At 72.0% G+C, this 57,671-nt stretch carries 50 protein-coding genes and 1 pseudogene (1 of these 51 running past the window's edge); 29 read left to right on the top strand and 22 right to left on the bottom strand.

Translation table 11 applies throughout. The annotated features are described in order from the left end of the window. Positions 1-211: the end of a pentapeptide repeat-containing protein gene (locus AB0M93_RS17440; protein ID WP_364274516.1), read on the top strand. 881 nt of this gene lie to the left of the window's left edge; only the last 211 of its 1,092 coding nucleotides appear in the window; its start codon lies off the left edge, out of view; it ends in the stop codon at positions 209-211. Between the two features lie 9 nt (positions 212-220). On the opposite strand, the gene AB0M93_RS17435 is transcribed toward AB0M93_RS17440, so the two are convergent. Genes AB0M93_RS17435 through hemE form a run of 4 tightly spaced genes read right to left on the bottom strand, consistent with a single transcriptional unit; the run spans position 221 to position 4,777 of the window. Continuing rightward, a complete protein-coding gene (locus tag AB0M93_RS17435) occupies positions 221-1,561 on the bottom strand; it encodes a CoA transferase (RefSeq protein WP_364274513.1) in 1,341 nt (446 codons plus the stop codon). Beyond that, positions 1,561-2,253 (bottom strand): hydrogen peroxide-dependent heme synthase, encoded by a 693-nt coding sequence (gene hemQ / locus AB0M93_RS17430; RefSeq protein WP_364274510.1) that lies wholly within the window; start codon positions 2,251-2,253, stop codon positions 1,561-1,563. Before hemQ ends, AB0M93_RS17435 begins: the two co-directional genes overlap by 1 nt. Positions 2,254-2,309: 56 nt before the next feature. Continuing rightward, complete coding sequence (gene hemG, locus AB0M93_RS17425) at positions 2,310-3,710, bottom strand: protoporphyrinogen oxidase (protein ID WP_364274507.1); 1,401 nt, start codon at positions 3,708-3,710, stop codon at positions 2,310-2,312. Then, positions 3,707-4,777 carry a uroporphyrinogen decarboxylase gene (gene hemE / locus AB0M93_RS17420; RefSeq protein WP_364274504.1) on the bottom strand — a complete coding sequence of 357 codons (1,071 nt, stop codon included), beginning with the start codon at positions 4,775-4,777 and terminating at the stop codon, positions 3,707-3,709. The genes hemG and hemE overlap by 4 nt, the downstream gene beginning before the upstream one ends. Before the next feature lie 88 nt (positions 4,778-4,865). Here hemE and AB0M93_RS17415 point away from each other — a divergent pair, with 88 nt between their 5' ends. The 4 genes from AB0M93_RS17415 (at position 4,866) to AB0M93_RS17400 (ending at position 9,441) form a co-directional block, all read left to right on the top strand. After that, complete coding sequence (locus AB0M93_RS17415; RefSeq protein ID WP_364274501.1) at positions 4,866-5,429, top strand: DUF3000 domain-containing protein; 564 nt, start codon at positions 4,866-4,868, stop codon at positions 5,427-5,429. A gap of 722 nt (positions 5,430-6,151) precedes the next feature. After that, positions 6,152-6,868, top strand: coding sequence for a response regulator transcription factor (locus tag AB0M93_RS17410; RefSeq protein ID WP_033291604.1), 717 nt, complete (start codon positions 6,152-6,154; stop codon positions 6,866-6,868). Between the two features lie 68 nt (positions 6,869-6,936). Continuing rightward, positions 6,937-8,190: a ribonuclease D gene (locus AB0M93_RS17405; RefSeq protein ID WP_364274498.1), complete on the top strand. Its 1,254-nt coding sequence runs from the start codon at positions 6,937-6,939 to the stop codon at positions 8,188-8,190. Between the two features lie 108 nt (positions 8,191-8,298). Further along, entirely contained in the window at positions 8,299-9,441 is a 1,143-nt protein-coding gene (locus AB0M93_RS17400; protein WP_364274495.1) for a toll/interleukin-1 receptor domain-containing protein, read from the top strand. Between the two features lie 53 nt (positions 9,442-9,494). On the opposite strand, the gene AB0M93_RS17395 is transcribed toward AB0M93_RS17400, so the two are convergent. Then, positions 9,495-10,160: a helix-turn-helix domain-containing protein gene (locus AB0M93_RS17395; protein WP_364274492.1), complete on the bottom strand. Its 666-nt coding sequence runs from the start codon at positions 10,158-10,160 to the stop codon at positions 9,495-9,497. Between the two features lie 176 nt (positions 10,161-10,336). Between AB0M93_RS17395 and AB0M93_RS17390 the strand changes: the two genes are divergently transcribed. The 8 genes from AB0M93_RS17390 (at position 10,337) to AB0M93_RS17355 (ending at position 22,569) form a co-directional block, all read left to right on the top strand. Continuing rightward, positions 10,337-11,806 (top strand): amino acid permease, encoded by a 1,470-nt coding sequence (locus tag AB0M93_RS17390; protein ID WP_364274489.1) that lies wholly within the window; start codon positions 10,337-10,339, stop codon positions 11,804-11,806. Between the two features lie 12 nt (positions 11,807-11,818). Next, positions 11,819-12,652 (top strand): urea amidolyase associated protein UAAP1, encoded by an 834-nt coding sequence (locus AB0M93_RS17385; protein ID WP_364274486.1) that lies wholly within the window; start codon positions 11,819-11,821, stop codon positions 12,650-12,652. After that, positions 12,649-13,284 (top strand): urea amidolyase associated protein UAAP2, encoded by a 636-nt coding sequence (locus AB0M93_RS17380; RefSeq protein WP_364274483.1) that lies wholly within the window; start codon positions 12,649-12,651, stop codon positions 13,282-13,284. Before AB0M93_RS17385 ends, AB0M93_RS17380 begins: the two co-directional genes overlap by 4 nt. Next, a complete protein-coding gene (gene uca, locus AB0M93_RS17375) occupies positions 13,281-16,829 on the top strand; it encodes an urea carboxylase (RefSeq protein ID WP_364274480.1) in 3,549 nt (1,182 codons plus the stop codon). The genes AB0M93_RS17380 and uca overlap by 4 nt, the downstream gene beginning before the upstream one ends. Continuing rightward, positions 16,826-18,424 (top strand): allophanate hydrolase, encoded by a 1,599-nt coding sequence (locus AB0M93_RS17370; protein WP_364274477.1) that lies wholly within the window; start codon positions 16,826-16,828, stop codon positions 18,422-18,424. The genes uca and AB0M93_RS17370 overlap by 4 nt, the downstream gene beginning before the upstream one ends. Positions 18,425-18,510: 86 nt before the next feature. Then, complete coding sequence (locus tag AB0M93_RS17365) at positions 18,511-19,140, top strand: DUF998 domain-containing protein (protein ID WP_364274474.1); 630 nt, start codon at positions 18,511-18,513, stop codon at positions 19,138-19,140. Between the two features lie 127 nt (positions 19,141-19,267). Beyond that, positions 19,268-20,458, top strand: coding sequence for a thiolase family protein (locus AB0M93_RS17360; protein ID WP_364275150.1), 1,191 nt, complete (start codon positions 19,268-19,270; stop codon positions 20,456-20,458). Then, on the top strand, positions 20,458-22,569 hold the full coding sequence (locus tag AB0M93_RS17355; RefSeq protein ID WP_364274471.1) for a 3-hydroxyacyl-CoA dehydrogenase NAD-binding domain-containing protein: 2,112 nt from the start codon (positions 20,458-20,460) through the stop codon (positions 22,567-22,569). Before AB0M93_RS17360 ends, AB0M93_RS17355 begins: the two co-directional genes overlap by 1 nt. Here the strand turns inward: AB0M93_RS17355 and AB0M93_RS17350 are convergent. Beyond that, positions 22,566-22,994, bottom strand: a complete 429-nt coding sequence (locus AB0M93_RS17350; protein WP_364274468.1) for a hypothetical protein — start codon at positions 22,992-22,994, stop codon at positions 22,566-22,568. The genes AB0M93_RS17355 and AB0M93_RS17350 overlap by 4 nt on opposite strands. Positions 22,995-23,063: 69 nt before the next feature. Here AB0M93_RS17350 and AB0M93_RS17345 point away from each other — a divergent pair, with 69 nt between their 5' ends. After that, complete coding sequence (locus AB0M93_RS17345; RefSeq protein ID WP_364274465.1) at positions 23,064-24,605, top strand: twin-arginine translocation signal domain-containing protein; 1,542 nt, start codon at positions 23,064-23,066, stop codon at positions 24,603-24,605. Further along, positions 24,599-25,684 carry an alpha/beta hydrolase gene (locus tag AB0M93_RS17340; protein WP_364274462.1) on the top strand — a complete coding sequence of 362 codons (1,086 nt, stop codon included), beginning with the start codon at positions 24,599-24,601 and terminating at the stop codon, positions 25,682-25,684. Before AB0M93_RS17345 ends, AB0M93_RS17340 begins: the two co-directional genes overlap by 7 nt. A gap of 121 nt (positions 25,685-25,805) precedes the next feature. On the opposite strand, the gene AB0M93_RS17335 is transcribed toward AB0M93_RS17340, so the two are convergent. Genes AB0M93_RS17335 through AB0M93_RS17325 form a run of 3 tightly spaced genes read right to left on the bottom strand, consistent with a single transcriptional unit; the run spans position 25,806 to position 29,136 of the window. Beyond that, the gene (locus AB0M93_RS17335; protein WP_364274459.1) at positions 25,806-26,930 is read right to left on the bottom strand and encodes a HAMP domain-containing sensor histidine kinase; all 1,125 of its coding nucleotides are present in this window, start codon (positions 26,928-26,930) and stop codon (positions 25,806-25,808) included. Continuing rightward, positions 26,927-27,604 (bottom strand): response regulator transcription factor, encoded by a 678-nt coding sequence (locus tag AB0M93_RS17330; protein ID WP_033261892.1) that lies wholly within the window; start codon positions 27,602-27,604, stop codon positions 26,927-26,929. Before AB0M93_RS17330 ends, AB0M93_RS17335 begins: the two co-directional genes overlap by 4 nt. A 35-nt stretch (positions 27,605-27,639) precedes the next feature. Continuing rightward, positions 27,640-29,136 carry a PucR family transcriptional regulator gene (locus AB0M93_RS17325; RefSeq protein WP_364274456.1) on the bottom strand — a complete coding sequence of 499 codons (1,497 nt, stop codon included), beginning with the start codon at positions 29,134-29,136 and terminating at the stop codon, positions 27,640-27,642. 98 nt (positions 29,137-29,234) lie between these two features. Between AB0M93_RS17325 and AB0M93_RS17320 the strand changes: the two genes are divergently transcribed. From AB0M93_RS17320 to AB0M93_RS17300, 5 genes are read left to right on the top strand one after another with little or no spacing between them, the layout of a single operon-like run. Then, a complete protein-coding gene (locus AB0M93_RS17320; protein ID WP_364274453.1) occupies positions 29,235-30,680 on the top strand; it encodes a sodium:solute symporter in 1,446 nt (481 codons plus the stop codon). Next, positions 30,673-31,617, top strand: a complete 945-nt coding sequence (speB, locus tag AB0M93_RS17315; RefSeq protein ID WP_364274450.1) for an agmatinase — start codon at positions 30,673-30,675, stop codon at positions 31,615-31,617. The genes AB0M93_RS17320 and speB overlap by 8 nt, the downstream gene beginning before the upstream one ends. Beyond that, positions 31,614-33,257 (top strand): thiamine pyrophosphate-binding protein, encoded by a 1,644-nt coding sequence (locus AB0M93_RS17310; RefSeq protein WP_364274447.1) that lies wholly within the window; start codon positions 31,614-31,616, stop codon positions 33,255-33,257. The genes speB and AB0M93_RS17310 overlap by 4 nt, the downstream gene beginning before the upstream one ends. Continuing rightward, positions 33,254-34,612 (top strand): aminobutyraldehyde dehydrogenase, encoded by a 1,359-nt coding sequence (locus AB0M93_RS17305; RefSeq protein WP_364274444.1) that lies wholly within the window; start codon positions 33,254-33,256, stop codon positions 34,610-34,612. The genes AB0M93_RS17310 and AB0M93_RS17305 overlap by 4 nt, the downstream gene beginning before the upstream one ends. Further along, the gene (locus AB0M93_RS17300; RefSeq protein WP_364274442.1) at positions 34,609-36,054 is read left to right on the top strand and encodes a cytosine permease; all 1,446 of its coding nucleotides are present in this window, start codon (positions 34,609-34,611) and stop codon (positions 36,052-36,054) included. The genes AB0M93_RS17305 and AB0M93_RS17300 overlap by 4 nt, the downstream gene beginning before the upstream one ends. A gap of 182 nt (positions 36,055-36,236) precedes the next feature. On the opposite strand, the gene AB0M93_RS17295 is transcribed toward AB0M93_RS17300, so the two are convergent. The 3 genes from AB0M93_RS17295 to dxs all read right to left on the bottom strand — a co-directional run bounded on the left by AB0M93_RS17295 (position 36,237) and on the right by dxs (position 39,760). After that, positions 36,237-36,584: a hypothetical protein gene (locus AB0M93_RS17295; protein ID WP_364274439.1), complete on the bottom strand. Its 348-nt coding sequence runs from the start codon at positions 36,582-36,584 to the stop codon at positions 36,237-36,239. A gap of 122 nt (positions 36,585-36,706) precedes the next feature. Further along, positions 36,707-37,717, bottom strand: coding sequence for a LacI family DNA-binding transcriptional regulator (locus tag AB0M93_RS17290; protein WP_364275148.1), 1,011 nt, complete (start codon positions 37,715-37,717; stop codon positions 36,707-36,709). A 129-nt stretch (positions 37,718-37,846) separates the two neighbouring features. Beyond that, positions 37,847-39,760, bottom strand: a complete 1,914-nt coding sequence (gene dxs, locus AB0M93_RS17285) for a 1-deoxy-D-xylulose-5-phosphate synthase (protein ID WP_364274436.1) — start codon at positions 39,758-39,760, stop codon at positions 37,847-37,849. 174 nt (positions 39,761-39,934) lie between these two features. On the opposite strand from dxs, the gene AB0M93_RS17280 reads away from it, so the two are divergent. After that, positions 39,935-41,404: an aldehyde dehydrogenase family protein gene (locus AB0M93_RS17280; RefSeq protein ID WP_364274433.1), complete on the top strand. Its 1,470-nt coding sequence runs from the start codon at positions 39,935-39,937 to the stop codon at positions 41,402-41,404. Between the two features lie 73 nt (positions 41,405-41,477). Further along, positions 41,478-41,915 (top strand): hypothetical protein, encoded by a 438-nt coding sequence (locus tag AB0M93_RS17275; protein WP_364274430.1) that lies wholly within the window; start codon positions 41,478-41,480, stop codon positions 41,913-41,915. Positions 41,916-42,104: 189 nt separating this feature from the next. Here AB0M93_RS17275 and AB0M93_RS17270 read toward each other — a convergent pair whose 3' ends face one another. From AB0M93_RS17270 to AB0M93_RS17260, 3 genes are read right to left on the bottom strand one after another with little or no spacing between them, the layout of a single operon-like run. Beyond that, positions 42,105-42,668 (bottom strand): TIGR03086 family metal-binding protein, encoded by a 564-nt coding sequence (locus AB0M93_RS17270; protein WP_364274427.1) that lies wholly within the window; start codon positions 42,666-42,668, stop codon positions 42,105-42,107. Between the two features lie 33 nt (positions 42,669-42,701). After that, a complete protein-coding gene (locus AB0M93_RS17265; protein ID WP_364274424.1) occupies positions 42,702-43,889 on the bottom strand; it encodes a TRAM domain-containing protein in 1,188 nt (395 codons plus the stop codon). Beyond that, a complete protein-coding gene (locus AB0M93_RS17260; RefSeq protein WP_364274421.1) occupies positions 43,886-45,919 on the bottom strand; it encodes an APC family permease in 2,034 nt (677 codons plus the stop codon). The genes AB0M93_RS17265 and AB0M93_RS17260 overlap by 4 nt, the downstream gene beginning before the upstream one ends. An 83-nt stretch (positions 45,920-46,002) precedes the next feature. Between AB0M93_RS17260 and AB0M93_RS17255 the strand changes: the two are divergent. Together AB0M93_RS17255 and AB0M93_RS17250 are read left to right on the top strand one after the other, a co-directional pair. After that, positions 46,003-46,677, top strand: a pseudogene (locus AB0M93_RS17255) (TrkA family potassium uptake protein); the annotation flags it as partial. Beyond that, positions 46,674-47,330, top strand: coding sequence for a TrkA family potassium uptake protein (locus tag AB0M93_RS17250; RefSeq protein ID WP_003067924.1), 657 nt, complete (start codon positions 46,674-46,676; stop codon positions 47,328-47,330). The pseudogene AB0M93_RS17255 and the gene AB0M93_RS17250, both read left to right, overlap by 4 nt. Before the next feature lie 731 nt (positions 47,331-48,061). Here AB0M93_RS17250 and AB0M93_RS17245 read toward each other — a convergent pair. Both AB0M93_RS17245 and AB0M93_RS17240 read right to left on the bottom strand, forming a co-directional pair. After that, a complete protein-coding gene (locus tag AB0M93_RS17245; RefSeq protein ID WP_364274419.1) occupies positions 48,062-48,784 on the bottom strand; it encodes a DUF3159 domain-containing protein in 723 nt (240 codons plus the stop codon). 9 nt (positions 48,785-48,793) lie between these two features. After that, entirely contained in the window at positions 48,794-49,174 is a 381-nt protein-coding gene (locus AB0M93_RS17240) for an OB-fold nucleic acid binding domain-containing protein (RefSeq protein ID WP_072480405.1), read from the bottom strand. Between the two features lie 136 nt (positions 49,175-49,310). On the opposite strand from AB0M93_RS17240, the gene AB0M93_RS17235 reads away from it, so the two are divergent. Continuing rightward, positions 49,311-49,994, top strand: coding sequence for an alpha/beta hydrolase (locus tag AB0M93_RS17235; RefSeq protein WP_364275146.1), 684 nt, complete (start codon positions 49,311-49,313; stop codon positions 49,992-49,994). Between the two features lie 43 nt (positions 49,995-50,037). Here AB0M93_RS17235 and AB0M93_RS17230 read toward each other — a convergent pair whose 3' ends face one another. Further along, entirely contained in the window at positions 50,038-50,706 is a 669-nt protein-coding gene (locus tag AB0M93_RS17230; RefSeq protein ID WP_364274416.1) for a DUF3710 domain-containing protein, read from the bottom strand. Then, entirely contained in the window at positions 50,706-51,209 is a 504-nt protein-coding gene (dut, locus tag AB0M93_RS17225) for a dUTP diphosphatase (RefSeq protein WP_364274413.1), read from the bottom strand. Before dut ends, AB0M93_RS17230 begins: the two co-directional genes overlap by 1 nt. A 24-nt stretch (positions 51,210-51,233) precedes the next feature. Here dut and AB0M93_RS17220 point away from each other — a divergent pair, with 24 nt between their 5' ends. Then, positions 51,234-51,716 (top strand): DUF3093 domain-containing protein, encoded by a 483-nt coding sequence (locus AB0M93_RS17220; RefSeq protein WP_364274410.1) that lies wholly within the window; start codon positions 51,234-51,236, stop codon positions 51,714-51,716. A 149-nt stretch (positions 51,717-51,865) separates the two neighbouring features. On the opposite strand, the gene AB0M93_RS17215 is transcribed toward AB0M93_RS17220, so the two are convergent. After that, positions 51,866-52,174: a DUF4193 domain-containing protein gene (locus AB0M93_RS17215; protein WP_013224476.1), complete on the bottom strand. Its 309-nt coding sequence runs from the start codon at positions 52,172-52,174 to the stop codon at positions 51,866-51,868. 518 nt (positions 52,175-52,692) lie between these two features. Between AB0M93_RS17215 and cei the strand changes: the two genes are divergently transcribed. Then, complete coding sequence (gene cei, locus AB0M93_RS17210; RefSeq protein ID WP_364274407.1) at positions 52,693-53,376, top strand: envelope integrity protein Cei; 684 nt, start codon at positions 52,693-52,695, stop codon at positions 53,374-53,376. Positions 53,377-53,734: 358 nt separating this feature from the next. Here cei and AB0M93_RS17205 read toward each other — a convergent pair whose 3' ends face one another. Beyond that, positions 53,735-54,553: an inositol monophosphatase family protein gene (locus tag AB0M93_RS17205; RefSeq protein ID WP_364274404.1), complete on the bottom strand. Its 819-nt coding sequence runs from the start codon at positions 54,551-54,553 to the stop codon at positions 53,735-53,737. Positions 54,554-54,620: 67 nt separating this feature from the next. Between AB0M93_RS17205 and ppgK the strand changes: the two genes are divergently transcribed. Together ppgK and AB0M93_RS17195 are read left to right on the top strand one after the other, a co-directional pair. Continuing rightward, positions 54,621-55,385 (top strand): polyphosphate--glucose phosphotransferase, encoded by a 765-nt coding sequence (gene ppgK / locus AB0M93_RS17200; RefSeq protein WP_364275144.1) that lies wholly within the window; start codon positions 54,621-54,623, stop codon positions 55,383-55,385. A 218-nt stretch (positions 55,386-55,603) separates the two neighbouring features. Next, positions 55,604-57,004, top strand: coding sequence for an RNA polymerase sigma factor (locus tag AB0M93_RS17195; protein WP_364274401.1), 1,401 nt, complete (start codon positions 55,604-55,606; stop codon positions 57,002-57,004). Positions 57,005-57,058: 54 nt separating this feature from the next. Here AB0M93_RS17195 and AB0M93_RS17190 read toward each other — a convergent pair whose 3' ends face one another. Next, the gene (locus AB0M93_RS17190) at positions 57,059-57,451 is read right to left on the bottom strand and encodes a hypothetical protein (RefSeq protein WP_364274399.1); all 393 of its coding nucleotides are present in this window, start codon (positions 57,449-57,451) and stop codon (positions 57,059-57,061) included. Positions 57,452-57,671: the final 220 nt, after the last annotated feature.

Raw genomic sequence — 57,671 nt, 5'->3', positions numbered from 1 at the left:
AGAGATGATCTTCGACGGGTACGCCGACTTCGCCGGGGCCAGGTTCGGCCAGTTCAGCGTGTTCGGCGGAGTGGTCTTCGCCGGCCAAGCCCGGTTCGACGACGTGACGTTCGGCCGGGATTTCCTCTTCGGTGAAGCGGAGTTCGCCCACGGCGTTCCCCCCTCGCTCGCCCGTCGTGGCCGGACCGGCTCGCGGGAAGGGGATCGCTAGGCCACGGCGTCAGGGCGTCCAGGTCGGTTTGTCGACTCCCGGCTCCCGCGTCCCGAACTCCCAATACGGCTCCGCGCCCGGCAGCCCGCCGGCCATCCGGACCCGCGTCAGCCGCCCGTACCCGCTGTCCGCTTCCTCCATCAGGTCGCTGTAGTCCACCGACGAGCCGGCCGGGTCCTTGCGGCCGAGGGAATCCAGCCACCGGCCCGTCCCGGCCAGCGACAGCCGCGCCCGCCACGTTCCGCCGTCGGTGACCTGCCGCCGCAACGCCGTCATCACCGCCGCCGCCGTCAGCCAGCCCGTGGCGTGGTCCAGGGCCTGGACCGGCAAGGGTGACGGGCCGTCCGGCGAGAACGCCATGCCGTTCGACATCTGGACCAGGCTGTCGAAGCCGCGCCGCCGCGCCCACGGGCCTTCCCAGCCGTACGCGCTCAGGTCCGCGATCACCAGCCCGGGGCGCAGCTCGGCCAGCTCCGCCGGCCCGAACCCGATGCGCTCAAGCGCTCCCGGGCGGAACGACTGCACCAGCACGTCCGCCCGGCTGATCAGCTTCTTCAGCCGCGCACGGCCGCCCTCGGTGTCCAGCGCCACGAACGCCGAGCGCTTGCCCTGGTTCGTGTCCCGCACCAGCGCCTCGACCCGCGGCAGGTGCGCCGCGCCGACGTGCAGCACGTCGGCGCCGTGCGCCGCCAGTACCCGGCCCGCCACCGGGCCGGCCAGCACGTGCGTCAGCTCCAGCACCCGGATGCCGCCCAGCGGCCGGTCCGAATAGAACAACGTCCGCTTCGGCGCGTCGGCGATCGGCTCCAGCGAAACCAGCGGCAGCGAGGCCACCGCTTCCCCCTGCGGGTGCGCCGCCCAGTCCTCGGGTGCGCGCAGCTCGGCGGCCGCTCCCCCGGCGCTGACCACGGCGTGCTCGACCTCGCGGGCGCTCCGGCCGGCGACCGCCTTTTCCACCGCGCCGCGGGTTCCGGGCACGCCGAGGCCCCAGCACACCGCCGCTTCGTGGCGCGGGTAGTTGCAGTGCAGGCGCACCCAGCCGTCGGCCGTGCGGTAGTTGCCCGACAGCGGCGCCCAGACCGACTCCGCGCCGACGCCGTCCACCCGCAGCAGCTGCTCGCTGTGGAAGGCCGCCGCCGCGTGGCGCGTGTCCGCCGTGACGACGCCGGGGTCGATTCCGCGCAGCCGCAGCATTTCCCCGGCCGCCAGGGTGGCCGCCACGATCGACGCCGTCGCGGCCGCCGGCACCCGGTACCGCCCGGGCAGCACGTCCTCGGTCCCGGTCAGCTCGAAGGCCCCCGGCGTGGACCCGGTGAGGGCGTGCCAGACGCCCTCGACGATGTCACGCACTACGGGAGAGCCGCGACGAGCTCGGCGGGCGGCACGCGGGTGCCGGTGTAGAACGGGATTTCCTCCCGGACGTGCAGCCGCGCCTCGGTGCCGCGCAGGTGCCGCATGAGGTCGACGATCCGGTGCAGCTCGTCGGCTTCGAAGGCGAGGATCCACTCGTAGTCGCCGAGGGCGAAGGACGCGACGGTGTTGGCGCGCACGTCCGGGTAGTCGCGGGCTTCCTTGCCGTGGTCGGCGAGCATCTTGCGGCGGTCGGCGTCCGGCAGCAGGTACCACTCGTAGGACCGGACGAACGGGTACACGCAGACGTACTTGCGCGCCTCTTCGCCGGCCAGGAACGCCGGGATGTGGCTCTTGTTGAACTCGGCGGGCCGGTGCAGCGCGGTCTGGCTCCAGACCGGCGTCGACGCGCGGCCCAGCGGCGTCCGCCGGAACCCGGCGTAGGCGGCCTGGACCTGCTCGATCTCCTCGGCGTGCCACCAGATCATGAAGTCGGCGTCGGCGCGCAGCGCGGACAGGTCGTACACACCGCGGACCACGACGCCCTTGGCCTCGAGACCGTCCAGGTACTCCGTGGTCTCGCGGCCGGCCGCTCCGCGGTCCTCGCCCAGCCTGCCCGGCTCGATCCGGAAGACCGACCAGGTGGTGTAGCGGATGGTGTCGTTGAGCTCGTTGTAGTTGACCCGCGCCATGGGTCCATCCTGTCACCGCGGCGCCGCGTGCGCCGCCACGGGTCAGGTGAGAGCACTCACGCGGCGAGGTGCGCCGCGATCCGCTGCGCCGCCGCTTCCGCCGTCGCCACGCACGCCGGCAACCCGACGCCGTGCAGGGTCGCCCCGGCGATCGCCAGCCCGGGCACGGCCGCCACGGCCTTCTCGATCCGCTCGACCCGGTCCAGGTGGCCGGCGCCGTACTGCGGCAGGCCGCCGCCCCACCGCGTCACCAGCGTCTCCACCGGCGCCGCCGTCACGCCGGTCAGGCGGGCCAGGTCGTCGCGGACCACCCGGACCAGCTCGACGTCGTCGCCGCGCAGCGCGCCCGGCTCGCCGAACCGGCCGACCGAGCCGCGGACCAGGACCGGGCCGGCACCGTAGTGCGCCCACTTCCGGGACGAGAACGTGAACGCCTTCGACGCGTACGGCACGCCCGAAGCGTCCCGCTCGCCCTGGCCGATCAGGATCCCCGACGCCTCGGGCAGCACGGTGCCGGGCGGCAGGGCCAGCGCGACCACGGCCATCGACGCCAGCTCGACCTCGCCGAAGGCCGCCGAAGCCGCCGGCACGACGTCGGCGAGCAGGCGGCGGGCCGACGGCGCGGGCACCGCGAGCACCACCGCGTCCGCCTCGGCGGTGTTGGCCGCCGGCGCGTGCGCGGTCGGCGCGGCGCCGATCCGCAGCCGCCAGCCGGCACCGTGCCGCTCGATCTCGCACACCGGCAGGCCGGTCCGCAGCTCGGCGCCGGACGCCGCGGTGAGCCGGTCGATCACCGTGCCCAGGCCGCCCGGGACCGTGCCGAACACCGGCGCCGTCGAGGGGTTCGCGGGGAGCTGGGCGGCGGCCGCCGCGGTGAGCGAGCCCGCGCCCGCCGCCAGCGCCGCGGCCAGACCCGGCATGGTCGCGCGCAGGCCGAGGCCGTCGGCACCGCCCGCGTAGACGCCGCCGAGCAGCGGGTCGACCAGGCGGTCCACCAGTTCGTCGCCGAAGCGCTCGCGCAGCAGCGGCCCCAGCGGCACGTCCCCGCCCGGCAGCCGCAGCTCCGGCAGCGACGGCTCGGCTTCGACGGCCTTGCGCCCCGCTTCGGAAAGCACCCCGGCCACCGATTCCGCCGACGCCGGCACGCCCATCACCGTGCCGGGCGGCAGCCCGGTGACCGCGCCGCCGGCGTGGATCTTCGCGCGGGCCTTGGTGGGGTGGACGACGTCGAGCCCGAGCTCGCGGACCAGCGCGAGCATCTCGGGGCGGCGGACGAGGAACGCCTCGGCGCCCACGTCGTAGGGCACGCCCGCGAGCTCGGCCGTGCGCAGCTTCCCGCCCGGTGTCGTCGTCTTTTCGAACACCGTGATCTCGGCGTCGGGACCGAGCAGCCGCCGCAGCCGGTACGCCGCGGTCAGCCCGGAAACGCCGCCCCCGACGACCGCGACGCGCTTCACAGCTCGTGCACCAGTCCGGCCACGCGGGTCAGCACGTCCGGGTCGACGCCCGGCAGCACGCCGTGGCCGAGGTTGAAGATGTGGCCGTCGGCCGCCTTGCCCTCTTCGACGATGCGGCGGACGTGCGCCTCCAGCACCGGCCAGGAGGCGTGCAGCAGCGCCGGGTCGAGGTTGCCCTGCACGACGGCGTGGCCACCCAGCCGGCGGACGGCCTCGTCGAGCGGGATCCGCCAGTCGACGCCGACGACGTCCGCGCCCGCGTCGCGCATCGCGGCCAGCAGTTCGCCGGTGCCGACGCCGAAGTGGATCCGCGGCACGCCGTACTCCGCCACGCCCGCGAGGACCTTCGCCGAGTGCGGCAGGACGAACTCGCGGTAGTCCCGCTCCGACAGCGCCCCGGCCCAGGAGTCGAACAGCTGGATCGCGTCGACGCCGGCGTCGAGCTGCGCGCGCAGGAACGTCAGCGCGACGTCGGCCAGCCGCCCGGCCAGCTCGTGCCAGACCTCGGGCGAGGTGTGCATCAAGGCCTTGGTGTGCTCGTGGTTGCGGCTCGGGCCGCCCTCGATGAGGTAGCTGGCCAGCGTGAACGGCGCGCCGGCGAAGCCGATCAGCGGCGTCTCGCCGAGCCGCTCGACCAGCAGCCGGACGCCGTCGGCGACCGGCGAGACCTGCTCGGGCTCGAGGACGGGCAGCGCGCGCACCGCAGCGAGGTCGCGCACCGGCGTGGCGACCACCGGGCCGGTGCCGGGCACGATGTCGAGGTCGACCCCGGCGGCCTTGAGCGGCACCACGATGTCGCTGTACAGGATGGCCGCGTCGACGCCGTGCCGGCGGACCGGCTGCAGCGTGATCTCGGCGAGCATCTCCGGGTCGAAGCAGGCGTCGAGCATGGGCACGCCCTCGCGCAGCGCGCGGTACTCGGGCAGCGAACGCCCCGCCTGGCGCATGAACCAGACGGGCGTGCGCGCCGGGCGTTCGCCGCGCGCGGCGGCCAGGAACGGGGCTTCGGGCAGCTCGCGGCGGCCGGACGGGACGGCCTGGCGCGGCAGGGGCGTGGTCTGAGACATCGCCGTCAATCGTGCCACGAGCCCGGGCGGCGCCGTTCCTCGGCGCGCCTGCGCCCGCAACAGGGCGTGCCCGCCCTAAAGTCGGTGCGTGACCGCGATGACGCCAGTGCCCGAACTCTTCCGCGAAGCAGTCGCGGCGCTGCAGTCCGTCCGGCCCCGCCGCGAGGTGCTGCTCGAGCCGATGCGCCCGCCGCAGCGGCTCGCGCCGTGGTCGTACGCGGTCAGCTGCGAAGTGGCCGGGCCGGCCGACGTGCTGGCCTCCGGACGGCTCGTCCTCCTGCACGACCCCGAGGGCCAGGACGGCTGGGACGGCGTGCTGCGTCTCGTCATGTACGTGCGCGCGGAGCTGGACCGCGAACTGGCGACCGACCCCTTCCTGCCGGCGGTCGGCTGGTCGTGGCTGACCGACGCCCTGGAGGTGTCCGGGGCGAGCTGGAAGGCACTGGGCGGCACGGTGACCGAGACGTCGTCGGCCCGCTTCGGCGACATCTCCGGCCCCGCCCGCACCGACGACCTGGAGCTGCGGGCGTCCTGGACGCCCGCGGACGACTCGCTGGCGCCGCACGGGCAGGCCTTCTGCCAGGTGATGGCCAGCGTCGTGGGCCTCCCGCCGGTCGGGGTGACCCTGTTCGGGCAGCGCCAGGGCTCCTGACCCGGCCGTCCGGGCGATCTTCCGCAACGAAACGGCAACGGCGGACCTCGGCGGGCACCGCCGGACGCGGCCCTTGTACGGATGTGAGCAAAATTCACGTCCGCTGAACGTCGTTCACCCCTTCACGAGGCCCCAGGACGTCCACTGAACGTCCGTACCACCCGGGGTGAGCGATCGGGCCCGGCGGCGCCCGCTGCCACCCTGAGGGCGTTTCACGTCTCCCCGTTCGTGATTCCCCGCGGTCACGCACCGCAACAAGATCGATTCGGCGTCCCGAGGCCCGCCACGACCCGGCGGCGGACACGGACAGTCATCGGGCCGAGCACCAGCCAGGGGTGCGAGCGCCTCGGCGGGCCGTGGATCAAGCCCCGGCCGGAGCCACATTCCGCGACCCGGGGGAGCCCATCCGGACCCCCGTCACTAGGCGCACCGGAAGCTGCACGCCCCATCTGCACGGCCATTTGGCCGCCGGTAACTCCATAGCATCGTGTTCGCTGGGCTATCCGTTAGCAACCGGCCGTGTACTAGCCCGATCGTGTTACTTCGAACCCACTGAGTGACTGTTCGTTTGAGATAGATACCCATTCGATCCCCCCGCGAAGGGCTCAAGGCGGCTACAGTGCCTTCGACGACACCACTTTCGGTCTAAAGCTGGCGCGGCTGAACGGCCGAAGGTCCCGGTGCCGGTCGGGGGGCACGACCGACTCCAGGGAGGTAGTGACGTGGCTACCGTCGGCTTATCTCAGGCCGTCCGATCCACGCCAGCCGGTGCATTGCCGGCGAGCATGGTTCCGCACCCGCGGGAAGAGCTGTTTTCCGTGTTGGTGGTCGATGACCACCCGCTGTTGAGGGAGGCAATCGCAGCAAGACTCGCACAGATGGGTGCGGGTACCGTCCACGAAGCCGCCACGGTGGCCGAGGCGAGGGCGCGAGCACAGGCCACTGGGCCTTGTGACCTGGCGATCCTCGATCTCGGACTGCCGGACGGCAGCGGCATCGAGCTGGTCACGGAACTCCGTAGCCACGGCTGGCCGCGCGTGGTGGTTCTCGCATCCTCGGACGACCCGTACGCGGTCCGCTCGGCCTTCCAGGCCGGGGCCCAGGCGTACCTGCTGAAGTCCGCGTCACCGGTCGTCGTGACCGATGGCGTGCGGCGTGTGCTCGAGGGCGGCGTCTACGCCGACCCGAGCGTGGCTCCGGTGCTCGCCACCGGGACCCGCGTCGCGGGCACCGACAACACCCCGCGCGAGCTGTCCGCTCGCGAGGTGGAGGTGCTCCAGCTGGTCGCCGACGGACAGTCCAACAAGGAGATCGGCGAGGAGCTTTCGCTCTCCGCTCTCACCGTCAAGTCCCACCTGTCCCGGATCGGGCGCAAGCTCGGCACGGGCGACCGGGCCCAGATGGTGGCGCTGGCCATGCGGGCCGGCGTGATCCGCTGACGCAAGCAAACAGCCCTGCGGGGCGGGCAGACCAGGCGCGGTATGCCCGTCCCGTAGGGTCGTCGGTTATGGGAAGTGCAGAGGCCGAGGACACCGGGATGGAGATCGAGTCCACGGGCGGCCCTGTGCTGCTACGCGAACCCGCCGAGGGCACACCCCCGGTGGTCACCGACGCGGCCGGGCTGGCCGAAGCCTGCGCCAAGCTCGCCGCGGGCACCGGTGCGGTCGCCGTCGACACCGAACGCGCGTCCGGCTACCGGTATTGGCCCAAGGCCTACCTCGTGCAGCTGCGCCGCGAGGGTTCCGGCACGGTGCTGATCGATCCGATCGCACTGGACGGCGACCTCGAGCCGCTGCGCGACGTCCTCAACGACCTGGAGTGGGTGCTGCACGCCGCCTCCCAGGACCTCCCCTGCCTCGCCGAGCTGGGCCTGCGCCCGGCGGCGCTGTTCGACACCGAGCTGGCCGGCCGGCTGGCGGGCTACGAACGCGTGGCGCTCGGGACGCTCGTCGAGCTGCTGCTCGGCTACACCCTCGAGAAGGGGCACAGCGCGGCCGACTGGTCGAAGCGGCCGCTGCCGGTCGACTGGCTGAACTACGCCGCCCTCGACGTCGAGCTGCTCGTCCAGCTGCGCGAAAAGCTGGAAGCGGAGCTGGGCGCCCAGGGCAAGCTGGAGTGGGCGCGGCAGGAGTTCGAGTTCGTGCGGACGGCCCCGCCGCCGCCCCCGCGGGCCGAGCCGTGGCGCCGGACGTCCGGCGTGCACAAGATCCGCAGCCCGCGCGGCCTCGCGGCGGTCCGCGAGCTGTGGCAGGCGCGGGACGAGCTCGCCCGCAAACGCGACCGCGCGCCGAGCCGGATCCTGCCGGACAGCGCGATCGTCAACGCTGTCACGGCCGACCCGAAGACGGTCGAAGAACTGCAGGCGCTGCCGGTGTTCAGCGGCCGCGTCCAGCGCAAGTACACGGCGAGCTGGCTGCGGCACCTGCAGGCGGCCCGCGCGCTCCCGGCTTCGGAACTGCCGTCGCCGTCCCAGCCGACCGACGGGCCGCCGCCGGTGAACCGCTGGGCGGACAAGGACCCGGACGCGGCGGCCCGCCTCGCGGCGGCGCGCGCGGCGTTGACGGCGATCGCGGAGGACCGCCGGCTGCCGGTGGAGAACCTGCTGCTGCCCGACCTGGTCCGCCGCACGTGCTGGCGGCCGCCGGCCGAGACGGACGAAGAGTCGGTCGCGGAGGTCCTGCGCGCGGGCGGGGCCCGGCCGTGGCAGGTCGAGCTGACGGCGACGGTGCTGAGCAAGGCCCTGCAGACCACCGCGTCCTGAACGGACAGATCAGGGACACTTCGCCACGCTTTCCGGGGAACCGTGCGGGGCCGGGCATCGGCTGCCCTAGGCTGCGCCGGAAACGCCGCACCGCCCGAAGGTATCCCGATGACCGATTTCATGTCCGATCAACCCGCCGTGCAGTGCTTTCTGAGCTTCACCCACGAAGATGACAGTTTCCTGAATTTCGTCACACCGCTCAAGAATTCGCTGGAGAAGTTCTGCGCCTCGGCGCACGGGCGCAAGATCGAAGTGTTCGTCGACCGCGAAAGCATCGGGTGGGGCGAGGACTGGCGGACGAAGATCCAGGACGGGCTCAACGCCGCGATGGTCTTCGTCCCGGTCATCTCGATGAACTACTTCTACGAAAGCGGCGCCTGCCGCGAGGAGCTGACCGCGTTCTACGCCAAGGCGAACGAGCTCGGCCTCACCCAGCTGATCCTGCCGCTGATCGTGCTGGGGCACGAGCTGATCACCGGCCAGAGCGACGACGCCAACATCCGGATCATCGAGAAGCTGCAGTACGTCGACATCAAGGACGCGGTGCTGGCCGGCGCGGGCACCGCGGAATGGCGGCGCACGATGGACGTGGTGGCGGACAAGCTGATCCGGGCGATCCGCTCCGCGGAGGCGACGCTGGAAAAGCTCAAGAAGTGCGACCGGCTGCTGCTCGCCGGACTCGCCCCGGAACGGGACGGGCCCGGACTGCAGGAATACAAGGAAAACCTCACGAAGATCGGCGAGCTGCTGGAACGGCAGTTCGACGCGATCAGCCACTCGCTCGACGAACTGGGCGAGGAAATGCGCCAGCTGACCGGCGACGTGGCCGGGCTGCGCCCGGAGGCGATCAAGGCGCGGGTGGTGCGCGCGGCCGACGCGATCAAACCGATGGCGGTCAACATCCAGCAGGTCGGCACGGCGTTCGAAACGACGGTCGCGGAAACCGATGCGACGATCCGGTCGTACATGCGCCTGATGGACTCGTCCATGACGCCGGAACTGCTGGACCGCGCGCGCCGCGAATACGACGAATTCGTCGAAATGCTGACCGGGCTGATGGCACTGGAGGCCCGGATCACCGAGTTCCTGACGCAGATCCGCCCGCTGGAGGCGATCAACGCGCCCCTGCGCGCGGCGATCCGCCCGCTGCGCGTCGGAGCGCAGTCGATGCAGCTGGGGATGCGCACGATGCGGGAACTGTCCCGGATCATCAGCAACCTGCTGAGCGGCTGCCCCCGGCTCCTGTCGTGAGTGATAAGGCGAGTTAGAACTCGCCTTATCACTCACGAGCCGGGCGTGCCCCGCTAGTCCGCGAGGGCCGCCAGCAGCGCGTGCGCCTCGGCGCGCAGCCCGTCCGTCGGCTCCCCCGCCCCCACCAGCCGGACCACGCCGTCGGCGCCCTCCCGCACGTGGGCTTCGACGTCCAGCGCCGGATCGTCCCGGCGGATCACCGCGATGCTCTCCACCAGCCCGAACACCAGGTCCGTCCGGATGCCGACGGCCGAAGGCGCCACGCCTGAGGCCGCCACCAGGCGGCCGTACGCCGCCTTCAGCTCCGCGCGCTCGGTGCGGAAACGGGCCAGGTTGGGCGAACTCACCTCCGGCAGCAGGTACAACGCGCCGAGGTTGTGCCGGGCGCCGCCGAGCAGGCCGATGTCCGCGTACGCCAGCGCCCACAACCGGACCGCCGCCGGGGCCGCTCCCGCGACCAGGCGGGCGGCCAGGGCCAGCGACGGGCGGACCGTCTCGGCCAGCAGCGCCGCCAGGATGTCTTCCTTCGCCGGGAAGTGGTAGTAGAGCGACGCCTGGCGCAGCCCCGCGCGTTCGGCGATCGCCCTGGTCGTCGTGGCCGCGTACCCGGCTCCGGTGAACAGCTCGCCCGCGGCGTCGAGCACCGCCTGGCGCGCGTCCGGACGGTTCGCCGCCGCTCCGCTCGCCCTCGGCCTGCCGACCCCCGACCCGTTGCCCACGGCCGTGATCTTGCCAGGTCTCCGGCCGCGACACGCGCACGGAGGGTGCGGTTACGCCCGGATGTCGTCATTGACGCCGGGTCGATCCCCTCGTTAACGGACCGCTAACACGGCGGAGACCACCGTGTCGCTGCGGGAACCTAATTTCTGTCATGCGATCGAAACAAGGAGCCCGCATGACGCCACCCGACGAACTCGCCGCCTTCGGTTACCGCCAAGAGCTTCGCCGGTCGCTGGGCGGGTTCTCCGCCTTCGCCGCCGGCTTCTCCTTCGTCTCCATCCTCACCACCGTCTTCCAGCTCTTCGGCTTCGGCTACACCTTCGGCGGCCCGCTCTTCTTCTGGACGTGGCCGGTCGTCCTGGCCGGCCAGCTGCTCGTCGCGCTGGTCTTCGCCGAGCTCGCGGCGCGCTACCCGCTCGCCGGATCCGTGTACCAGTGGGCGAAACAGGTGACGAAGGGTTTCCTCGGCTGGCTGGCCGGCTGGATGATGCTCCTCGGCTGCATCGTCGCCCTCGCCGCCGCGGCGATCGCGCTGCAGGTCGTGCTGCCGTCGGTCTGGGACGGCTTCCAGCTCGTCGGCGGCGACCCGTCGGTGACGTCGCCGTCCGGGGCGGCCAACGCCGTGCTGCTCGGCACGCTGCTGCTCGTCTTCACCACCGCGGTCAACACCGGCGGGGTGCGGCTGATGGCGCGGATCAACGACGTCGGCGTCGCGGCCGAGCTGCTCGGGGTCGTCGTCCTCGTCGCCGGGCTGGCCCTGTTCGCCGTCCGCGGTCCGCAGGTGGTGCTGCACGACGCGCCGGGCACCAGCGCCGGGATCGGCGGCGTGCTCGCGTCGGCGCTCATGGCGGCGTACGTGCTCTACGGCTTCGACACCGCCGCCTCGGTCGCGGAGGAGACGAAGGACGCGCGAAAGGCGGCTCCGCGGGCGGTGCTGCGGGCCGTGCTGGTGTCCGGGATCGGCGGCCTGGCCGTGGTCGTCACCGCGCTGATGGCCGCACCGAGCCTCACCGACGGCCAGCTCGCCGGGCACGGCCTGCCGTACGTCATCACCGCCGTCTTCGGCGACACCCTCGGCCGGGTCTTCCTCGCCGACGTCGCGATCGCCGTCGTGGTCTGCACGCTCACCATCCAGACCGGCACCGTCCGGCTGATCTACGCGATGGCCCGCGACGGCGCGCTGCCGGCGTCCGGCCGGCTCGCCGGGGTCAGCCCGCGCACCGGGACACCGGTCGCGCCCGCGCTGCTGTCCGGCGCACTGGCCATCGGGCTGCTGCTGCTCAACGTCGGCAACCCGACGCTGTTCAGCACGATCACCGGGACGTCGGTGGTGGTCGTCTACCTGGCCTACCTGCTCGTCACCGGGCCGCTGCTCGTGCACCGGCTGCGCGGGCGGTTCCCCGCCGAGCCCGGCCGGTTCTCCCTGGGCCGGTGGGGTGTTCCGCTGAACGGCGCAGCCGTCCTCTACGGAATCGCGATGATCGTGAACATCGCCTGGCCGCGCGCGGAGATCTACGATCTCGCCGGTTCGGGCGCCCCCTGGATGCTCTTGTTCCCGCTAGAGTTCGTCGGCGGCGCACTGGTGATCGGCTGGCTCTGCTGGCTGCGGCTGCGCCCGGCTCCCGCCCTCGAACCCGCGACCTGAGAGAGGACGACCATGAGCACCACCGCGACGCCCCACGGAGCGCGCGACCACGCCCGCGCGCAGGCCGGCACCGTGGTCGACACGATGCCGTCGATCCCGGCGAGCAGCTGGCCGGAACCGCCGCCCGAGGTCGATCCCGAGGCGCTGACCTGGGCCGAAACCGTGGCCGGCGGCGGGTACACGCACAAGGTGCTGGCGCGCGGCACGCGGCTGCGGCTGACCGACGTCGACGGCGATGCCTGCGCCCACCTGCTGCTGTTCAACGCCGATCAGCCCTGGGAGCGGCTGAACGTCGCCGACACGGTCAAGGTGCAGTGGAACGCCTACCTCGGCGAGTCGGTGGCGCTGCTGTCGGACCAGGGACGGGTGCTGGCCACGATCGTCGCCGACTCCAGCGGGCGGCACGACGCGCTCTGCGGAACGTCCACTGTGGACGGCAACACGGCCCGCTACGGCGACGGTTCCCCGCAGGGCCCCTCCCCCGCCGGGCTGGCGCTGTTCACCCTGGCGGCGGCCAAGAACGGCCTGCAGCCGCGTGACCTGCCACCGAGCCTGTCCTTCTTCCAGGGCGTGCGGGTCCAGCCCGAAGGCGGGCTGGAGTTCACCGGCTCCGCGGGCGCGGGCAAGGCCGTCGACCTGCGGATCGAGATCCCGTCGATCGTGCTGCTCGCCAACGTCGCCCACCCGGTCGACCCGCGCCCGGAGCACACCGTGTCCCGGCTCGGAGTCCTCGCCTGGCGCGACCGGCCGACGACCCCGGACAGTCCCGAGTGGACACACACGCCGGAGGCGCAGCGCGCCTTCGAGAACACCGCCGACTACCTCACCGCCCGGGGGATCGCATGAGCACCGCGTACGAGTCCCAGCTGGAGGTCAGCGTCGACGTCCCCGCGCGGGCGCCGTTCTCCACGGTGCTGCACGAGGGGCAGGAGCTGGCCATCATCGACCTGGGTGGCAACCAGGCCGTCGACTTCCTCTGCTACGACGCGAACGACACGGCGAAGCGCTACAGCGCGCCCGCGACGATCGCCGCGCAGGGCAACATCTTCCTGACCACCGGCAGCGTCCTGCGCACCCAGGAGGGCGCGCCGCTGCTGACCGTCGTCGCCGACACCTGCGGCCGCCACGACACGATCGGCGGCGCGTGCAGCAAGGAGTCCAACAGCCTCCGCTACGGGCAGCACACCCGGCACCAGCACGCCTGCGTCGAGAACTTCCTCATCGAGGGCGCGAAGTGGGGCCTGGGCAAGCGCGACCTGGTCAGCAACGTCAACTGGTACATGAACGTGCCGGTCGAGGAAGACGGCACGCTCGGCATCGTCGACGGCATTTCCGCACCGGGCCTGGAAGTCCGGCTGCGCGCCGAGACCGACGTGCTGGTGCTGGTGTCGAACTGCCCGCAGATCAACAACCCCTGCAACGGGTTCGACCCGACGCCGGTCCGGATGGTCGTCATCTCCCCCGGAGGCGGCGAGTGAGGCTGCTCGTCGCCAACCGCGGCGAGATCGCGGTCCGGATCCTGCGCAGCGCGAAGGAACTGGGTCTCGAGACCGTCGCGGTGTACTCCGACGCCGACCGCCTCGCCCCGCACGTGCGGCTCGCCGACCGGGCCGTCCGGCTCGGCCCGGCGCCCGCCGCGGAGAGCTACCTGCGGGCCGAGGCGATCATCGCCGCGGCCCTGGAAACCAGCTGCGACGCGATCCACCCCGGCTACGGCTTCCTCTCGGAGGACGCGGCGTTCGCGCGCGCCTGCGAAGACGCCGGGATCGCGTTCGCCGGGCCGTCACCGGAGCACCTGGAGGTGTTCGGCAGCAAGCACACCGCGCGCGAGGCCGCGATCGCGGCCGGCGTGCCGCTGCTGGCCGGCACCGGCCTGCTGTCCGATGTGGACGAAGCGTTGGCGCGTGCGGCGGACATCGGCTACCCGGTGATGCTCAAGGCGACCGGCGGCGGGGGCGGCATCGGGATGCGCGCGTGCGCGTCACCGGAGGAGCTGCGCGCCGCCTGGGACACCGTGCGCAGCGTCGCCGCCAAGAGCTTCGCCAGTTCCGGCGTCTTCCTCGAACGCCTGGTGACCCGCGCGCGGCACGTCGAGGTCCAGGTGTTCGGCGACGGCTTCGGCGAGGTCCTCGCCCTGGGCACGCGCGACTGCTCACTGCAGCGGCGCAACCAGAAGGTGGTCGAGGAGTGCCCGGCGCCGGACCTGCCCGAGGAGGTCCGGAAGCACCTGGTCGAGTCCGCCGTCGCGCTGTGCTCGTCGGTGCGGTACCGCTCGGCGGGCACGGTCGAGTACGTCTACGACCCCGGGCGCGGCGAGGCGGCGTTTCTCGAAGTCAACACCCGCCTGCAGGTCGAGCACCCGGTCACCGAGGCGGTCCACGGCGTCGACCTGGTGGCGTGGATGCTGCGGCTCGCCCAAGGCGACCGCGGGATGTTCCGCGCGGTCCCGGTCGCGCGCGGGCACGCCGTCGAGGCGCGCGTGTACGCCGAGGACCCCGGAGCCGGGCACCGGCCCAGCGCGGGCCTCGTCACGCGGGTCACGCTGCCGCCGGCCACGCGGGTCGACACCTGGGTCGAGCCGGGCACGACCGTCACCACCCACTACGATCCGCTACTGGCCAAGGTGATCTGCACCGGCGCCGACCGCGCCGAGGCCCTGGAAAACCTGCGTGCAGCGCTCGCCGCGACCCGCTTCGACGGCGTCCAGACCAACCTCGGCCAGCTGCGGGCGGCGGCCGGCGACCCGGCCTTCGGCGCCGCCACGCACCACACGTCCACTTTGGACACGATCGGCGACGCGGAACCGCGGATCGACGTGGTCCGCGGCGGGACCATGACGACGGTGCAGGACTGGCCGGGCCGCACCGGCTTCTGGCACGTCGGGGTGCCGCCGAGCGGCCCGATGGACGACCGCTCGCTGCGGCTGGGCAACCTCGCGCTGGGCAACCCCGAGGGCGCGCCCGGCCTGGAGTCCACTGTGGATGGCGTGGCCCTGCGGTTCTCCCACGCCACCGAGGTGTGCGTCGCCGGCGCGCCGGCGACGGTCCTCGTCGACGGCGTCGAAGCTCCCCTGTGGACACCGGTCGAAGTCCCCGCGGGGGCGACGCTCGACGTCCGCGCGTGCACGGCCGGGCTGCGCAGCTACGTGCTGGTCCGCGGCGGCGTAGACGTGCCGGAGTTCCTCGGCAGCGCGGCGACGTTCACGCTGGGCAAGTTCGGCGGGCACGGCGGCCGCGCGCTGGCCGCCGGGGACGTCCTGCGGCCCGGGCCGGCGCCCGCGGACCCCGTCGTCGGGCCGGTCGCCGAGGCCGACCGCCCGGCCTTCGCTCCGCATTGGACGATCGGTGCGCTCGAAGGGCCGCACGCGGCTCCGGAGTTCTTCACCCCGGAAGACGTCGACACGTTCTACGCCACGGACTGGCAGGTGCACTTCAACTCGGCGCGCACCGGCGTCCGGCTCGTCGGGCCGCGGCCCGGCTGGGCCCGCGCGGACGGCGGCGAGGCGGGCCTGCACCCGTCGAACATCCACGACACGCCATACGCGATCGGCGCCGTCGACTACACCGGCGACCTGCCCATCCTGCTCGGCCCGGACGGCCCCAGCCTGGGCGGGTTCGTCTGCCCGGCGACGGTCGCCACCGGCGAGCGGTGGAAGCTCGGGCAGCTGCGCCCGGGCGACACCGTGCGGTTCGTGCCGATCGGCACCGACCACGCGGCGGCGCTGCGGACGCGCCCCGCGTCGGTGATCGAGCCGAGCCGGGCCGCCCGCGACGACGGCGGTGTCCTCGCGCGACTGTCCGCTTCGGACTGTTCGGAATCCTCGGGCGAGCCGTCGGTCACCTACCGCCGCAGCGGCGACGACAACCTGCTCGTCGAGTACGGCGAGATGAAGCTCGACCTGGCCCTGCGGATGCGGGTGCACGCGCTCGGCGAACGGCTCGCCGCCGAGGGCGTCCCGGGGATCGTCGACCTCACCCCGGGCATCCGGTCGCTGCAGGTGCACGTCGACCCGGACGCGCTCCCGGTCGGCAAGGCGCTCGGGCTGGTGCGCGAGCTGGAGCGGGACCTGCCGCCGACGCACGCGCTCGTGGTGCCGAGCCGCAGCGTGCGGCTGCCGCTGTCGTGGGACGACCCGGCGACCCGCGAGGCGATCGAGCGGTACATGACCGGCGTGCGCGACGACGCGCCGTGGTGCCCGTGGAACATCGAGTTCATCCGGCGCGTCAACGGGCTGTCCAGTGTGGACGACGTCTACCGCACGGTGTTCGACGCCGAGTACCTCGTGCTCGGCCTCGGCGACGTCTACCTCGGCGCGCCGGTGGCGACGCCGCTGGACCCGCGCCACCGCCTGGTGACGACGAAGTACAACCCGGCGCGGACGTGGACGGCGGAGAACTCCGTCGGCATCGGCGGTGCCTACCTCTGCATCTACGGCATGGAGGGCCCGGGCGGCTACCAGTTCGTCGGGCGCACGGTCCAGGTGTGGAACAGCTGGCGCGGCGGCGAGCAGCCGTGGAACCTGCGGTTCTTCGACCGGATCTCCTGGTACCCGGTGTCGGCCGAGGAGCTCCTGGACCTTCGGGCGCAGAGCGCGTCCGGGCAGCTGGCCCTCGAGACCACCGAAGGCTCCTTCGCCCTCGCCGACTACCAGAAGTTCCTCGCGGACAACGCCGAGAGCATCGCCGGGTTCCGGGCGACGCAGGCGGCGGCGTTCGAGGCGGAGCGGCAGGCATGGGCCGCGGCGGGCGAGTTCGACCCCAAGCCGGAGCCGGTCACCCGGCCCCCGGCCCGGGTCGAGGCCCCGCCGGGCGGGCACGTCGTGGAGGCGCCGTTCGCGGCGACGGTGTGGCGGGTCGACGTCACCGCGGGCCAGCGCGTCGAGCACGCGGAGCCGCTGGTGACGCTGGAAGCGATGAAGACGGAGGCGCGGATCCCCGCGCCGGCGAGCGGCGAGGTGGTCGAAGTGCTGGTGTCCCCCGGCGACCAGGTGGCGCCCGGCACGCCGTTGGTGGTGCTGGGATGAGCGCCGTCGAACGGGTACGGGCGGCATACCGGCGGATCGAACAGGTGGATCGGCCGGAGATCTGGATCGACCTGCGGCCGGAAGCCGACGTCCTGGCCGAAGCCGCCGCGGCGGAGCCACGCGGGTTGCCGCTGTACGGCAAGCTCGTGGCGGTCAAGGGCAACATCGACGTCGCCGGGCTGCCGACGACGGCGGGCTGCCCGGACTACGCGTACAAGCCGGAAGCCGACGCCCCGGTGGTCGCGCGGCTGCGGGCGGCGGGTGCGCTGGTGCTCGGCACCACGAACCTCGACCAGTTCGCGACCGGCCTGGTCGGGACGCGCAGCCCGTACGGCGCGGTGCGCAACGCCGTCGACCCGGCTTACGTGTCCGGCGGCTCCAGCTCGGGCTCCGCGGTGGCCGTCGCGCTGGGCATCGTGGACCTGGCGCTCGGCACGGACACCGCCGGGTCCGGCCGGGTGCCCGCGGCGTTCAACGGGATCGTCGGCCTGAAGCCGACCCCGGGCCTGCTGCCGACGGACGGGGTCGTGCCCGCCTGCGCGAGCATCGACTGCGTCTCGCTGTTCGCACGGACGGTGGAGGAAGCATCGTTCGCGCTGACCTGCCTGGCCGAGCCCGCGCAGGTCCACACGGGACGGTTCCGCCTCGGTGTGCCGTCCCCGGACCAGCTGGGTCCCTTGGCTACCGGCTGGGCCGAGGCGTTCGACGCGGCGGTGTCGGACTACGCCGCGGCGGGTGCCGAAGTGACCACCGTGGACATTTCAGCGTTCCTGGAGGCGGCTCAGCTGTTGTACGGCGGCGCGTTCGTCGCCGAGCGCTACACCGCGGTCGGCGAGTTCATCGACGCCCACCCGGACGCCGTCGACCCGGTGGTGCGCTCGATCATCGGCCCGGCGCGGGACATCCCCGCGCACCGGCTGTTCGCCGACCAGGCGACCTTGGCGGCCCTGCGGACGGAAGCGCTGGTGGCACTGGCCGGCGTCGACGCGATCCTGCTCCCGACGACGACCGAGCACCCGACGCTGGCGGAAGTGGCGGCGGACCCGGTGGCCGTCAACGCCCGCCTGGGCCGGTTCACCAACTCCACCAACCTGTTCGGCCTGTCGGCCCTGTCCGTCCCGGCGGGCTCGGTGGCCGGACGCCCGTTCGGCGTGATGTTCCTGGGTGCCCCGCACGACGACCTGAAGCTGGCGGCGTTGGCGGGACTGCGCTCGGCACGCATCCCGGTCGTGGTGGTCGGTGCGCACCTGCGGGGCCAGCCGCTGAACCACGAGCTGACCTCGCGCGGCGGCCGGTTCGTGTCCGCGGTGTCGACGGCGGCTGCGTACCGGTTGTACGCGCTGGACACGGTGCCGCCCAAGCCGGGCTTGGTGCGGGTGGCCTCCGGCGGGGTCTCGGTGGCCGCGGAGGTCTGGGAGCTGCCGGCGCGGGGGTTCGGCGAGTTCGTGGCCGGGATCCCGGCTCCGCTGGCGATCGGCAAGCTCGAACTGGCCGACGGGACGTCGGTGCCGGGCTTCCTGTGCGAACCGGCGGCGACCGAAGGCGCGGAGGACATTTCGGCGAAGGGCGGTTGGCTGGCCCACGTCCGCGGGTAACGATCAGCTGCCCGGCGCGGTAACGAGCCTTCAGCGACCGCGCCGGGCGTACCGATGTACCCGGTAGTGAACCCCCGGAGGCAGCCATGACCACGGCAACCCGATCCCCCCAGGACACCCTCGTCCACTCCTACCTGTTCCTCCGGCGCGCCATCGGGCTGGTCGGCGTGGCCCTGCCGGTCGTCCTCATCCTCGGCAAGCAGCTCGTCCAAGGCGGGGGCGTCGCCGGCTCGCTCAGCAGCTACTACTACACCGACCTGCGGGACGTCCTCGTCGGCGCCATGTGCGCGGTCGGGGTGTTCCTCCTCGCCTACTACGGCCACGACTACGTCGACAACGTCGCCAGCAGCGTCGCCGGGCTCGGCGCGATCGGCCTCGCGCTGCTGCCCACCACCCCGGACCACGACGTCACGGCCTGGAACCGCACGTCCGGCGTGCTGCACTGGGTCTTCGCGGCCGTGTTCTTCCTCTCCCTCGCCTACTTCTGCCTGCGCCTGTTCCCCCACGACGGCGAGCAGCCGGAGAAGTTCGGCGCGCTCTACCGCGCCTGCGGGGCCGTGATCCTCGTCTGCCTGCTGCTGATCGCCCTGGCCAAGTACCTCGGCCTGACGCCGTCGCTGCACCCGGCGCTGTGGCTGGAGAGCATCGCGGTGGAGGCGTTCGGTGTCGCGTGGCTCGTGAAGGGACAGACGATGGAGCCCAAGAGTGTGCCGTAGCCCACTCGACCGGGCCACACCACTGGTTACCGGTGGGTAACAAGGGCTATCGTGCGGTCAAAGACCTCTATCCCATGGAGCATCAGTGGCCGCACCAGCAACGCCGCTCGCGCCGAACGCGCGGGGCGTGCGAAACGTCGCCTTCGTCGAGGGGGTACGCACCCCCTTCGGCAAGGCCGGCGACAAGGGCATCTACGCCGGCACCCGCGCCGACGACCTGGTCGTCAACACCATCCGCGAGCTGCTGCGGCGGCACCCCGAACTGCCGCCCGAGCGCGTCGACGAGGTGGCCATCGCCGCCACCACCCAGATCGGCGACCAGGGCCTGACGATCGGCCGCACCGCCGCGCTGCTGGCCGGGCTGCCGAAGTCCGTCCCGGGCTTCGCCATCGACCGCATGTGCGCCGGCGCGATGACCGCCGTCACCAGCGTCGCGTCCGGCATCGGCTTCGGCGCCTACGACATCGCCATCGCCGGTGGCGTCGAGCACATGGGCCGTCACCCGATGGGTGAGGGCGTCGACCCGAACCCGCGGATCATCGCCGACAAGCTCGTCGACCCGACCGCGCTCGTCATGGGCCAGACCGCCGAGAACCTGCACGACCGCTTCCCGGCGATCACCAAGCAGCGCACCGACGCCTACGCCGCGCGCAGCCAGGAGCGCTACGCCGAAGCCGTCAAGACCGGCAAGATCGGCCCCGAGCTGGTCCCGGTCGCCACCCGTTCGAAGGAGCTGGGCTGGGGTCTGGCCACCGAGGACGAGCCGCCGCGCCCGGGCACCACGCTGGAGACCCTCGCCGGGCTGAAGACGCCGTTCCGCCCGTTCGGCCGGATCACCGCGGGCAACGCGGCCGGCCTCAACGACGGCGCGACCGCGTCGCTGCTCGCCGACGAGGACACCGCCCGCGAGCTGGGCCTGCCGGTCGCGATGCGGCTGGTCGGCTACTCCTTCGCCGGCGTCGAGCCGGAGGTCATGGGCATCGGCCCGGTGCCGGCCACCGAGAAGCTGTTCAAGCGCACCGGCCTGTCGATCGACGACATCGGCCTGTTCGAGATCAACGAGGCCTTCGCCGTGCAGGTGCTGGCCTTCCTCGACCACTTCGGCATCGACGACGAAGACCCGCGCGTCAACCAGTGGGGCGGCGCGATCGCGTGCGGCCACCCGCTGGCCTCGTCCGGCGTCCGGCTCATGACGCAGCTGGCGCGCCAGTTCGCCGAGCGGCCCGACGTGCAGTACGGCATGACCACGATGTGCATCGGTATCGGCATGGGCGGCACCGTGATCTGGGAGAACCCGGCCTTCGAGGGGGCGAAGTAATGACTTTCACCGCTGAAGAAGCGAAGGCCGCCTTCCCGGACGAGGTCGTCACGCACGCCGTGACGCGCCTGGTGAAGGTGCCCGGGCTCACCAAGCCCGTCGCGCTCATCACGCTCGACAACGGCCACGACCACACCCGGCCGAACACCTTCGGCCCGCAGGGTCTCGTGTCGTTGAACACCGCGCTGGACAAGGCGTTCGAGGCCGAGCCGGCCGCGATCGCCGTCACCGGCAAGCCGTTCATCTTCGCCGTCGGCGCCGACCTGTCCGGTGTCGAGTCCGTCAGCGACCCGAAGCTGGCGCGCGAGATCGCCCAGACCGGGCACGACGTCTTCCGGCGGCTCACCGAGTCGAAGATCCCGACGTTCGGGTTCGTCAACGGCGCGGTCATGGGCGGCGGCCTGGAGCTGGCGCTGTCCTGCCACTACCGGACGCTGTCGGAGAACACCGCCGCCATCGCGTTCCCCGAGGTCTTCCTCGGCCTGTTCCCGGGCTGGGGCGGCACCCAGCTGCTGCCGAACCTGATCGGCGCGGACGCCGCCGTCACGGTGATCATCGAGAACGCGCTGGCGCAGAACAAGATGCTCAACGTCAAGCAGACGGCCGAGCTCGGCATCGTCGACGCGGTCTTCGGGTCCGCCGACTACCTCGAGCAGTCGCTGCTGTGGCTGGCGAAGGTCGTCAACGGCGAGATCACGCCGGAACGCCGCGAGATCGACCGCGGTTCCGCGTGGGACGCCGCCATCGCCCGCGCCAAGTCCCTTGTGGACGGTCGCACGCACGGCGCGTCGCCGGGCGCCACCAAGGCCGTCGAGCTGCTGGAGCTGGCCCGCGAAAACGACCTCGACCGCGGCTACGCGGCCGAGACCGACGGCCTCGCCGAGCTGCTCATGTCCGACGTCCTGCGCGCCGGGCTGTACTCGTTCAACCTGGTCAACAAGCGCGCCAAGCGCCCGGCAGGCGCGCCGGACAAGAACCTGGCCCGCAAGGTGAACAAGGTCGGCATCGTCGGCGCCGGCCTGATGGCCAGCCAGCTGGCGCTGCTGTTCGTGCGCCGCCTGAAGGTGCCGGTCGTGCTGACCGACGTCGACCAGGAGCGCGTCGACAAGGGCGTCGGCTACGTCCACGCCGAGATCGACAAGCTGCTGGGCAAGAAGCGCCTGTCCCCGGACGGCGCCAACCGGCTCAAGGCGCTGGTCTCCGGCTCGCTCGACAAGGCCGCGTTCGCCGACGCCGACTTCGTCATCGAAGCCGTCTTCGAGGAGCTCGGCGTCAAGCAGCAGGTGTTCGCCGAGCTGGAGCAGCACGTCAAGCCCGAGGCGATCCTGGCGACGAACACCTCGTCGCTGTCGATCACCGCGATGGCGTCGAAGCTGCAGCACCCCGAGCGCGTGGTCGGCTTCCACTTCTTCAACCCGGTCGCCGTGCTGCCGCTGCTGGAGATCGTCCGCGGCGAGCGGACCGACGACGCTTCCCTGGCGACGGCGTTCTCGGTCGGCAAGCAGCTGAAGAAGTCGAGCGTGCTGGTCAAGGACGCGAGCGCGTTCGTCGTCAACCGGCTCCTGCTGCGCTTCCTCGGCGAGGTGCTGGTGACGGTCGACGAGGGCACGCCGTTCGACGTCGCCGACAAGGCCCTGGAACCGCTCGGCCTGCCGATGACGCCGCTGACGCTGATGCAGCTCGTCGGCCCGGCCATCGCCCTGCACGTCGGCGAGACGCTGCACGAGGCGTTCCCGGACCGGTTCACCGTGTCCGAGAACCTCGCGAAGTTCGTCAAGGCGGGCAAGAAGGGCGTCTGGGTCTGGGACGACAAGGGCAACCAGTCGGCCGACCCCGAGGTCGTCGAACTCTGGACGCAGGGTGACCAGCCGTCCACTTCGGAGCAGGTGCGCGAGCGCGCGCTGGCGGCGATCGCCGAGGAGATCCGGATCATGCTCGACGAGGGCGTGGTCGCCGAGGCGCAGGACATCGACCTGTGCCTGATCCTCGGTGCGGGCTGGCCGTTCTGGAACGGCGGCATCACGCCGTACCTGGACCGCTCCGGGGTGTCCGAGCGCGTGAACGGCAAGCCGTTCCTCGCCCCGGGCGTGGCTTCGGTCCCGACGCGCTAGTACTCGCCCTCGCGAGGGCACTTCGGCGGCGGCGCAGTGAGTTTCAGCTGCGCCGCCGTCGCGTCGGAATCGATCACCGTCACGCGCTCGGCGGTCCGGTAGCGGGCGTGCAGCTCCTGCGCCCACGCCGTCAGGTCGGTGCCCGGGACGGCGAGCAGCGAGACCGACGGCGGGTCCACGAACACCCGCCGCACCTTGGGGTCGTCGCGCAGGGACCGTTCCGCGGCCCGCATGTCGGCTTCGGCTGGGAAGACCACCACGACCGCCGCGCACAGCGTGTGCCCGGCCAGCGGGGCCGGGTTCGTGTCGACCGGCAGGTCCGGCGGCCGCAGCAGCGCCGCGACGCCGAAGGCCAGCCCCACCCCGGCCGCCAGCGCCAGCGCGATCACCGGCACCAGCACGCGGACCAGGGGCTTGTCCTCCACACCGAAGATCACAGCACACGTTGGCCGCCGGGACACCGTCCGTTCACCCCGGCGGCTTAGCGTCCCGCCGTGACCACCGACAGACGCCGCTTCCTCAAGGGCGCCGGCCTCGCGGCCGCCGCCGCGGGCGTGCCCCTCCCGGCCCCGGCCGACCTCGACCTCGATCTCGACCCGAGCCGGGTGTGCGGCCGCTACCAGTGGCTGGTCGGCGACCACCACACGCACAGCCAGTACTCCTACGACGCGATGTACCGGATCGACCAGATCGCCGCCGGCGGGCGCGCGCACGGCGCGGACTGGATCGTCTTCACCGACCACGGCCACGCCGAGCACGAGAAGGCGTCGGTCGAACCCACCGAAGCCGACTTCCTCGCCGCCCGGCGGAAGTACCCGGACCTGCTGCTGTGGCACGGCATGGAGTGGAACGTCCCGGGCGCCGAACACGCGACCGTGTTCTTCCAGGCCGGTTCGCAGCAGGCCGCGAAGCTGCGCGAGTTCGAGCGGACCTTCGACTGGCGGCTGACGAACTCGGAGGCGTCGAGCCCGGCGAACGAGGCCCTCGCGCTGCGGGCGTTGCGCTGGCTCGCCGCGGAAGAGCAGGCGAAGCGGATCCACGCGCCGGTCGTGCTGATCAACCACCCGCTGCGCAACGGCCGCGTCGCGCCGCACGAGCTGCGCGCCTACCGCGACGCGGCGCCGCACATCGTGATCGGCATGGAAGGCGCGCCCGGCGCGCAGGCGGACGGCTTCCCGAAGCCGCTCGGCAACGGCGGCGCGCGCGGCGGCTACGCGAACGCGCCCGGCCCGAACTCGTGGCCGGGCTTCCCGGCCGAGGCGTACCGGACGTTCGGCGGCTGGGACTGGGCGACGGCGAAGGTCGGCGGCCTGTGGGACTCGCTGCTCGCCGAGGGCAAGCCGTGGTGGATCACCACGAACTCCGACTCGCACTACAACCGCGGCGACACGCTGGTCCGGCCCCAGGTTCCCGACGGCTGGTACGACGGCACCGGCAAGTTCCCGGACCCGGTCGACAGCGGCGTCCGCCAGTTCGTCCCGCCGTACGCCGACTTCTACCCCGGCGAGTTCAGCCGCACGCACGTCGGCGTCACGCGGCGCAGCCTCGAAGGCGTCTTGGAGGGGCTGCGGGCCGGGCGGATCTGGCTGTCGCACGGCGGTTTGGTCTCCGAGCTTGAGGTCGCCGCGTACGGCGGCGGTTCCGCGGCGACGCTGGGCGGCCGTCTGCGGGTGCGGTGGGGATCGGACGTCACGCTCGTGGTCTCCGCGCGGCTGGCGTCCCGGCCGAACGGCGGCGGCTCGGTGCCGCGGCTGGCCCGCCTGGACGTCGTCGCGGGCCCGGTCACCGGCCCGGTCACCGACCGCGACACGATGACTGCGCCCGGAACGCGAGTTGCCGCGTCGTTCGAGCCGCGCTGGGTGCCGGGAAGGCAGGTCGTGTACCGGCACACCTTCCGCAACGTCCGGGACCCGTTCTACGCGCGGGTCCGCGGGACGAACGGCGACGGCGAACCGGCGCCGGACGTCATCGGGCAGGCGAACCCGTTCGAGGACTTGTGGTTGTACGCGAACCCGATTTTCGTGGACGTGTGCTGAACGGACTGTTCCGGCGGTGGCTCGTCCGGTCGATCATGACCGGGCTGCGGTGGCTGCTGCGCCTGCCCGCGCCGGTGCTGCGGGTGCTGGCGGGCCGCCCGGTGGTCGTCGACGGGCGGCAGCCGGTGCCCACCGCCCGGATGCTGATGCGGGTGTCGCGGTTCGCGCCGTTCGACGCGCCGCACCGGAACGGCAGCCTGGCGCGGGCCCGGACCGAGCTGGACCTGGCGGGTGCGCTCGCCGGCGCCGGGATCTGCCCCGGCGTCCGGACCGGCGAGGCCACCTGGCCCGGGCCGGGCGGGCCGCTCCCGCTGCGGCTGTACGAGCCGGCCGGCGTCCCGGCGCCGAGCCCGGCGATCGTGTACTTCCACGGCGGCGGGTTCGTGCTCGGCAGTCTCGACACGCACGAGGGCGCGTGCCGGCTGCTCGCGGAGGAAGCCGGGGTGCGGGTGGTGTCGATCGGCTACCGGCTGGCCCCGGAACACCCGTTCCCGGCGGCGGCCACCGACGCGGTCGCGGCCTTCGCCCACGTGGTTTCCCACGCCACGGAGTTCGGCGTGGACCCGGTCCGGCTGGCGGTGGGCGGCGACAGCAGCGGCGGCAACCTGGCGGCGGTGGTCGCCCACGCGGCGGCCCGCGGCGAGCTGCCGCGCCCGGCGTTCAGCCTCCTGCTCACCCCGGCGACGGACGCCCTCGGCTCGTCTCGTTCCCATCAGCAGTTCGGCTCCGGCTTCCGCCTCGACCGCGACGAGTGGGCCTGGTACCGCGCCCAGTACCTGCGCGACCCGGCGTCCTACACGGACCCGCGAGCCTCGGTCCTCTACGACGAAACCGTCGACGGCCTCCCACAGACGTACGTGGCCACGTGCGGCTTCGACCTCCTCCGCGACGAAGGCGAGGCGTACGCGCGCCGCCTCGCGTCCGCCGGAGTCCCGTTGGTCCACCGATGCCACGAAGGCCAGCTACACGGCTTCGCGAACCGGGTCGGCGTGGACCCGGACGCCCGCGCGGCCATGCTCCACGCCGCCGGCGTCCTCCGCGCCGGCCTCGCCCTGTCCCCGCCGGGCCACCTCCCGTGATCGAGCAGCCATCACGCGTGATTGGAGGGACGACACGGCGAACCCGGCTCGATCCGGCGTGTCGACCCTCCAATCACGCGAGATGACCCTCTAATCACGGGTGATGTCTGTTGGCGCACGGTCAGCGGACGGGGAGGTGGACCGTCACGCCGAGGCCGCCGCCCACGATCGGCTCGGCCGTGACCGTTCCGCCGTGCGCCGCCACCGCGGCCCGGACGATCGAGAGCCCGAGGCCCGCGCCCGAGCGGGCCGTCCGGGCCACGCCCGCGCGGCGGAACGGCTCGAACAGCTCCGCCACCCCCGCCGGGTCGACCAGGCCGCCCGAGGACCGGACCCGCAGCACCGACCACCGGGGCCCCGGCTGCGTCGCGACCTCCAGCCAGCCGCCGTCGACGTTGTGGCGGACGGCGTTCTCCAGCAGGTTGCCCGCGATCCGCTCCAGCAGCGCCGGATCACCGAACGCCGGCGCCGGCACCACCGAGAACGTCGCCCGGATGCCGCGTTGCGAGGCTTCCCGCTGGACCGCGCGCCAGGCCCGGTCGACGACCACCGCGAGATCGACCGGCTCGCGCACCCCCAGGCCGGCGCCGTCGGTGCGGGCCAGCAGCAGCAGCGAGTTGACCAGCTGCCCGGCGCGCTCGGTCGCGTCCCGGACGACGCCGCCCATCCGGCGCAGCTCGGCTTCGTCGGCGTCGTCGTCGGCCAGGGTGACGTCGAGTTCGGTCCGGATCACCGACAACGGCGTCCGCAGCTCGTGGCTGGCGTTGGCGACGAAGTGGCGTTGCGCGTCGAACGCGGCCTGGAGCCGGTCGAGCATGTCGTCGAACGTGCTCGCCAGCTCGGCCAGCTCGTCGCGGGAGCGGATCTCGCCGATCCGCTCCCCCAGCGACTCGACCGACAGCCGCCGCGCGGTGCCGGTGATCTCGCGCAGCGGCAGCAGCACGCGCGAGGTGAACGTCCAGGCGAGGATCGCCGCGGCCGCCACCACCAGCAGGAACGCGATCGACCCGAACAGCAGCATCCGGTTCCGGGCGTGCACGCGCAGGTGCTCGGCCAGCGTCGAGGCGTCGACCGGCACGCCGTCGACGACCACCACGCTGCCCGGCGGCATCTGCGGGACGGCGTCGAGCGAGTCCCGCACCAGCGTCCAGGCCAGCCAGAGCAGCAGCAGGCTGACGGCCGCGACCAGCACGGTCGCCAGCAGGGTGATCCGGGCGCGGAGGGTGCGCGTGCCCGGCAGGTTCACGCGCGCGGCGCGCCGGGCTCCGGCACCCGGTACCCGGAGCCGACGACGGTCTCGATGATCCCCGGCTCGCCCAGCTTCTTGCGCAGCGTCATCACGGTCACCCGGACGGTCGTGGTGAACGGGTCGGCGTTCTCGTCCCACACCCGTTCGAGCAGCTCCTCGCTGCTGACGACGGATCCGGCGGCCTGCAGCAGCACCTCGAGCACGCCGAACTCCTTGCGCGTCAGCTCGACCGGCCCGCTCGCGCGCCGGACCGTGCGCTTGGCCGGGTCGAGTTCGACGTCCCCGGCCGTGAGCAGCGGCGGCGCGGCCGGCGTGGCCCGGCGGCCCAGCGCCCGCACCCGCGCGACCAGCTCGGGGAAGGCGAACGGCTTGGCGAGGTAGTCGTCGGCGCCGAGCGACAGCCCTTCGACGCGGTCGGACACCGAGCTGCTCGCGGTGAGCATCAGCACCCGGGTCAGTTCCCCGGACGCGACGATCTCCCGGCACAGCTCGTCCCCGGACATCCCGGGCAGGTCCCGGTCCAGCAGCACGACGTCGTACCGCGTGACGGCGGCCTTCTCGTGCCCGTCGTCCCCGGTCAGCGCGACGTCCACCGCCATCCCTTCGCGGCGCAGCCCGCGGGCGATCGCGTCGGCCAGGGGTTCTTCGTCCTCGACTACCAAAACTCGCACCAGCACACAATCCCATATTTTCCTGAGAGTGCCCTTTAAGGATCAGGGGTGGCCCAGCGCAGCGCGAACCACAGCCGCATCCGGACCTCCGGGTCCGCGAGATCCACGCCCAAAGCGCGCTCCACCTGGGCGATCCGGTGCCGGACGCTGTTGCGGTGCACGCCCAGCTCGGCCGCCGTCGGCTCCCAGCCACCGTGGTGGGCCAGCCACGTCCGCAGCGTCGGCACCAGCGCACGGTCTCCCGCCCGGTCCAGCGCCACCAACGGCTCCAACGCCCTCGAAGCGAACCCGCGAGAAGCACCCGGGTCGAGCAGCGCGTCGAAGTCCAGCGGCTCGTTCCCGGCCACGACCGGGCGGCCGAGCGCGAGCGCCCGCGAAAGCAGCAGCTCCACTTCGCTTTCAGACAGTTCTTCGGCCGGCGCCGGCGAACCCACCGCCGCCAGCCAGCCGTGGGCGCGCAGCACCTCCAGCGTCGCACCCGACGGCGCCGACCTCGCGATCGCCACGAACCGGCCGGGCGACACCGCCACCAGCGGCGTGTCGAGCCGCGCGCGCAGCCAGTCCGGCCGATGCGCCACCTCGTCCGGGCCGCGCCGGTACGCCGCCCCGGCGACCAGCCGGACGACGTCCGACCCCAGCAGCGATCCGGCCGCGTCTCCGGGCGACGTCCGGCCGAGCAGCAGGCCGGTGGCCGCCGCGCCCAGCTCCGCCGCGTCCGAGCCCGCGCGGCCGACCAAGCCGAGCAGGGCCGCGCCGACGGCGAGGATCGCCCGGTCGGCGCCGTCGAGCCGCCGGGTACGCCCGACGACCACCAGGTGCGACGCCGTGGCCTGCGGATACACCGGCTGGACGACGACGAACCCGCCGTCGAGCTCGGTGGTCGCGCTCCGGATCCCGCTGCCGGCCCGCACGGTCGCCATCAGCTCCCGCACCGGGAGCGGCAGCGGAACGGGCGCGTCGTGCGCCGCGGCCAGCACGTCACCCGCGCCGACCAGGGCGACCCACGACCGCAGCACCGCCGCCAGCGACGACGTCAGCTCGCCGAGCCCGCCGCCCGCGGCGCGGGTGAGCGTCTCGCGTGCCGCCGTGATCCGCCGCTGTTCCCGCTGCCCGGCCTCGGTCAGGGCGACCGAAACCGCCCGGTTGACCGCGAGGAACGGCGTCCGCGTCGGCACCACCAGCAGCGGCAGCCCATGCCGCGCGCAGGCCCGGCGCAGGGGCTCCGGCAGCGTTTCGTGCACCGCCGGGGTGAGGCCGAAGCCCAGCGCCGTCACGCCGGCGTCACGCAGTCCGCGCACGTACCGGTCGAGCTGCTCGGGCAGGTTGACGCCGGCGGTGAGGATCAGTTCGCCGCCCAGCAAGTAGGGCGCCGGGTCCTGCAGCTCGCTGACGTGCGCCCACCGCACCGGGGCGTCCAGCGCGCCCGGCCGCAGCGTCTCGGGGACGACGTCGAGCGCGAGTTCCCGGTTGCCGACGACCGCGCGTAACGGGACATTCACCTCCGTGTGCGCTGCATCCGTGTTCTGGGTCATCTTGTCCCCAACTGTGTCGATACGGAGACGAATCGTCCCATGCCGTGGGGGTGGCGCGCGAACCTACGGTGACCCGAAACCGACGTGAGGAGGACACCGTGACCGGCGACTACGCGGTGATCGCGCTGTACATCGCGGGCATGCTCGGGGTCGGCTGGTACGGCCTCCGGCTCGCGAAGACGAAGTCCGACTACCTCGTCGCCGGACGGCGGCTGGGCTGGTTCATGTACTCCGGCACGATGTCGGCCGTCGTGCTCGGCGGCGCGTCGACCGTCGGCGGCGTGAAACTCGGCTACACCTACGGCATTTCCGGCATGTGGCTGGTCGTCAGCATCGGCGTCGGCATCCTGGTGCTGCACGCCCTGTTCGCGCGGCGGCTGGTGCGGCTGAAGGTCTACACCGTCGGCGAGATGCTCGACCTGCGCTACGGCGGCCGCACCAGCACGGTGTCCGGCGTCGTCATGTGGGGCTACACGCTGATGCTCACGGTGACCTCGACGCTGGCCTTCGCCACGATCTTCAAGGTGCTGTTCGACCTGCCGAACTGGGCCGGGATCGCGGTCGGCGGCTCGATCGTCGTGCTCTACTCGGTGCTCGGTGGCATGTGGTCGATCACGCTCACCGACATCGCCCAGTTCGTCATCAAGACGATCGGCATCCTGGCCATCCTGCTGCCCGTCGCGATCAGCTCGGCCGGCGGCTTCAGCGGCATGAGCGCGAAGCTGGACGCGAGCTTCTTCAGCTTCACCTCGATCGGCACGGACACGATCATCACGTACTTCGTGATCTACACCTTCGGCCTGCTGATCGGCCAGGACATCTGGCAGCGCGTGTTCACCGCCCGCACGCCGGCGATCGCGACGTCCGGCGGCCTCACCTCCGGCGTCTACTGCCTGGTCTACGGCCTGGCCGGCGCCCTGATCGGCACCGCGGCCCACGCGCTGTACCCGGACATCGCCAGCGCGCAGGACGCCTTCGCGACGATCGTCGAGCGGCTGCTGCCGACGGGCGTCCGCGGCCTGGTCCTGGCCGCCGCGCTGTCGGCGATGATGTCGACGGCGAGCGGCGCGCTGATCGCGTGTTCCACCACCACGACGTCGGACCTGCTGACCAAGTTCGGCCTGAAGAAGGGCGGCGAGGTCAGCCGCAACCGGCTCGCCACGCTGGTGCTGGGCCTGCTGGCCATCGGCATCGCGATGATCGTCGACGACGTCGTCAACGCGCTCACCATCGCCTACGACATCCTGGTCGGCGGCCTGCTGGTGGCCATCGTCGGCGCGCTGTTCTGGAAGCGCGGCACGCGGCAGGGCGCGTACGCCTCGATGGTGGCCGGCACGCTCTCGGTGATCGCCTTCATGATCATCGACGGCGTCGACGCCAACACGCCGATCTACTGGGGCCTCGGCGCGAGCCTGGTCGTCTACCTGGCGGTCAGCTTCGCCACGCCCCGCACGGCCGACTCGGTTCTTTCCCTTTGGACGCGCCGGCTCAACGGCGAAGACACCACCACCGAAACCCGGGAACAGGAGCCCACCAGTGCCTAACATCGGACCCCTCGACTCGTCGCGCGTCCCCCGGTTCGCCGGCTTCGCGACCTTCGCGCGGCTGCCGCGGATCGACCAGGTCGAGCGCGCCGACGTCGCCGTCGTCGGAGTGCCCTTCGACTCCGGGGTGTCCTACCGGCCCGGCGCGCGGTTCGGGCCGGCCGCGGTCCGCGAGGCGAGCCGGCTGCTGCGGCCGTACCACCCGGAGCTGGACGTTTCGCCGTTCGCCGAGAAGCAGGTCGTCGACGCGGGCGACATCGCGGTCAACCCGTTCAACATCGGCGAAGCGATCGAGACGCTGCAGCAGGAAGCCGAAGCGCTGCAGGCGGACGGGACGCGGCTGGTGACCGTCGGCGGCGACCACACGATCGCGCTGCCGCTGCTGCGGGCCGTGGCGAAGAAGCACGGACCCGTGGCCCTGCTGCACTTCGACGCGCACCTGGACACCTGGGACACCTACTTCGGTGAGCCGTACACCCACGGCACCCCGTTTCGGCGGGCGTCGGAGGAAGGCATCCTCGACACGAGCGCGCTGTCGCACGTCGGCACGCGCGGGCCGCTGTACGGCAAGCGGGACCTGGAAGAGGACCGCCGGCTCGGCTTCGGCATCGTCACCTCCGGCGACGTCATGCGCCGCGGCGTCGCCGAGACCGTCGACGCGCTGCGGCAGCGCATCGGCGACCGGCCGCTGTACGTCTCGGTCGACATCGACGTGCTCGACCCGGCCCACGCGCCCGGCACCGGGACGCCCGAGGCCGGCGGGATGACCAGCCGCGAACTGCTGGAGATCCTGCGCGGGCTGCGCGACCTCAACCTGGTCGGCGCGGACGTCGTCGAGCTCGCCCCGGCCTACGACCACGCCGAGATCACCGCCATCGCGGCCTCCCACGTCGCCTACGACCTGGTGAGCCTGCTGTCGCTGGGGAAGGGCGAATGACCCGCATCGGCGGCGACGTCGTCGTCGAGACCCTGCGGGCCCTGGGCGCCGACACGGTGTTCGGCCTGCCGGGCCAGCACGCGCTGGGCCTGTTCGACGCGCTGCGGCGCGCCGGCGACCTGCGCGTGATCAGCGGCCGCGTCGAAAACAACCTCGCCTTCGCCGCCGACGGCCACGCCCGCGCCCGGCTCGCGGCGAACCCGGACGGCCCGGTACCGGTGACACCGCTGATCGTCTCCACCGGCCCGGGCGCGCTGCTCACCCTGGCCTCGCTGCAGGAGTCGCGCGCGGCTTCGGTGCCGGTGCTCGGGATCTCCAGCCAGGTCCCGGTCGCCGGCCTCGGCGGCGGACGGCACGGCTACCTGCACGAGCTGCCCGACCAGCAGGCGAGCTTCCGGGACGTCGTCAAGTCCGTGCACGTCGTCCGGCGGGCGAGCCAGATTCCCTCGGCGTTGCGCGAGGCGTGGACGTCGGCGGCGACCGCGCCCTACGGGCCGGTGTGGGTCGAAATCCCCCAGGACGTGCTGCTCGGCCCCGCCGGGGTCCCGCCGATCACGTCGGTGTCGGCCGCGCCCCCGGTGCTGGACCCGCTGCCGGAGCTGGTCACCGCCGCGGCGGAGTTGCTGGGCGCGGCGGCGAACCCGGTGATCCTGGCCGGCGGCGGCGCGCTGCGGTCGGGCGCGCACGCCGAACTGCTGGCCCTGGCCGAGGCCCTGCGCGCGCCGGTGATCTCGACGTTCGGCGGCAAGGGCGTCTTCGGCTGGGACCACGAGCTGTCCGGGCGCTCGTGGCTGGAGGACTGGCACACCACGGAGTTCCTGGCGGACGCCGACGTGCTGCTCGTGCTCGGTTCCGGCCTCGGCGAGCTGTCCAGCAACTACCGCGCGTTCGCCCCGCGCGGCCGCGTGATCCAGGTCGAAGCGGACCTCGGGAAGCTGGAGTCGAACTACCCCGGCCTGGGCATCCACGCCGACGTCCGGCGGACGCTGCAGGCACTGCTGGAGTGGGTGCCGATGCGGCGCTCCGACGGCCGGGCCGAGCAGGCGGTTTCGAGCCTGCTCACGCGCGTCGAGTCGCGTCTGGACGGACAGAACGTGGCCGCCGAACGGAAGCTGATCGACGACATCCGCGCGGCGTTGCCCGAGGGCACGCAGACGTTCTGGGACATGACGATCGCCGCGTACTGGGCCTGGTCGGCCTGGAACCCGGAGGGCGCGCCGATCCACACCGCACAGGGTGCGGGCGGCCTGGGTTACGGCCTCCCGGGTGCTCTCGGCGGCGCGGCCGCGGGCGGCACGACGCTGGCGGTGTCCGGCGACGGCGGCGCGATGTACGGCATCGCCGAGCTGGCCACGGCGGTGCAGCACGGCCTCGACGTCACGTGGCTGATCATCGACGACGGCGGCTACGGCATCCTGCGCGAGTACCTCACCGGCGCGTTCGGCCGGACGACGGCCACGGAGCTGGCGCGGCCCGACTTCGTGGCCTTGGCGTCCTCCTTCGGGGTGCCCGCGTGCTCGTCCACTCCGGACACCGTGGGCATCGACCTGGCGAAGGCGTTGCGCACGCCCGGCCCGTCCGTCGTCGTCCTCCCCGCGTCGCTGAAGATGTTCGCGCCGACCCACTTGGAGCAGGCATGACCCGCACGCTCGACCTGACCGACCCGGCGACCGGCGAGGTCTTCGGGACCAGCCCCGTCGCCTCCCCGTCCGAAGTGGACACAGCACTCGAATCGGCTGCGCAAGCGTTTGCGGTCTGGCGCCGCAGCACCCCGGCCCAGCGGCAGCTGGCCCTGCTGAAGATCGCCGACGCGCTCGAAGCCCGGGCGGGCGAGTTCGCGAACCTCGAGGTGCGGGAAACCGGCAAGATCCGGTCGGTGGTGCTCGAGGAGGAGATCCCGGAGTGCGTGAGCGCGCTGCGGTTCTTCGCCGGCGCCGCGCGCCACCTGGAGGGCACCGCGGCCGGGGAGTACACCCCCGGCCACACCTCGGTGATCCGCCGCGAGCCGGTCGGCGTCTGCGCGCAGATCGCCCCGTGGAACTACCCGCTGATGATGGCGGTCTGGAAGATCGCACCGGCGCTGGCCGCGGGCAACACGGTGGTGCTGAAGCCGGCCGAGACGACCCCGTCGACGGCCGTCCTGCTGGCCGAGATCGCGGCGGAGTTCCTGCCTTCCGGGGCGTTCACCGTGCTGACGGGCGACCGCGACACCGGCCGCGCGCTGGTGCGCCACCCGAGCACCGACCTGGTCTCCCTCACGGGGTCGACGCGGGCGGGCATCGACGTGGCCACGGTGGCGGCCGCGGACCTCAAACGCACGCATCTGGAGCTGGGCGGCAACGCACCACTGCTGGTGTTCCCGGATGTCGACATCGCGTCGGCGGCGGAGGGCATCGTGGGCGCGGCGTTCTACAACGCGGGCCAGGACTGCACGGCGGGCAGCCGGGTGCTGGTGCACGCGTCGATCCACGACGAATTCGTGGCTTCGTTGACGAAGACGGCCGCGGACCGGACACCGGGCGTCGACTACGGGCCGTTGAACAGCGCGGCGCAGTTCTCGCGCGTCGAGGGCCTGATCTCCCGGTTGCCGTCCCACACCCGGATCGAAACGGGTGGCACCCGGTTCGGTTCCCGGGGCTTCTACTACTCCCCCACGGTGATCTCGGGGGTGCGCCAGGACGACGAGATCGTCCAGGAGGAGATCTTCGGCCCGGTGCTCACGGTCCAGTCCTTCGCGGACGAAGCGGCGGGTATCGCACTGGCCAACGGCGTCCCCTACGGGCTGGCGTCCTCGGTGTGGACTCGCGATCTATCCGTCGCGGCGCGGGTGTCGGCCGAACTGGACTTCGGCTGCGTGTGGGTCAACACCCACGGGCCGCTGGTCGCCGAGATGCCCCACGGCGGCTTCGGCCATTCGGGCCACGGCAAGGACCTCTCGGCGTACGCGTTCGCGGAGTACACCCGCGTCAAGCACGTGATGACGAGGTTCGCATGAGCACCCGCGTGACGCAGGTCGAGCAGCACGGCATCGCACCGATCCCGCCGGAGGAGCAGACATCCCGCCCCCGCGACCTGTTCCGCCTGGCGTTCGGCGGCGCGAACACGTTCGCGACGATCATCCTGGGCACGCTCCCGATCGCCTACGGGCTGAGCTTCCGGGACGCGCTGCTGGCCACCGCACTCGGCGTGGTGACCGGCGGCCTGGTCCTGGCCCCGATGGCCCTGTTCGGCCCCCGGACCCGCACGAACAACGCCGTGTCATCGGGCGCGCACTTCGGCGTGGTCGGCCGGTGCGTGGGCTCGTTCCTGTCGCTGCTGACGGCAATAACGTTCTTCGCGATCTCGGTCTGGGTGAGCGGCGACGCGGTGGCGGGAGCAGCACAGAGACTGTTCGGCTTCGACGGCGGCGCAGCACTGCGCGGCATCGCGTACGGCGTCATCGCGACGGCGACGCTGGTGGTGTGCATCTACGGCTACCGGTTCATGCTCCTGGTCAACCGGACAGCGGTGGTCCTCGGCACAGCGATCATGCTCCTGGGCATCTTCGCCTACGGCGGAACATTCGACCCGGGCTACGCGGGCACGGGAACGTACGCGCTGGGAACGTTCTGGCCGACATTCACGTTGGCGGCCCTGACGGCCCTGGCCAACCCGATCTCGTTCGGCGCATTCCTCGGCGACTGGGCCCGCTACATCCCGGCAAGGCACAGCAAGCGCTCCCTGCTGACGGCCCCGTTCCTGGCCCAGGTGGCAACGCTGCTCCCGTTCGGCTTCGGCATAGCAACGGCAACACTGGTGACGAACCCGGCGGACTACATAACGGGCCTGACGGCAATTTCCCCGCTGTGGTACGCAATCCCGCTGATCGTGGTGGCGTTGATCGGCGGCCTGTCAACGGGAACGACATCGCTGTACGGAACGGGCCTGGACTTCAGCTCGATCTTCTCGAAGCTGTCCCGCGTCCAGGCCACGCTGCTGATCGGAACACTGAGCGTAGCGTTCATCTTCATCGGCAACTTCGTGCTGGACATGGTGTCGAGCATCAACGCATTCGCCACGCTGATAGTCCTGTGCACAAGCCCCTGGATGGTGATCATGATGATCGGCTTCGTGCAAAGACGCGGATTCTACGACGTCGAAGACCTACAGGTGTTCAACGAAGGCCGCAAGGGCGGCCGCTACTGGTTCACCAACGGAGTGAACTGGCGAGCAATGGCGGCCTGGATCCCGGCAACAACACTGGGCCTGCTGTGCGCAAACACCCCCATGATCACGGGCCCCTGGCACAACATCGCCGGCGGCGTGGACATCAGCCTGCTGGTAACGCTCCTGACAGCGGCAGTGGCGTACCCGGTGCTGGTGAAGCTGTTCCCGGAACCCCCGGAGGTCCTCGCCCCAACCCCCAAGCCTGAGCTGGTTGGTCATCCCGTCGCCTGAGGCCCCCAAATCACTTTGAGCCAGGCCCGCAACCCACAGCGCAAAGAGAGAGAAAAGCGCAAGATTGCGGGCCTGGCTCAAAGTGATAGGCCTCAATCAGGCGACGGGATGACCAACCAGCGACGGTCATCCCGGAGCCTGCCGGTCCGGCGAGGACAATCTTTTCCCCACGGCAGAAGGCCTCAGCGCCGATTGACATCCTTCTCCGGCGCGCCCGTCGACGAACAGTCTTCCGCAGAATCGCCAGGCTCGGGATTCAAGCCAGAACGACGCTGCTGAGGCAGATCAGGGGGCGGAATGGCCGACACCGCGGCCACGATGGACAAGATCTTCTCGGTCCACCTGATGAAGCCCGATACCAGATCTGCCGTAGGCGTTCGCATCGACGGAACGAAATGTCCTACGACGAGCGCGGGCACCGCACAGACCACCACGACGAGCAGCGGCAGAAACGCCAGCAAGATCGCCACCGAGCGCGCGAGCTGCCCCCACGCTTCCGCCTGTCTCAATGCCACCAAGGGAATCGGCATGGGAGCCTCCACGCGACCGTACCGGGCCAGTCATCAAGAAAACGGCACGTGGTCCGCCAGCCCGGCGGCGGTCCGTGCCACGTTGTCCACCAGCAACCGAAGCAGTCATCCACCGGTACGGTTCACGGGCTGCTCCGGCACCCGCAGGATTCCCGCAGCACGAGCTCGGTCGCGAAAGTCTTCGGCAGCGCGTCGGCTTCGCTGTCCCGGATCCGGTGTTCCAGGTGCCGGAAAGCACAGTCGGCCAGCTGTTCCATGGGTTGCTGGACAGTGCTCAGAGAAGGGACGCTGAAGCGGCCACGCTCGATTCCGTCAAATCCGAGCACGGCGAGATCGTCCGGTACGCGCAAGCCCAGCTCGGCGGCCGCGCGCAGCACTCCCATTGCCTGCTCGTCGCTGGTGGCGAAGACCGCGTCGGGACGTTCTTCTCCCGCAAGGAGTTCCATGCCGGCGCGATAGCCGTCGCCCAGGCGGAAGGTGCCGTACGCAAGAGGCACTGTCGCCGGATCGATGCCGTGGTCGATCAGGCCACGACGCCAGCCCGCCACCCGAGCCATCGTGGTCCGGGCATTCTCCGGCCCGGCGACACAGGCGATCCTGGTCTTGCCGTGCCCCAGGAGATGGCTCGTCGCCAGGCGGGCGGCTTGCTCGTTGTCGACGGTGATCTCGACAGCGTGTTCGTCGTCGAGACTTCGATCGAGGATCACGAACGGAACGGGGGCACCGTCGAGGTCTGCCTCCAGGACTGTAGAACCCGGCACAGGAATGACGATGAGTCCGTCGACTTGGCGGTCGAGCAGCGTGCGGACGTACTGCCTCTCTCGTTCCGGGTCTTCCATCGCATTGCCGAGCAGGGTCGTGTAGCCGAAGTCGAAGGCGACGCTCTCGATGGCGCGGGTCAGGTAGCCGAAGAACTCGTTCGACGAATCCGGCGTGACGACCCCGATCGACATCGTGCGATTCGTTCGGAGTGAGCGCGCCACAGAGTTCGCGCGATAGCCCAATTCGCGAATAGCGGCCTGGACCCGCTCCCGGGTCGCCGGCGCCACGTTGCGCGGGCCGTTGTTGACCACATAGCTGACCACCGCTTCGGAGGTACCGGCCCGCAAAGCGACATCACGACGAGTAACCATCGCGATCACCCTTCGGAATCAACACGTGTCGTCTACACGCGTTGATTACGCTACGCCTCAGAATGATCCACATCTAGTGACATCGGGTTACCGCTGGGTCACGGGGTTCGCGCGCTGAGGCAGAAGGCCTCAGCGCCGATTGACATCCTTCTCGGCCGCAGGCTCCGAAGCGGAACCCAACCGAGAAGCCCACTCGGTAACCCGCCGGGCAACATCCTGAGCGGTCAACCCCACCCGCCCGAGAACCTCATCCCGGCTCCCGTGCTCATGAAAAGCCTGCGGAACAGCCAGATCCCGCAACGGAACATCACACTCGGCATCCCGGAACAAGGCCGCCAAGGCCGACCCGAACCCGCCATGCCGCCCACTGTCCTCGACAGTCACCACAAGCTTGTGCTGCGAAGCCAACGCCACCAGCTCAGCCGGAACCGGCAGCACCCACCGCGGATCCACCACAGTCACGCCGATCCCCTGATCGGCGAGCCGATCGGCAGCTGCCAACCCGAGCGTCGCGAAGGTACCCACGGTCACGAGCAGAACGTCGGCACCATCGACCGGCCGGCGCAGCACGTCAACCGTGCCGATCCGCTCGACGGCGGCCACGTCCGTCCCGACCTTCCCCTTCGAGAACCGCAGAGCGGTCGGCCCGTCCGACACCGCCACCGCCTCGCGCAGCTCCTCGCGGAGAGTGGCCGGGTCCCGCGCCGCAGCCACCCGCATCCCGGGCACCATGCCGAGCAGCGAGAGGTCCCACATCCCGTGGTGACTGGGCCCGTCCGGCCCGGTGATCCCGGCCCGGTCGAGCACCAGCGTCACCGGCAGCCGGTGCAGCGCGACATCCATCAGCACCTGGTCGAACGCCCGGTTCAGGAACGTCGAGTAGATCGCGACCACCGGGTGCAGGCCGCCCATGGCGAGCCCGGCAGCCGAGGTGACGGCGTGCTGCTCGGCGATCCCGACGTCGTACCACCGGTCCGGGAACGCCTCGGCGAACTTGTCCAGCCCGGTCGATCGCAGCATCGCCGCGGTGATCGCCACGACGTCCGCGCGCTCGGCGCCGATCGCCGCGAGCTCGGAGCCGAACACGCCGGTCCAGCTCGGCCCCTTCACCGGCGGCAGGCCGGTCTCCGGGTCGATCGGGTCGGTCTGGTGCATCTGGTCGTGCTGGTTGTTCACCGCGGGCGCGTAACCGTGGCCCTTCTCGGTGACCACGTGCACGATCACCGCGCCGCCGAAGGAGCGCGCACTCTGGAACGCCTTCTCCAGCGCGACGAAGTCGTGGCCGTCGACCGGGCCGAGGTACTTCAGGCCCAGGTCGGAGAACATCGCCTGCGGGCTCAGCGCGTCCTTCAGGCCGGCCTTCGCCGCGTGCAGCGCGGCGTAGATCGGCCGGCCGACGACCGGGGTGTGCCGCAGCAGCTCGCGGCCGCCGTCGAGCAGCCGCTCGTAGCCGGGCTGCAGGCGCAGCGCCGCGAGGTGGTCGGCCAGGCCGCCGATGGTCGGCGAGTACGAGCGGCCGTTGTCGTTGATCACGATGACGACCGGCCGCTCCTTGTGCGCGGCGATGTTGTTGAGCGCCTCCCAGCACATGCCGCCGGTGAGCGCGCCGTCGCCGACGACGGCGATCGCGTGCCGGCCGCCGCCGGCCAGCTCGAACGCCTTCGCCAGGCCGTCCACATAGGACAGTCCGGAGGAGGCGTGGCTGCTCTCCACCCAGTCGTGCTCACTCTCCGCGCGCGAGGGGTAACCGGTGACGCCGCCGGTCTGGCGCAGCAGGTCGAACCCGTCCGCGCGGCCGGTGACGATCTTGTGCACGTACGCCTGGTGACCGACGTCCCAGACGATCGCGTCGCGCGGCGAGTCGAACACGCGGTGCAACGCCAGGGTGAGCTCGACGACGCCCAGGTTCGGCCCCAGGTGCCCGCCCGCCCGCCGGACCTTGTCGACGAGGAAGTCCCGGATCTCGGCGGCCAGTTCGCCGAGGTCCTCGACACTCATGCGCTTCAGGTCCGCCGGTCCGCTCACGGACTCCAGCATCGTCACTCGTCTCCACCTCACTCGCTCGGTTCCGGCCAGTCTACGGAGACCCGCCACCGCGGTTCCGCCCGCCGCGTCCGGTGTCACACCCGAGCGCGACCACCGGTCAGCAGCGGGGGTGAACCTCGTCTCGCCGCGTCGCTGTGGCGGTCACGCCGCGTGGCCACGAGAATGGGCCGCATGGCGGACTTCTTCATCGGCGGCGACTGGGTGGACGCAGTGGACGGCGGGCGGCGCGAGATCCGCTGCCCGGCCGACGGCTCCCTGGTGGCGACGGTCGCCGAGGGCACCGCCAAGGACACCGAGGCCGCCATCGCGGCGGCGCGCCGGGCGTTCGACACCGGCCCGTGGCCCGGCACGCCCGCGCACCTGCGCGGCGACCTGCTGCTGCGCACCGCGGACCTGCTGGACCGCGACGCGGAGGCGTTCGCCCGCGCCGAGTCGCTCGACACCGGCAAGCGCCTGGTGGAGAGCCGGTACGACATGGCGGACATCGCCGCCTGCCTGCGCTACTTCGGCAAGCTCGCGGCGCAGGACGCCGGGCGCGTGGTCGACACCGGCAACCCGGACGCGTTCAGCCGGATCGTGCACGAGCCGGTCGGCGTCTGCGGGCTGATCACGCCGTGGAACTACCCGCTGCTGCAGACGGTGTGGAAGATCGCCCCGGCGCTGGCGGCGGGCAACACGTTCGTGCTGAAGCCCAGCGAGCTGACCCCGCACACGGCGATCCTGTTCCTCAAGCTGCTCACCGAGGCGGGCCTGCCGCCGGGCGTGGGCAACCTCGTGCTGGGCGCGGGCGCCGAGGCCGGCGCGCCGCTGGCGTCCCACCCGGACGTCGACCTCGTGTCGTTCACCGGCGGCCTGGCAACCGGCAAGGTGATCGCCGCGTCGGCCGCGGCGACGGTCAAGAAAGTGGCCCTGGAGCTGGGCGGGAAGAACCCGAACGTGGTGTTCGCCGACGCCGATTTCGAAACCGCGGTCGACTACGCGCTGACGGCGGTGTTCCTCCACTCCGGCCAGGTGTGCTCGGCGGGCGCGCGGCTGATCGTGCAGCGGGAGTGGCACGACGAGTTCGTCGACGAGCTGGTGCGCCGGGCCGAGCGGATCCGGCTGGGTGGCCCGTTCGACCCGCACGCGGAGACCGGCCCGCTGATCTCGGCGGCGCACCGGTCGAAGGTCGAGGCGTACGTGGCGGCGGCGCTGGCCGAGGGCGCGGTGCTGCGGACGGGCGGCCGCCGTCCGGACGACCCGGCACTGGCCGACGGCTTCTACTACCTGCCGACCATCCTGGACCAGGTGAAACAGGGCTCGTCGGCGGTGGTGGACGAGTCGTTCGGCCCGGTCCTGACGGTCGAGACGTTCACCGACGAGGACGACGCGGTCCGCATCGCCAACGACACGCACTACGGCCTGGCGGGCGCGGTGTTCACGAACGACGCTTCGCGGGCGCAGCGAGTGGCGGGCCGGCTGCGCCACGGGACGGTGTGGATCAACGACTTCCACCCGTACCTGCCCCAGGCGGAGTGGGGCGGTTACAAGCAGTCCGGGTTCGGCCGCGAGCTGGGCCCGACGGGGCTGGCGGAGTACACCGAGGTCAAGCACATCTACCAGAACCTGCGCCCGGCCCCGCAGCACTGGTTCGCGGGCTGAGCATCGCCCGATCGGGATCCCCCGGACGGCCCAGCGTCCTATGCTGCCTCCACCGCGACGCAGGGAGGCCGGAGTGGACCAGCAGCGACCGGGAAAGCGGCTACGGGGCCCGCGCGCGGTCCTGGTGGGACTGGCCGGGCTGGGCGTGATCGCGGGCCTGACCCTCCGGACGGCGGAGTACCCGGGGACGCTGCCGCCGGGAACGCCGGACCCGGAGCTGGACCTGAGCCTGCGCCTGGTGTGCGCGGCGGCGGTCCTGATCGCGGTGACGCTGGCGTACCTGACGTTCGCCCGCCACCAGGACGAGCCCCTGGCGATGGCCAGCCTGCCGGGCCTGGTGGTGACGGGCGTGATCCTCCGCCACCTCGTGGTGACGCTCCCGGGAGTGACCCGCATCCAGCCGGCGGCCCGGGTGGTGCCCGGGGCGGGAACGTGGGTGCTGCTGGCCTCCGGCGCAGCGATGACGGCAGCCGGCTTGGCGGCGGCGTTCGCGGTGCGCCGGGCGAGCTGAGCGCCGGCTCCGGCCACACCAAGGCCCAAACCGCAGCACTCGCCTTCCCATCGCGCGCCTGCCAACCGCCAGCCGCGCCACAGGCGCGGCGCAGCGCCAGCCACGCATGCTCGGCACCGAAGCACCGCGCCACCTCACCCCGCAGCAGCCGCCCGCAGGTCCATGCCCCGCTGAGATTTCACCGAGCCGCTACCCGCCCACCGCCTTCCGGCCCAGGAACGCCGCCAGCCGGTCCGCCGCGGTCGCGTCCGGTGGCGCGTCCACCTCCGGCCCGAACGGCCCGCCCACCTGCCTCGGCGCCGTCCCGAACCTCGCCCGCCACTGCTCCAGCGCCCGCTCGGCCAGCTCCGGCACCAGGTCCGTCGAGGCGCCCGTCGCGTCGGCGATGTCCCAGCCGTGCACCACGTACTCGTTCACCCGCATGTGCACCAGGAACACCCCCGGCACCTCGCCCAGCGGCGTCGTCACCTGCCGCGAGAACAACCCGGGCGCCGCCAGCACCGCCCGGGCCGCCGCCACCGATGCCGCGAACGCCTCGGCCGGTGACTCCCCCAGGTAGTCGCCGTCCGGCGCCGGAGGGCCCGAGCCCGACCAGAACGCCACCTTCGCGTTGCCGTGCGCCAGGTGGTTCACCACCGCGCGCACGTCCCACTCCGCGCACGCCGTCGGGAGCGCCCACTGGTCGGCACGGACCGCGGACACCAGCGCACGCACCGTCGAAGCCGCCAGGTCGAACTCGTCGAGTGGAGTCATGCGCCCAGTGTGCCGACCACCACCGACAAAAACTCAGGACAGCAGCGCCACGCACTCCACGTGGTGGGTCATCGGGAACGCGTCGAACGCCCGCAGGTCCGTCAGCGAATACCCCTGGGCCGCGAAGCTCGCCACGTCCCGCGCCAGCGCCGCCGGGTCGCAGGCCACGTAGACGATCCGGTCGGGGGCGCCCGCCACGATCGACTCCACGACCGCCTTGCCCGCGCCCTTGCGCGGCGGGTCCAGCACGACCACGTCGACCGGCTTGTCCGCCGACGCCAGCACGTGCTCCACGCGCCCGGCACGCCACGAAACCTGCGGCAGGTCCGCGAGGTTGCGCTCACCGTCGGAGACCGCGCGCCGGCCGGACTCCACCGCCAGCACCCGGCCCGCCGTTCCCACCTGCCCGGCCAGCACCGACGCGAACAGCCCGACCCCCGCGTAGAGGTCCCAGGCCGACCCGCCGGCCGGCGCCTCCGCCCACTCCGCCACGACGGCGGCCAGCGTCGACGCCGCCGCCGGGTGGACCTGCCAGAAGCCGTGCGCGTCGAGGCGCCAGTCGCGGCCCGCCGCGTGCTGGACCGCGACGCCGCCCGTCAGCTGCCGGGCGCGGACCTTGCCGCGCACCGTCGACAGCTCGCGGACGTGCACCCCGCCGTCACCGTCCCGGGTGACTTCCAGCTCGCTGCCCGGGCGCCAGCGCCGCGCCAGGACGTCGTCGAGCTCGCCGGGGACGGCGATCGGGCAGTCGTCCAGGGCCACCACCCGGTGGCTGTGGTGGGCGCGCAGCCCCGCGCGGCCGTCGTGCCCGGCGACCAGCCGGACGCGGCTGCGCCAGTCCAGCGGCCCGCCGTCCAGCGCTTCGACGACGACATCGCGCTCGATGCCCGCCAGCCGCTGCAGCTGTTCCGCCACCACCGCCGCCTTGAGCGATCGCTGGTAGTCCGGGTCGGCGTGCTGCCAGTCGCAGCCGCCGCAGCCGCCCGGCACGGCCAGCGGGCACGGCGGCGGGACGCGGTGCGGAGACGCCGAGAGCACCTCGATCGCGTCTCCGCGGCAGAACGAGCCGCCGTTGTCCTCGGTGACTTCGACGCGCACCTGTTCGCCCGGCAGCGCGTGCCGGACGAACACGACCCGCCCGTCCGCGCGCGCCACGCAGTGGCCGCCGTGCGCCACCGCGCCGACCTCGACCTCGAGGACGCGGCCCAGCCAGCTCGTCATTCGGCCGGCTCCTTCGGCTTCGGCGCCACGATGGGCTGCCCGTTGGGCGAGAACCCGCGGCGGACGTCGCCGGCCGCCGGGCGCTCGTTCCGGACCCGCGCGGCCGCCTTCGCCGACGACTCCAGCTGCCACGGCACGCTCGCCACGATCACCCCGGACTGGAACAGCAGCCGGCCCTTGAGCCGCAGCGCGCTCTGGTTGTGCAGCACCTGCTCCCACCAGTGCCCGACCACGTACTCCGGGATGAACACGGTGACCACGTTGCGCGGATTGTCGCCGCGAACGCGCTTCACGTAGTCCAGGACCGGCTTCGTGATCTCGCGGTAGGGCGATTCGACGACCTTCAGCGGCACCTTGAAGTTGTGGGCGTCCCACTCGGCGGTGAGCTTGCGGGTGTCGGCATCGTCCACATTGACCGTCACGGCCTCGAGGACGTCCGGGCGCATCGCCTTGGCGTAGGCCAGCGCGCGCAGCGTCGGACGGTGCAATTTGGACACCAGCACGATCGCGTGGTTGCGCGAGGGCAGCACGGTCGGGGTGTCGCCGAGGTCCTTCAGCTCGTCGGCGACGCGGTCGTAGTGCCGCCGGATCGCCGTCATCAGCACGAAGATCGCCACCATCGCCGCGATCGCGATCCACGCGCCGAGCAGGAACTTGGTGATGAGCACGATCACCAGCACGACGCCGGTGCAGGTGAGGCCGACCGCGTTGACGGTCTGGGAGCGCCGCATCCGCCGCCGCTTGGCTGGGTCGGTTTCCCTGGCCAGCAACCGGTTCCAGTGCCGGATCATGCCTGCCTGGCTCACCGTGAACGACACGAACACGCCCACGATGTAGAGCTGGATGAGCCGGGTCACCTCGGCGTCGAACGCGATGATCAGGACCAGCGCGAAGGCCGACAGGAACAGGATGCCGTTGGAGAACGCGAGCCGGTCGCCGCGAGTGTGCAGCTGGCGTGGCAGGTAGCGGTCCTGCGCCAGGATCGAGCCCAGTACCGGGAAGCCGTTGAACGCGGTGTTCGCGGCCAGCAGCAGGATGATGCCGGTGGAGAAGGAGATGTAGTAGAACGCCGGCGGGAAGTCGGCGAACACCGCGTGCGCGATCTGCGCCACGATCGTCTTCTGCTCGTAGCCGGCGGGCGCGCCCTCGAGCTGCCGCGCCGGGTCCTCGGCGAACTTGACGTCGGTGATGGTGGCCAGGGTGATGATGCCGACCAGCATGGTGACCGCGAGCAGGCCCATCATCAGCAGCGTGGTGGCCGCGTTCTTCGACTTCGGCTTCTGGAACGCCGGGACGCCGTTGCTGATCGCCTCCACCCCGGTCAGCGCGGCCGCGCCGGAGGAGAACGCCCGCAGCACCAGGAACGCGTACCCGACGCCGGCGAAGGTGCCTTCGGCGGTCAGCGTGAACCCGGCGCTCTCGGCCTTCATCTCGGTGCCGGTGGCGGCCTGCACCAGGCCCCAGGCGACCATGACGAGGATGCCCAGGATGAACCCGTATGTCGGGATCGCGAAGGCCTTCCCCGACTCGCGGATGCCGCGCAGGTTCAGCGAGGTCAGCACGACCACGATGACGATCGACGCGAGCACCTTGTGCTGGGCGACCCACGGGACGGCCGAGCCGATGTTGGCCACACCGGACGAAGTGGACACCGCGACGGTGAGCACGTAGTCGACCAGCAGGGCGCTGGCCACGGTGAGGCCGAACTTGCCGCCGAGGTTGGTGTTGGCGACCTCGTAGTCGCCGCCGCCGCTCGGGTAGGCGTGCACGTTCTGCCGGTAGGAGGCGACGACGACCAGCATGACCAGGGCGACCATGATGCCGATCCACGGCGCCAGCGCGTACGCGGACAGACCGGCGACGCTCAGCGTCAGGAAGATCTCTTCCGGGGCGTAGGCGACGCTCGAGAGGGCGTCCGAGGCGAAAATCGGCAGCGCGATGCGCTTCGGCAGCAGCGTGTGAGAGAGCCGGTCACTGCGGAACGGACGTCCGAGGACCAGGCGTTTCAGCACGGTCGGGAACTTCGACACCACGAAAGCCTAACGGCATGGCGGCACGGTAGGTTCGGCGCTGGCATGTCGGGGTAGGTACGGACGGGTAACCGCCGAGGAGGAGGCAGGGCGTGCACGTGGTGATCATGGGGTGCGGCCGGGTCGGCGCGTCCCTGGCCGCTGCGCTGGAGCGGCTCGGCCACGAGGTGGCCGTCATCGACAAGAACCAGCAGGCGTTCCGCCGGCTCGGCAGCGACTTCCACGGCCAGCAGGTCGTCGGCGTCGGTTTCGACCGCCGGGTGCTGATCGAAGCCGGCATCGAGCGCGCCGGCGCGTTCGCGGCGGTGTCCAGCGGCGACAACTCGAACATCATTTCGGCCAGGGTGGCCCGCGAGAACTTCGGCATCGAGCACGTCGTCGCGCGGATCTACGACCACAAGCGCGCGGCCGTGTACGAGCGGCTGGGCATCCCGACGGTGGCGACCGTGCCGTGGACCACGGACCGGTTCCTGCGCTCGCTGCTGCCGGACGGCGTCGCGTCGGCGTGGCGGGACCCGTCGGGCAACGTCGCGCTGCTGCAGCTGCCGCTGCACGAGGGCTGGGTCGGGCACTCGGTGCAGTCCCTGCAGCAGGCGACCGGCGCGCGGGTGGCGTTCATCATGCGCTTCGGCACCGCGGTGCTGCCCGACACCAAGACCGTGCTGCAGGCCGACGACGTCGTGTGGGTGGCCGCGCGGTCCGGCACCGTCACGGACGTCACCAGTGTGGCCCACCGCGAACCGGAGGACGAGGCATGAGGGTCGCGATTGCGGGCGCCGGGGCGGTCGGCCGCTCCATCGCCGCCGAGCTGATCGACGGCAGGCACCAGGTGATGCTCATCGAGCGCGAAGCCGACCAGTTCGAGCCGCACGCGGTCGAGCAGGCCGACTGGGTCCTGGGCGACGCGTGCGAGGTGTCGATCCTGGAGGAGTCCGGCATCGAGCAGTGCGACGTGGTGATCGCGGCAACGGGCGACGACAAGGCCAACCTGGTGGTCTCCCTGCTGGCCAAGACGGAGTTCGCGGTGCGGCGCGTGGTGGCCCGGGTGAACAACCCGGCGAACGAGTGGCTGTTCACCGACGCGTGGGGCGTCGACGTCGCGGTGTCGACCCCGCGCATGCTGGCGGCGATGGTCGAGGAGGCGGTCAGCGTCGGCGACCTGGTGCGGCTGATGACGTTCCGGCAGAGCAACGCGAACCTCGTCGAGCTGACGCTGCCGGCGGAGACGCCGCTGGCCGGGAAGCCGGTGAGCGAGCTGACGCTGCCGCGCGACGCGGCTTTGGTGACCATCCTGCGCGGTGACCGGGTGATCGTGCCGCAGCCGGAGGACCCGCTGGAGCCGGGGGACGAGCTGCTGTTCGTCGCGACCGCGGACGTGGAGCCGGAGATCCGGACGGCGCTGGGGTACTGACGACGTGGGAAAGGCCCCCGGCGAGCTTGCTGGGGGCCTTTTTCGTGGGTTGGTGCGGGTCCGCGGCGGGCCCGGAATTGTCGGTGCCTGCCGGTAGCGTGGAAGACGGGGGGCGCCCCCGCGGGCTGGGGGCGTTTCAAACTTGCGGTGGCTTCCCGTCGCACGGCTCGGCGTGATCCAGGCCGGAACTCGCGTTCCAGGCCGGGGCTGGCGTGATCGGAGCCGGAACTGACGTGATTCGACGCGGATCTCGCGCGGTCTGGTCGGCTCGGCGTGCTTCGAGCCGCAACCCGCGTGATCGGAGCCGGGACTCGCGTGATCCGGTGCGAAGCTCACGGGATCAACGGGGCATCTCGCGTGACCGCAGCCGGTCCGGCGTGACCTGAGCCGGAACTCGCGCGACCGAGACCGGTTCGGCGTGCTCCAAGCCGCAACCCGCGTGATCGAGGCCGGATCCGACGCGACCTGAGCCGGAACTCGCGCGACCGAGGCCCGCTCGGCGTGCCTCAAGCCGCAAGTCACGTGATCCGAGCCGGGTCTGGCGTGACCGGACCCGCAACTCACGTGACCCGGCGCGGATCTCGCGTGATCAGCGGGGCATCACGCGTGACTGGAGAGGCGTCACGCGTGACTGCGGGGACATCAGGCGGGACCGGGCCGCCGGCGCGGCGAAACTGTCGGTGCCCGCCGGTAGAGTGGAAACCGGGGGGCGCCCCCACGCGCGCGGGTTGTCAGGCTTCCGGAGTCGCGTACTTCTGCCGCAGGCGGGCCTCGACCTCCGCGTCGGTCTCCGGTGCCGGCTCCTCCTCCGCCATGGCCTTCAGGCGCTTGTCCGAGCGGCGGACCGCCCACACCACCACCAGCAGGCCCAGTGCGTACAGCGGGTAGCCCATCGCGATCTTCGCGAAGGCCAGCCAGCCCGTGTAGTCCTCCTGGTACAGCCAGCGCTGCACCACGAACCGGGCCGCGAAGATCGCCGCCATCGCCAGCGTGGCGATGTCGTAGCCGTAGCGGGACGGCTTGTCCTTGCGCCACGCCTGGCCCGTGCCGTTGAGCATGTTCCAGACCACGCCCGCGATCGGCCAGCGCACCAGCACCGACAGCACGAAGATGCCGCAGTAGATCAGACTCGCGTAGATGCCGAACAGGAAGAAGCCCTTCGCCGACCCCGTCCGGTAGGCGATGAACGCCGCGATCGCGACGCCGAAGAATCCCGAGATCGCCGGCTGGAGGGGCTCCTTGCGGACCAGGCGCAGCACCGTGATGGCCACGGCGCTGCCGATCGAGGTCCAGATGGCCGCGGTCAGGCCGAAGAACGAGTTCGCCAGGACGAAGACGATCACCGGGACCGACGAGTAAATCAGGCCGGACACGCCGCCCATCTGCTCGAGCAGGGTGGGCTGCGGCTCTTCTTCCGCGTCGGTCTTCTTCTCGCTCGGGGCGGGTTCAGTCACGATGGGTGATCAACTCACTGGGCTCTGGAGCTCGTAATAGGGGTTGTACAGCACCTTCTGGCCGTCACGCTCGGCCATCCGACCACGCACCTTGATCGTCCGGCCAGGCTCGATGCCCGGGATCCGGCGGCGGCCGAGCCAGATTAGCGTCACGCCCTGTGTTCCGTCGAACAACTCCGCCTCCAGCGTGGCGGCCTCGTTCGTCGGGCAGAGCTCCACGCTGCGGAGTCTCCCCATCACGGTGACCTCTTCGCCGGAGCGGCAGTCGCAGGCCCGCTGCGCGCCTTCGGCGCCGGACCTCATGGACATCTCGTCGGCGTCGAGTTCGTCGACGTCGCTGGTCAGCTTGCGTACCAACCGGCTGAAGTAGCCGCCGTCTTTGGCGGACATAGGTGCTCCTGTGCTCCGGGGCCCGGCGGCAAATCGCTTGCGGCCCGTGCGATTCCAGCGTACTGCGGTCCCCGCCAGGGAAACGCCTTTGCGCAAAGATCGCAACGTGACGTCCGCAATCAGAGTTCCCGCCGCGGTGCTGCTGCCCGGCACCGGCTCGGACGAGGTGTTCGTCCGGGCCGTCTTCGGCGGGCCGCTGCGCGCCCTCGGTGTCCCGCTCATCGCGCCACCGCCGCCGGCGGGTGCCGCCCTCGCCGAGGGCTACCTGGCCACCCTGGACGCACTGGCGGACGAACACGGCGAACTGCTCGTGGGCGGCATTTCGTTCGGCGCCCACCTCGCCGCGGAGTGGGCGGTGCGCAATCCGGGCCGTTGCGGGGGCCTGCTGGCCGCGCTCCCGGCCTGGAACGGCGCCCCGGGGTCAGCACCCGCATCGCAGGCCGCGACGCTGACGGCGGACCTGGTGGCCGGATCGGGCGTCGACACCGCCCTGGCGCAGGCGGCCGGCAGCCCGGACTGGCTGCGGGCCGAACTGGACCGGGCGTGGCGCCGCCACGGCGACGGGCTGGCCGGCGGCCTGCGCGTCGCGGCGGGCCGGCCGTCCCCCACCCTCGCCGAACTCGCCGGGCTGACCGTGCCGGCCGGGGTCGGCACCTGCACCGACGACCCGATTCACCCGACGAAAGTCGCAGCGGAGTGGGCGGCCGCCCTCCCCCGCGCGGCACTCGGCGAGACGACGCTCGCGGCCTTGGGCGCGGATCGCGAATCCCTCGGCCGGGTGACGGTCCTCGCGTTCCTGCGGGCCCTGAAAACGCCGTGAAGGCCACCCCCGGGCACTGGGGGTGGCCTTCACGGGCGGAACGTCAGCCTTGCTGCTGCTGGGCCGCGATGTGCTCCGCGACGGCCTCGGGCAGCGTGATGGTCAGCGGGGTCCGGACCGGCATGGGCGCGTCGCCGCGGTCCACGATCGTGCGCCGCACGATCTCGCGCAGCACCTCGACGGCCGCGGCGGCCTCCGACTGGGGACCGGCGATGACGCCGCGCAGCATCCAGCGGGGCCGGTCGATGCCGACGAAGCGCAGGGCGACGTCGCCGATGATGGCCGAGATCTCCAGGCCCCACGCGCCGCGGCCGAGGGTGACCTTGGCGCCGTCGGCCCGCAGCTGGTCGGCCAGTTCGGAGCTGACCTCGCGCCACAGCCCGCCCGAGCGCGGCGCGGCGTACGCGCTGACCGTGATCTGGCCCTGCTCGGTGACGACGTGCACGGCCCGCACGCCCCCGGTCTCCGGGTCCATCTCGACCTGGACCTGGGAACCGTCGGGCACCGGCACCTTCACCGAGCCGAGGTCGATCCGCGGGATGCCGTCGTCTTCGAAGTCGGCGACGTCGAACGGGCCGTCGGAGACGTCCGACAGCTCCGGCCCGTCCTCGTCTTCGTACGCCTCGTCCTCGATCGTGTCGTCGGCCTCGGGCGCGGCGTGCCGTCCGGCGGACCCGCCCTCGGTCCGCCGCTTGCGTCCGAAAATCCCCACTACTTCTCCGTTCCTTCCCCCGTCACGGCGCTCGCGGCGAGCGCCGGTGCTCCCAGTGTGGCGTGTCCACCCGTGGAGCCGTAGCCTCCGTCGCCCCGCTCGGTCGTGTCGAGCTCGGCGACCTCGACGAACTCCGCGTGCTCGACCCGCTGCACGACCAGCTGGGCGATGCGGTCGCCGCGCGTCAGCTCCACCGGGTGCACCGGGTCGTGGTTGATCAGGCAGATCTTGATCTCCCCGCGGTAGCCCGCGTCGATGGTGCCCGGGGTGTTCACCACCGAGAGGCCGACCCGGGCGGCCAGGCCCGACCGCGGGTGGACGAACCCCGCGTACCCGGACGGGAGCGCGATCGCGACGCCGGTGCCGACGACGCCGCGTTCCCCGGGTCCGAGGACGATATCCGAGGTGGTGACGAGATCGGCGCCCGCGTCGCCCGGTCGGGCGTAGGCGGGCAGCGGAACATCCGGATCGAGCCGGGAGAGGAGTACCTGAACGCTGGACACGGGCGGCGAGATTACTCTCTACCCGTGGGTGAATCAGCGAAGACGGCCGCGAACGCCGCGGTCCGGCATTCCGAACGGCTGTACGTCCCGTGGTGGGGCTGGCCGCTGCCGGTGCTGGGCGCGGTCCTGCTGGCGGCCGAGATCGACCTCGGCTACCCGGGGATCCGGGCGTGGCTGCCGTACGTGATCGCGCTGCCGGTCGTCGTGGCGCTGCTGCTGTCGCTGGGCCGGTCGAAGGTCCGGATCACCGGCGGTGACGAGCCGGAACTGTGGGTCGGCGACGCGCACCTGCCCCTGCGCTACGCCGGCGAAGTCGAGATCTTCGACAAGGACGCCAAGCGCAAGGCCCTGGGGCGCGACGGCGATCCCGCCGCGTACGTGCTGCACCGCGGCTGGGTGGGCCCGGTCGTGAAGGTGCACCTCACCGACGCGAACGACCCGACGCCGTACTGGCTGTTCAGCACCCGGCACCCGGAAAAGGTCGCCGCGCTGCTGAAAGGCGCCTGAACGCCGATATGGGAAGGGGGCCGGCCTGCCGGCCGGCCCCCTTGTCCCCAGCGCGCTTCGAGCCTCCCCCTCACTCTTCGCCGGGCAGTGCCCTCGAGGCTCTCCGTCGCGTCTGTTCGTCCCCTGTGTCCGAGAATCCCCTGCGCGTGTCAGGCGCAGTCGCGGCAGATCAGGCGTCCGCCGTTGTCCTCGGCCAGCCGGCTGCGGTGGTGCACCAGGAAGCAGACGGAGCAGGTGAACTCGTCCGCCTGCTTCGGCACCACCTTCACGGTCATGTCCTCACCGGAAAGCCCGGAAAGGTCGGCACCCGGCAGCTCGAAGTTCTCGGCGGTCGCGTCCTCGTCGACGTCGACGACGCCGGACTGGTTCTCGTTCCGCCGGGCCTTGAGCTCCTCCAACGAGTCTTCGGCCAGCTCGTCGGCTTCGCTGCGGCGCGGAGCGTCGTAGTCGGTAGCCATGTTGTCCCTCACCCCTGCGATCAGCTTGTGTAGTCGTTTTCCCGGACCCCCGGATGCGCCCGTGAGTCCGCCGTGCCGCTGGTCAACGTTCCAGGGCCCTCGTTTGTGCCCGACGGCCGAAGTGACCGAGGTCTCTTCTTTTTGCGCCTCTTCCTGCGGCCGGAGCCCGCGAAGGGTAGCTCACCGCTGTCCGGGTTCTGCAACGAGTCAGACATTGCCGGGGAATCGTCACCCGACAGGGGGAACCCGCAGGTAAGACGCGTTGTCGTCCGTTCGGGTTGCGCCCGGGTGCAGAACTTCACGCCCGGCCCGTCCCGGCTTGCCCCCGCCGCCTCCGCCGTGGTGCGATCGCCGCACGGGGATCGGTCCGGGCACGGCCCGGTACCGCAGGCGGAGCACGGGGAACCGGCCGGGTGACCCTGGACGACGCGCGCCGGCCGCAGCGCCTAGGCTGAGCGGCCACGACGGTGCGCGGGTCCGCACCGGCCGGGGTTCGGTGTTCGGGAAGGGACGGGCAGGTGGCGTCGGGGAACGGCATCGGGGACCGTGGGACGCGGCCGTATCGCAAGCACAAGCCGCTGCCGGCGCTGATCGTCATCGGCGTGCTCGCCGTCGGCGCGATCATCGTCTGGGTGAACGCCGCGATCGGCAAGGGCGACGTCGACGAGGCCGTCAAGTGCGACCCGCCCGCGAGCCCGCCACCGGGTGTCACGTTCAACACGCTTCCGCACAACGCGCTCGACGACCGCGCGCCCGTCCCGCCGGACAAGGTCGCCTACCGGGTCCTCAACGCCTCGGGCAGCCGCGGCCAGGGCGGCATCACCACGACGGCGCTGCGCGAGCTCGGGTTCACCGGCGCGGCCGAACCGGCCAACGACCCGGCGTACGAGAACCGCGAGGCCAAGTGCCGCGGCCAGATCCGCTTCGGCGAGAACGGCGTCACGGCGGCCCGCACGCTCAGCCTGGTGGTGCCGTGCGCCGAGCTGGTCCAGGACAACCGCAAGGACGCGAGCGTGGACGTGGTGACGGGCACGCTGTTCGGCGACATCCGGCCCCGCGCGGAAGCCCGCCAGATCATCACCCAGCTCGCCGACTGGTCCAAGGCCCACCAGGGCGGCGGCACGAACGAGCAGTCCGCGGGCGCGAAGGCCCCGGTGGTCGACCAGACCCTGCTGGCCTCGGCCCGCGACGTGGAGTGCTGACCCGCCGCTGAACCCGGCCCCTGCCCGCGGGGGCGCCCCCCGTTTTCCACGCTACCGGAGGGCACCGACAGTTTCGGTCGCCCAAAGTGCCGTTCCGCTTACCCCACGCGTCGATTGACGTGCCGGAACGGTCGGTTCGCGTACACGAACGGTCGGCTCGCGTGCCGGAAGGGTCGGTTGGCGTACCTGGAACGTCGGCTCGCGTACCGAGAGGGTCGGTTTCGTGCCGGACCATCGGCTGGCGAACCGACCACTCAGATACGCGAACTGACCGTCTGGGCACGTGAGCCGACCCTCCAGGGACGCGAGCCGACCGCTTGGGTACGCGAGCCGGCCGTCCCGGTCAGCGGGACTCCGGTCAGACTTCTGCCGCGCCGCAGTCCGCCAGGACCTTCCGCAGCGGCTCCGCGATCGACGGCGCCGCCGCGTACGTCGCGTCCGCGCCCAGCTCCGGGGCCGAGCCCGGCAGGGACACCTCCGCGCCCGCCTCGGCCGCGATCAGCGCCCCGGCCGCCCAGTCCCAGCGGTGCAGGCCGTGCTCCACGTACGCGTCCAGCCAGCCCGCCGCCACCGCGCACAGGTCCAGCGATGCCGCCCCGTTGCGGCGGATGTCCCGGACCCGCCCGAGCAGCGAGGCCGCGAAGCGCGACTGCCGCGTCCGCCGCGAAGGCGAGTACGCGAAACCGGTTCCGACCAGCGTCACTTCCAGGCTCGACGGCGCCGAGACCGCCAGCCGCCGTCCGTCCAGGTACGCGCCCTGGCCGCGGGCCGCCGACCAGACGCGGCCGGTCGCCGGCTCCACCACCGCGCCCGCCACCGACACCCCGCCGACCTGCGCCGCCACCGACACGGCGAACCACGGCAGCCCGTACAGGAAGTTGACCGTCCCGTCGATCGGGTCGACCACCCACGTCACGCCGTCGCCCGCGGCACCACCGCCTTCCTCGCCCAGCACCGGCTCGCCCGGCCGCAGCGCGGCCAGCCGGTCGCGCACCAGGCGTTCCGACTCGTGGTCCACCGCGGTCACCACGTCGGTGGCGCCGGACTTGGTGCCGACGGCCACCGGCCGGCCCGCCGCCATGCCCTCCCACGCCTCGCGAACCAGCTCCGCGGCGTCCGTCGCGACCTGCACCGCGACGCTTTTCAGCAACGACTCGTCAACTCCCACGTCCGACATGTCACCACATCCGGTTAAAGTCTCCGAGGCAGGCTTCTGAATCGTGCGAGAAGGGACCACGTCCGTGGTGGAGGCGACCCGCCGAGGTTTCGGCATCGACATCGGCGGCAGCGGGATCAAGGGCGCCTTGGTGGACTTGGACAAGGGGCAGCTCATCGGCGACCGGATCCGGATCGAGACGCCGAAGCCGTCCACCCCGTCGGCGGTGGCCGACGTCGTGCACGACATCGTCACGCAGGCGGGCTGGGACGGCCCGGTCGGCGTGACCCTGCCCGCGGTCGTCAAGAAGGGCGTCGCGCACACCGCGGCCAACATCGACAAGCAGTGGATCGGCACCGACGCCGACGCGCTGTTCGCCAAGCGGCTCGGCCGCGGCGTCGACCAGGTCGCGATGCTCAACGACGCCGACGCGGCGGGCATGGCGGAGATCCGCTTCGGCGACCCCGTCGCGCGCACCGGCGTGACCGCGCTGCTCACCTTCGGCACCGGCATCGGCAGCGCGGTGTTCCAGGACGGCAAGCTCGTCCCGAACACCGAATTCGGCCACCTGGAGATCGACGGCCACGACGCCGAGAAGCGCGCGGCCGCTTCGGTGAAGGACAACGAGGGGCTTTCCTACCCCGAATGGGCCAAGCGCGTGCACCGTTACCTGACCGTGCTGGAGAACCTGATCTGGCCCGATCTGTTCATCGTCGGCGGCGGGGTCAGCAAGAAGGCCGAGAAATGGGTGCCGCTGCTGGACATCCGCACTCCGGTGCTGGTCGCGACGCTGCAGAACAACGCCGGCATCGTGGGCGCCGCGGCCGCCGCGGCCGAGGGCATCCAGCACTGATCCGGCCGTGACCGGAGGCCCCGTCCCGGCGCGGATCGGGGCTCCGGAGGCGGCCGGAGGGTGATCGCTTCGCACCGCATGCGCGTACCGTCGTTACAATGGAACACGGCCCACGGCTGCGGAGGGCAAAACCGCAGGCCGAGGCTGTTCCCCGAATGTGAGGCAGCAGTGGCCCCAGGCCGTTGCTCGTCATGATCGACCGCTGCGAAAGGGCGTAAGTGGCAGCCGCAAGAACCGCAACCCGAGGCGGGACGAAGACAGCGACCGCAGCCGGCGAGCCGGCCGAAGAGGCAGCCACCGGGACGGCGAAGCCAGCGGCGCGCAAGACCACCACCGCCAAGAAGGCGCCGGCCAAGAAGGCACCCGCGAAGAAGGCCGCGACCAAGGGCGCGAAGACCGAAGACGGCGAGCCGGACGGTCCCGTCGACCTCGAGGACGACGAACTGGGTACGCCCGACCTGTCGGACCTGGAAGAGGTCGAGGTCGACGTCGTCGACGAGACGGTCGCCGACGAGCCGGACGCCGACTCGGCCGACGACGACGATGACGACGAGGAGTCGGACGAGGAGACTCCGGCGCAGCGGCGTCGCGGCGCGGCGGCCGACAAGGCCGCGGCCAAGAGCGACAACCCGGACTTCGTCTGGGACGAGGAGGAGTCCGAGGCGCTGCGCCAGGCGCGCAAGGACGCCGAGCTCACCGCGTCGGCCGACTCCGTGCGTGCCTACCTCAAGCAGATCGGCAAGGTCGCGCTGCTGAACGCGGAGGAGGAGGTGGAGCTGGCCAAGCGGATCGAGGCCGGGCTCTACGCCGCCGAGCGCGTGCGCACCGCCGAGGAGGAGGGCGAGAAGCTCGTCACCCAGATGCGCCGCGACCTCAAGTGGATCGTGCGCGACGGCGAGCGCGCCAAGAACCACCTGCTCGAGGCGAACCTGCGGCTCGTGGTCTCGCTGGCCAAGCGCTACACCGGCCGCGGCATGGCGTTCCTGGACCTGATCCAGGAGGGCAACCTCGGCCTGATCCGCGCGGTGGAGAAGTTCGACTACACCAAGGGCTACAAGTTCTCGACGTACGCCACGTGGTGGATCCGCCAGGCGATCACCCGCGCGATGGCCGACCAGGCCCGCACCATCCGCATCCCGGTGCACATGGTCGAGGTCATCAACAAGCTCGGCCGCATACAGCGTGAACTGCTCCAGGACCTCGGCCGCGAGCCGACCCCGGAAGAGCTCGCGAAGGAAATGGACATCTCCCCGGAGAAGGTCCTCGAGATCCAGCAGTACGCGCGCGAGCCGATCTCGCTCGACCAGACGATCGGCGACGAGGGCGACTCGCAGCTCGGTGACTTCATCGAGGACTCCGAAGCGGTCGTCGCGGTGGACGCCGTGTCGTTCACGCTGCTGCAGGACCAGCTCCAGTCGGTGCTGCAGACGCTGTCCGAGCGCGAGGCGGGCGTGGTCCGGCTGCGCTTCGGCCTCACGGACGGCCAGCCGCGCACGCTCGACGAGATCGGCCAGGTGTACGGGGTGACCCGCGAGCGCATCCGGCAGATCGAGTCGAAGACGATGTCGAAGCTGCGCCACCCGTCGCGGTCCCAGGTCCTGCGGGACTACCTGGACTGAGTTTCCTTATGGGACAACGGAAACCCCGTCACTTCGGTGGCGGGGTTTCCGCGTTCAGGGCACGGCCAGCCCGCGCTCCCGCAGCGAATGCTCGACGCGCAGGCGTTCGATCTCCCGGTCCATCCCCTCGGGCAGCTCCCCCAGCCGGTGCGGCACGCCGACCTGGCGGCACGCCTGGGTGAGCAGCTCGTCGTACGCCTGCCGCGTCCCGAACCGGCGGGCCGCCGGGGTGCCGGCGGGGTAGCCGGCGAGCAGGCGGTGCACCCGCCGCAGGTCGGCGGCGACGCGCTCGATCGGCGGACCTTCGGGTTGCGGCTGCGCCCGCCTCGACCGGACCCAGCCGAGGACCTTGGGGATGCGCAGCGCGCACCAGAACAGCACCGTGGGAGCGACACACACCACGGCGAAGAGGATCAGGTTCGCAAGGACGCCACCCGTGCCGTCCATCCCCCGATGGTAAGCCCGCCACCCCCACCCCGCGGAGCCCTTTTCACGTGATCGAGAGGTCAACACCCGTGATTGGAGGGTCGACTCGCGTGATTGAAGGGTCGACACGATGCCAGTGCCGTGTCGCTGAACAGGGCGCGACGCCGGGGTGAAACGCACGATCACGCACGCGCGGTGACGAACGCCCGGATCGGCCGGACGGCGGCACCCGAACGGCCGA

The sequence above is a fragment of the Amycolatopsis sp. NPDC051102 genome, from assembly GCF_040682815.1.
Taxonomy (GTDB): domain Bacteria; phylum Actinomycetota; class Actinomycetes; order Mycobacteriales; family Pseudonocardiaceae; genus Amycolatopsis.
Note: the sequence above shows the minus strand (reverse complement) of the source record. Positions and strands in the feature narration are given on the sequence as shown.

What these genes read in the sequence shown, in the direction of transcription:
- hemQ (WP_364274510.1), bottom strand. Translation starts at nt 2,253, where the DNA reads ATGGCGCGGGTCAACTACAACGAGCTCAACGACACCATCCGCTACACC.
- hemE (WP_364274504.1), bottom strand. Translation starts at nt 4,777, where the DNA reads ATGTCTCAGACCACGCCCCTGCCGCGCCAGGCCGTCCCGTCCGGCCGC.
- AB0M93_RS17405 (WP_364274498.1), top strand. Translation starts at nt 6,937, where the DNA reads ATGGGAAGTGCAGAGGCCGAGGACACCGGGATGGAGATCGAGTCCACG.
- AB0M93_RS17400 (WP_364274495.1), top strand. Translation starts at nt 8,299, where the DNA reads ATGACCGATTTCATGTCCGATCAACCCGCCGTGCAGTGCTTTCTGAGC.
- AB0M93_RS17390 (WP_364274489.1), top strand. Translation starts at nt 10,337, where the DNA reads ATGACGCCACCCGACGAACTCGCCGCCTTCGGTTACCGCCAAGAGCTT.
- AB0M93_RS17385 (WP_364274486.1), top strand. Translation starts at nt 11,819, where the DNA reads ATGAGCACCACCGCGACGCCCCACGGAGCGCGCGACCACGCCCGCGCG.
- AB0M93_RS17380 (WP_364274483.1), top strand. Translation starts at nt 12,649, where the DNA reads ATGAGCACCGCGTACGAGTCCCAGCTGGAGGTCAGCGTCGACGTCCCC.
- AB0M93_RS17370 (WP_364274477.1), top strand. Translation starts at nt 16,826, where the DNA reads ATGAGCGCCGTCGAACGGGTACGGGCGGCATACCGGCGGATCGAACAG.
- AB0M93_RS17365 (WP_364274474.1), top strand. Translation starts at nt 18,511, where the DNA reads ATGACCACGGCAACCCGATCCCCCCAGGACACCCTCGTCCACTCCTAC.
- AB0M93_RS17355 (WP_364274471.1), top strand. Translation starts at nt 20,458, where the DNA reads ATGACTTTCACCGCTGAAGAAGCGAAGGCCGCCTTCCCGGACGAGGTC.
- AB0M93_RS17325 (WP_364274456.1), bottom strand. Translation starts at nt 29,136, where the DNA reads ATGACCCAGAACACGGATGCAGCGCACACGGAGGTGAATGTCCCGTTA.
- AB0M93_RS17310 (WP_364274447.1), top strand. Translation starts at nt 31,614, where the DNA reads ATGACCCGCATCGGCGGCGACGTCGTCGTCGAGACCCTGCGGGCCCTG.
- AB0M93_RS17305 (WP_364274444.1), top strand. Translation starts at nt 33,254, where the DNA reads ATGACCCGCACGCTCGACCTGACCGACCCGGCGACCGGCGAGGTCTTC.
- AB0M93_RS17300 (WP_364274442.1), top strand. Translation starts at nt 34,609, where the DNA reads ATGAGCACCCGCGTGACGCAGGTCGAGCAGCACGGCATCGCACCGATC.
- AB0M93_RS17295 (WP_364274439.1), bottom strand. Translation starts at nt 36,584, where the DNA reads ATGCCGATTCCCTTGGTGGCATTGAGACAGGCGGAAGCGTGGGGGCAG.
- AB0M93_RS17290 (WP_364275148.1), bottom strand. Translation starts at nt 37,717, where the DNA reads ATGGTTACTCGTCGTGATGTCGCTTTGCGGGCCGGTACCTCCGAAGCG.
- AB0M93_RS17280 (WP_364274433.1), top strand. Translation starts at nt 39,935, where the DNA reads ATGGCGGACTTCTTCATCGGCGGCGACTGGGTGGACGCAGTGGACGGC.
- AB0M93_RS17270 (WP_364274427.1), bottom strand. Translation starts at nt 42,668, where the DNA reads ATGACTCCACTCGACGAGTTCGACCTGGCGGCTTCGACGGTGCGTGCG.
- AB0M93_RS17265 (WP_364274424.1), bottom strand. Translation starts at nt 43,889, where the DNA reads ATGACGAGCTGGCTGGGCCGCGTCCTCGAGGTCGAGGTCGGCGCGGTG.
- AB0M93_RS17250 (WP_003067924.1), top strand. Translation starts at nt 46,674, where the DNA reads ATGAGGGTCGCGATTGCGGGCGCCGGGGCGGTCGGCCGCTCCATCGCC.
- AB0M93_RS17240 (WP_072480405.1), bottom strand. Translation starts at nt 49,174, where the DNA reads ATGTCCGCCAAAGACGGCGGCTACTTCAGCCGGTTGGTACGCAAGCTG.
- AB0M93_RS17215 (WP_013224476.1), bottom strand. Translation starts at nt 52,174, where the DNA reads ATGGCTACCGACTACGACGCTCCGCGCCGCAGCGAAGCCGACGAGCTG.
- AB0M93_RS17205 (WP_364274404.1), bottom strand. Translation starts at nt 54,553, where the DNA reads ATGTCGGACGTGGGAGTTGACGAGTCGTTGCTGAAAAGCGTCGCGGTG.
- AB0M93_RS17190 (WP_364274399.1), bottom strand. Translation starts at nt 57,451, where the DNA reads ATGGACGGCACGGGTGGCGTCCTTGCGAACCTGATCCTCTTCGCCGTG.